This window comes from Streptomyces sp. NPDC088354, assembly GCF_044753585.1.
Classification (GTDB): Bacteria; Actinomycetota; Actinomycetes; order Streptomycetales; family Streptomycetaceae; genus Actinacidiphila.
This window is the reverse complement of sequence record NZ_JBIVNJ010000031.1, coordinates 1-55,457: the sequence shown is the minus strand read 5'-3', so window position 1 is coordinate 55,457 and position 55,457 is coordinate 1. Positions and strand designations below refer to the sequence as shown.

Here is a 55,457-nt window from a genome sequence, read left to right as displayed (position 1 = left end):
TTTCGTGCTGCTGATCACGGCTGTGACGACGGCGTCGGCGACCCTGGTCAACAGCGTGTCATCGACGGTCCTCACCTCGGTCGAGCCGCGGCAGATGCTGGCCTACTACCAATGCGCGACCCGCGCGACACAGGACGCGGCCCGCGCGCGCAGCGCGCATCCGGGCAGTGGCGCCTCGGCCTTCGTCTTCGACTGCCACGATCCGCGGGCGGGCACGGCGTGGGCGGTCACCGCCACAGCGACCGCTCTCCTGCTGCTGAGCGTCGGATGTGTCTACGTCTGCCTGCCGGCGTGGCGGAGCCGCCGGCGCGGCTACCGGGAGCTGACCGGTGTGCCGGAGCTGTCGGCGTATCTGGAGGAGCTCACGAGGACGACAGGCCTGTACCCCCGGGTCACGTTTCTGGCCGAACCCCTCGAACCCAGCATCGACGCCCTCGCGTTCGGACGCGCGAGGCGGCGGCAAGTGGTGCTGAGCGGCGGGCTGATGGCGCTGTTCGCGCGAGACCGGGACGCGTTCCGGTCGGTGGTGCTGCACGAACTCGCCCACATCCGCAACCGGGACCTCGACGTGGCCTTCCTCACCCTCATCGTGTGGCGGATGAGCGGACCGCCCCTGTTGTCCTTCGCCGTTCTCGCCGTGCCGGGCAGCCTAGCCGTCCTCGCCGTACCGGGCAGCCTGGTCGCCGGTCCAGAGCTAGCTGCTGCCAACCTCACCCACGCCGTCCGCATCGGCCTGCTGGCGGTACTGGCCGCCTTCCTCAAGAACTCGGTGCTGCGCAGCCGGGAGTTGCACGCGGACGCGCGGGTGCGGAGCTGGGAGGGATCGGCGGACTCACTGCTGCGGCTGTTCCGCAGCTACGGCCTGCCGTCCGCGCCGCGTTCCAGTTGGCGCTCCGCGCTGCTGCGGGTCCATCCGACGGCGGCGCAGCGCGAGGGGGCGCTGAGGGATGAACGTCTTTTGGACCGGGCTGGCTTCTGGGACTTCTGCGCGGTGGGGGCCACGGCGGCGTTCCTCTACGACTTCTTGGAGCTGGGGCCCATTGGGGGCGGCAGCCAGACCGGTACGGGCACCGAGGCGCTGGCCACCGCGCTGGCGTCCGCGCTCCTGGTCGGGGCGACGGGCACCGCGCTGTGGCGAGGGTCGGCCTGGGCCGCCGGAACGGTCGATCCGGCGCGGATCAGGAACGCGGGCCTCGGCCTCGCGCTGGGTGCGGGAGTCTTACACCTGCTGTCGCCGACCGGGGCCTCCAGCGCGGCCATGCTCGGCGGAAGGGGGGTGACGCTGATCATCCCGTACGCGACGCTGGTGGGTCTGTCCGGGCTGGCCACAGCGGGGTGGCTGGCGGCGGTGGCCCGTTCCTGGACCGCATTGCCGGATCGCTGGCGCCGTCCACGGCTGATGGCCGCCGCGGTTCTGGGTGCGTCGGCCGCGGGCCTGGCCCCCGCGTTCGACTATCTGATGCAGCTGCCGCCCCTGACGCTGTATGCGGCGTCATTCCTGTTCCCGGACACCCCCGGGGCGCTGGTCTTCGTCTCGGACTTCGTCACCTTGTCCGTCGGCGTCGCAGCGTCCGCCCTGACGCCCCTGACGGTGGCAGCGGTGCTGATCCCGATCGCCGGACAGTACGTCGCGGGGCGTGCGGCACGGGGGCGACCGGCCACCGGCTTCGGACCTCTGCAGCCGACGGCCGGCCCCCTGGTCCGGCTGGGCGTTCCCGTCGGCCTTGCCGCGGCCGGTATGGGCGTCCTCATGGCGCTGCTCGGGGTCTTCTCCTTCTGGGGCATGATCCTGGTGATCTGCGCCGCCCAGATCGGGGCGGCTCTGTGGGCGACCCGGGACTACGCCCCGTTGCCTGTCGTCCGGGGTCTGCTCGCGGCCTACGGGTCGGGGGCGCTGGCGCTGCTCGGCTGGTTCCTGCTGATGAAGATGTTCGGGAGCTGTGCGCTCGGGGCCGGCACTTGCGCGGCCCTGCCCAGCCCGGAGGACATCTTTCTTGGGCTCACGCTGCCGTCGCCGGGGGCGTTGGCAGCGTGCGCGGTCCACGCGGGGCTGCGCACGCTGGTGCCGCGTCCAGCTGGCCAGTCACCGCGGGGCGGGGGCCGGCGAGGGCCGGGCAGGGCCGCGATGACGCGGAAGGCCACGGCCTTCCCGGGCTGGTGACCCAGCGGGCCCAGTGCGACGCGTAGGAGTGGGTGTGCCGGGCGCGGCAAGGACGATCGAGCTCTGCTCTTCTCCCCTGAGCGGCGCCCTCCTGCTTCACGATCTTCCTGAACTCCACGGTGGCAGCTGTGGCCGCCTGCTGCGGCGGGCGCCGACCCGCGACCCCGAGCCCGGCGCCCCACCTCGCAGGTGACGACGCGGCGGTGTAGCCGCCCAGGCCGTCGGTGCTGGATGTGGGGATCTCGCCGGTACGCCCGTCGGCGATCGACCACGGGTCTTGGTCTTCCTGCCCCACCCCTCCACGATCCGGTGTGCGGGCGCCTCGCCCTTGGTGAGCAGCTCAAGACGGGTCGTCTCGTCGGCGAGCCGGAGCAGCGTGCGGACGAAGTTGCGGACCGTGTCAGCGAGTTGTGCCTGGTTGCTCATCGTCTCTTCCTTGGACTGTGCGCCCGTTTGCGAGGGCACCCCCCGGCGGGAGTCCTCCGGCAACAACAATTGATGACCGGTGCATCCGGGAGGGTGTTCAGTCCTGGTTGAGGCTGTTGCGGGCGGTTCGTGCGGAGCCATTACTCGATTCCACTATGGCCCGCGGCTCACAATCCACTTCCGAGGCAAAGGTTTATTCAATTCCGGAGTGACATGGTTTCCTCACATTCCGCCACGTGGCTGAAAAATGCCCAATTCCACTTAACACCAAAGCCTTTCGAGGCACACGGGGCGTGTGTACTGTGCCGTCCGGCAACAACGGCAGTCTCCATTCCTCGACCAGGAGGTCAGATGAAGAGCACGGTTGCGCGTATCTGGCGTTCGGCCCGCATTGCCGCGGCCTTGGCGGTGGTCGCCGGCGCGGTGCCCATCGTGATGAGTACAGCAGCTCACGCCGCCACCTACGACGGTCAGACAGCCAGCAGCACCAGTTGCTGGAACGACCGGCGAATCGTCGCATCCACCTATCTCTATGCGGGCTCATACAATTCCGGCGCCATCATCGACCTGTACTACAGCCCGTCATGCCGTACTACCTGGGCCCGTATCGAGCACGGCACAATCGCGGCCCCCGGCGACAATGTCGGCGGTATCGCCCAGATCATCCGGAACAGCGATGGCCGCACCTACACGTGCCACGTGACCAGCAGCAGCGGCACGTGCTACACGGCGATGGTCAATGACGCGAACGTGACCTCGTACGCATACGGCATCGAGGACGGTGGCGCCTTCTATGCTACCGGGCGGACGTCGAACTACTGAAAGACCGGGTGCGGTCGCGATCAGGAAGTGATATCGGTCCTGCTCGCAGGCAACTGCCGTACGCCGTACCCGTCCATCTGAGCGGCCCTTGAGGACCGCACTTAGCCGTCGACCCACCCTGCCGCCCATGTGCGCGGCGGGGGCGGCGGTACGTGCCCAGCAAGGGGCCCGACTGCGCCGCGGTCGGGCCCCTTGTATGCGTCGGCTCTCTTCGCCGCCCTGCCGTTCACCGTGTCGGCCGGACGCCGGATCATGCCAGGACGAGTCCGAGCAGGCGGTGCGACTTCCGTGGGCGCGGGCCGCCGCCCGGACTTTCGGCAGGGGCGCCGCCGGTACAAGCGCCCCCTGGAATCGCGGGCAAAGACCGAATCCGCACCCCGAGGCGGTCGTACCGCTCCAGCAGCATCGCCGGCTCGGTCTTCGGCGTCGCCCCCGCCGCCGAAGTACCGGAAGACGGACGTCATGGACCGCCGTTCTGGACGCCGTCGGGCTTGGACCGGCCAACGACGCCACCGCGGTGACCGCCGTCCAACTGCGCGACGTCGTCACGCGGCTCCGGCAGCCCGGCCGATGGAAGCCTGGCGACCCGGACATGCTCATCGTCGTGGACTCCGGCCACGACGTCACCCACCTCGCCCACGTCCTGTCGGACCTACCCGTCGAGCTGGTCGGCCGATTGCGCTCGGACCGTGTCATGCTCCGCGACGCCGGCCCGCGCCGCTCTGGCCCGCGCGGGGGCCAGCCAGCCCCCCGAACACGGTGGTGTCCTCACCTTCGCCAGGCCGAGACCTGGCACACACGCGACCAGCCCACGGACACCGTCAGCACCCGCCTATGGCACCGCAGAAACTCTGACCCGGGATCGGATGCACCCCCGCCTGCAGGCCCGCGGCCCTGTCCCGACCACTGCGGTGAACTCCCTTTGATTCACGGCACGTTGATCCGCGTCAAGGTGGGAGACGATACGGGTGATCGTCTTGGGAGTCGCGCCAGCACGTCGCCTTGAGCACCTTCGCCGGCCTGCGCCTGCGTGATGCCCCAGGCGCCTTCCGCCAGAGCAGGGGCGCCTGCCGGTGCTTCCGCGTAGAGACCCTCCATCTGCCCGCGCAGCACCGCAACCTCGTGCTCCAGCAGCCCGACCGCCTCCTGCAGACTGCTTGGACCTGCGGCCACAGGGGTAGTCCGAGGGCTGCCCCGCGTGTCGATGTTGCATATACAACGAGAGAGGCCTGTCATGGGTGTCTCATTTGCGAGCAGGGTTGTGCTGATCACGGGTGCTTCTCGGGGGATCGGCAGAGCCGTCGCGCTGGCGTTCGCGGCCCCATCCGGGATCGGTGCGGATGGGGATGGAGATGGGGCCGCCACTTCCAGGATGCATCCAGGGAAGGCATTGGCCATCGCGGCATACCAGGGCACACGCACGGCGCGTGCCCCTTCAGCAGACGCGGCGCCCCGGGGAACGAGCCCCGCGCTGTCACTCACTTCTGTTCTTTTGTGCGGCCCTGTTCCCAGGAACACGCCCCGGTGACCGGGACGGGCCTGCGTGCGCGTATCTCCTGGACAGCCCGTGCTGGCGGGTCGGCCTGCGTACGAGGCGCCTGCGGCTTCTCCGAGTGCTGGGGGTTCCACCTTCGTCGAAAGGCTTTGCACGTGGCCGCTTGACCGGAAGGAAGTGGTGGGCCGCCTTGGGCGGCTCACCGTGCCCGCTGGTGTGACTATGGTTTGATGCCGACTCCGACCCAGAGGCTGACTTCGGCGTCCGTGAACTGTCGGGGGGCAACGTTGTTGGCGGCGGGCCGCCAGCGGTGACCGACCGTGATTCCGGGATCGAGGAGGTCGAGCCCGTCGAAGAAGCGGGCGACGTCTTTCTGGGTGCGGAACTGCACGGGGGTGCCGGCGTTGGTGTAGATGGCGGTGACCTTCTCCCAGGTAGGCGGGTCGAAGTCGGGCGTGCAGTGGCTCAGAGCCAGAGCGCTGCCTGAGGGCAAGGCCTCCAGCAGGCGCGCCACGATTCCGTAGGGGTCCTGGGCGTCGGTGACGAAGTGCATGAGGGCATTCATGGACAGCGCCACCGGTCGGCCCAGATCCAGCACGGCCGCCAGTTCGGGGGCGTCCAGGAGGTCCTCGGGACGGTTGATGTCCGCCTCGATGTACGTGGTGCGACCCTGCGGCGTGCTGCGCATCAAACGCTCGGCGTACTTCAGGACGAGGGGGTCGTTGTCGGCGTACACCACCCTGGCCTCGGGGACGGCGGCCTGAGCGACCTGGTGCAGGTTCGGTTCGGTGGGGATGCCGGTCCCGATGTCGAGCCATTGGCGGATGCCGTGCTCCATCGCGAGGACCTGGGTCGCCCTGTGCATGAAAGCGCGGTTCTCCCGTGCGCAGGTGAAGATGCCCGGGTACACGGTGGCCACGGTCTCGGCCGCCTGCTTGTCGACTTCGAAGTGGTCCTTCCCGCCCAGGTAGTAGTCGTACATGCGGGCGGAGTGCGGCCTGCTGGTGTCCAGGTCCCGCGCAGCGTGGGAGTTGCTCATCCTGTCCCCTTGTCGTGGTGAGCGTGGTGGTTCAGCCGACCGTCAGGTGGTCGGCGAGGCCGTTCTTGACCCCCGCGATGAACGCGGTGATCTCTTCGGGTGTGTAGATCAATGCCGGACCGGTGGGGTCGGTCGACTGCCGCACCGCCACTCGGCCGTCATCGAGTCGCTTGGTCTCCACGCACTGGCCGCCGTTGGGGCCGCTCCACGGGCACTCCCAGCCCTTCTCGCCGAGGTCCGTTGCGGGCATGCCGTTGTAGACGCGATCGTCTGTGATGGTCATGAATACTCCTTGCGCATACGGTTCAACAGGGCCCTGCTGTTCTCGGAGGAGGTCAGCAGGGACATCCGGTTGTGCGCCTCGAGGTGGGCCGCGACGTCGGAGCGCTGATCGAGATACATGGAGGCGGAGAGGATCTCGCTGTAGACGATGTCCGGCAGCTCCGGCTCCTCGAAGCGGAAGTACGTGAAGGGCGCACATGCCCCGACGTGGGCGCCGGCGGCGAACGGAACGATGTCGAGGCTGACATGCGCCAGCGCCGAGGCCTCCAGCAGCCGGTCGATCTGATCTCGCATCACATCGGGGCCGCCGACGACCCGATGCAGGACGGCTTCCTCCATCACCACCCACAGCGTGGGAGCGTCGGATCGGTCCAGCAGGCTCTGACGCCGCAGACGCAGGTCGACACGGCGGGCCAGGTCTTCCTCGGTGCCGTTGGGAAACCCCGCCCGCAAGATGGCCCGCGCGTAGGCCTGTGTCTGCAACAGCCCGGTGACATAGTGCGGCTCGTAGGTGCGCAGTGTCCGCGCGCCTGTCTCCAGACTCACGTAAGCGGTGAACCACGACGGCAGCACATCGCGATAGGCGTGCCACCATCCCGGCTCGTTCGCACGCTCGGCCATCGCGATGAACTCAGCGATCTCGTCCTGCCCCGCCCCGTAGGTCTCGAGCAGCTTCTCGACGTAAAGAATCCTCAGGCCGACCTCGGCCTTCTCCAGTCGACGGATGGTCAGCGGCTTTACGCGCAGGGCCTGTGCGGCATCATCCAGGGAGACCCCCGCGCCGCGCCGCAAATCCTGAAGGCGCTTGCCTAGGATCATGCGGAGAACGGTGGGTGCACTGGTGGCTGCGCCCGAACGCGCATCGCTCACGGACTACCTCCTGAAGGTCAGTCATCGACCCCATTCTGACAGCGACTTGGGTAGCACGCCAGACCGATACGGCCGATCTGAAATTATCAGGTGTTCGGTTGCAGCGTGAACGGGCCTGCGGGCATAGTTGCTCCTGAGCGACACAGGCGAACGCGAACGTGGGGAGCAACACGCGTGCGTGCTAGCCGACTTGGCGTGCTTTGGCGACGGGGGCGCGGGCCTGCCGAGACACTCTCATCGTGCACGTTTCCCATGGAAGGCGATCGCCGTGGCCCCGCACACGACTCCCTCACCCCGGTCCTTAGCGGCGTCCTTCCCGCACCTGGCCCACTGGTTGGAGCTGCCGGCGGAGCGCGCGAGCGTGAAGGTCGCCCGTCACGCGATGGGCGAGCGGCTGACCTTGTGGGGCGTGCCGAGCGAGACGCGCGCGGATGCCGTGCTGATCCTCTCCGAGCTGGCCACCAACGCCGTCGTTCACACGCTCAGCACCCGGATCCTGTGCGGCATCACCCTTGCCGCGGGCCGGCGCCTGCGTATCGAGGCGCACGACCACGACCGTGGACACCTCAGCCCGCCCGCGTGCACCCCGGGCCCCGAGGACGAGAACGGCCGGGGGCTCATGCTCGTACGGCAGATCTCGGAGAAGTGGGGCGTCACCCGGTCCGTGCGCACCGGAGGCAACGCAGTGTGGGCGACACTTCTCACTTCTCCTTGAGGCGATCCACTCCGCTTCGCCCGGCTGCGGTCGGCGACACCTCCGGCACCCCGACCGCATCCGCGACCGGCCATCAGCTCCCCCGAACAAGGGCCGCCGGCTGCAGCGCCCGCCAGGACACCAGCGCGCGAGCGAAGGGGCCGCCATCACCGTAGGTGTCGGTGTCGGTAGCGGTCGTTTACGAGCCGGTCTTCGTCCCAATGCCGTGGGCGAGAAGACTCTGAGCGGTGTCCGCGATGTTGTCCTCGATGGGCCGCGCTCGCCACCCGAGAAGCTTCTCCGCCTTGGCGCTTGTGGCGTCGAGGTCCCGGCCGAGCTGATGCCTGAGCAGTCGCAGTTCCGGGTTCACCATGCCCAGTGCGCGCGCAACCCAGATGGGCAGTTCACGGGTCGGGGCTTTCGCGGCCCGCTCACCGAGGCGGTCATGCAGAATGCGTGCGATGTCGATGACGCGCAGGCTGTGTCCGGCGATCGCCAGGAAGCGTTCGCCGGCGGCTGCCGGATCGGTCATCGCGCGAAGGTGCAGATCCACGACGTCGCGCACGTCGACGAAGCCCATCCCGAAGGGAGGGCACGCAGGAACTTGTCCCTCGAGCATTCTGCGGACCAGCCGCAGGGACGGCGGGTCGTCCAGTCCGAGCAGGGGCCCAAGAACCCCGACGGGATGAACCGCTGCCAGTTCCAGGCCACCGCCTTCGTCCTGGATGAACTGCCATGCGGCGCGTTCGGCGAGTGTCTTCGACCGCTGGTAGGGGCTCGGCGGGGGATCTCGGTCCGGTCGTCCACCGCGATCACCTCCGGGCCGCCCGCCAGTTCCACGCGCGCGAGGGGGCTTGCGGGTGCATCGGAAGCATGGTGAGCAGCTCACCGTGCCACGGGAAGGACCATGACCGGGGTCCGGCTGGGTCAGTACGTGGACAACGCCCGCCGCCGGGCAGACAAGTTCACCGAGAACGACGCGCGGGACTCGACGCACTCGGCATGCGCTGGTAGCAGCCACACCACCCCTCTCCCGAGCCGTTCCTCACGGGTCGGCTGAAAGCGCGCGAGCGCCTGGCCTACGTGGAGACTTGGACAGGAGCCCGGCCCCGGCGACATGCGGCATCCTGGCCGAGGACGTCATGTCGAGGTCGTCCGGGTCCGCGCCGTATCAGCACCGGCAAGCCCTGACCGGCGGCTCCATCGCGAGCGATCAATCGCCCCCATCCCGTCCGGGGCGGGCGTTTGGCCTGCGCCCTCTCTGTGGGGGAAGATGCTGGTCCACTGACTGGAACCACCGGTGTTTCAGTGGTCATCGAGGACGCCTTCGCCGGTGGAGGCGACATGCGTCTGCCGCGTGTGGCTGGCCATTGCGGCGCCGACGGCGCGCATGCAGGTGGTGCAGTAGTCCTCGGGGGTAACGCCTGGTGTGTGCAGCGCCTTTTCGCTCAAGGCCTGTCCGCACAGAGTGTTGCCGTTGCAGTCGACGGCATGCCACAACTGCCGGGTCCCTATCTCGGTTGCTACGTGTTCGGGGCTCATGTGGTACATCGGCCACCTCCCACTCGAACGCGGATGCGGTTCAGGGCCATGAGACCAAAACGGTGGCGGGGCGGCGACTCCTATCGGCCGAACGGGTGTACGCCGGGAGCCGCTCGTGTCGGTGGCCACAGGACGGTGCACGTCACGGCAACGGCCACGCCGCGGCAACAGGATGCGCTCAGCGGAAGTCCACGGGCGTAGGCGTCGGTCCCGAAGGAGGGTTCAGGATCCGGTACTGCCGGTGAGAAGTTGCGGCCCTGGAAGGTCCGTACGCCCTATACCTGGAGCCGGAGTCCGGCAGCACGTGGACGCGGCTTCCTCCCAATGATCCGTAGCTCTACAGAGGTCGGCCATCAGCGGTCAGACAGGCTGCGGGAAACCCATGGGGGCCGGGCGGTCCCCACGATGTCGTCGCCGTTACCGGACGGTCCATCCGCGCAGCGTCACGGCGATCTCCTTCACGGTGACCAGGCCGGCTTCCGCGTCGCGGACGAGAGCCGCGGCGTCTTTGGGCGGGTAGTCCAGGCGGTGGCCCTGCAAGGCCAGAAGCCCGACGGTACTGACCCATGCGAACTGCAGGTTCGAGTGCTCCAGGCAGGGGATCCGCGCGAGTTCATGCATGAGCGCGGCCGCTTTGAGGTGGTCCGAGCCGTAGCAGTCGTGGTCCATGGCGCTGGAGTGGACACGGGCGACCGCGGCGTAGAGCACGCCCAGTTCGTGCACCTGTGGGTCGCCGTCGATCTGCTCGGCGGCGTGCAGCAGGAACGGCACGTCGATGCTGTGGATCACGCGGCGTTCCCGTGGCCCGCCTCGGCACGGTCCAGCTCGGCCAGGCGGCGCTCTGCGGCCAGCGCGGCCGCGTGCCGGTCGGTGTCGGGTTGGTCGTCGCCGAACTCGGCGAAGGCCTCGCGGGTGTACTCCGAGGCTTGCCGGGCAGCGTCCAGGAAGATCTTCTCGACTGCCGTGGCGCGCTCGTAGGCGGCCGAAAGCACATACTCCTGCATGCTCACCCCGGCGGCCTTCGCGGCCCCGGCGATGGCGTCGTACTGCTCCTGGGTAGGGAACCTGAGGCTCATGGCCTTCTTCTCGGCCTTCTCGGATGCGCTCATGGTGGCAACGGTAGCACTGGTGTCATTCCCATAGGGAGGGGATTCGGCGGGCCGGACAGCACGCGAGGCTGCGGCTCCCGGACACAGTGCAGGACCACCGGGGCGGGCTCGGGGTCGACCGGAGCGGGCGGCGCCGGGCTCGACAGCCGCGGTAACCGGCTCGGGCCCCTCGCCGGTGCCGTCCTCGCCGCGGATCTGCGGGACCGCCTCGATCTCCGGACATGGCGGCCCCTCCTCGCAGGCGTGGGCATGATCGCCGCGAAGGTGCCGCATCTGCTGGGTGCGCCGTGGCTCCTCGTCGAGATTGCCGACGCGGCCGATGTCGTGCTGGGGGCCACCGTGGTGTTCCTTGTCCTGAGGTCAGTGCGCCGGCAGAGGCGCCCACTTCGCCCACTTGGCACGATGGTCGGCACCAATGCCGCCGCCAAGAACAGGGCCAAGGCGGGCCAGGCAAGCGACGCGCCCACCTTCCCCACACCCGAGCAGATGTTCGCACCCGTCCACCGCCACCACATCGCTGGGACAAGCACGCCACGAAGCAGCCCCTGCAGCGGCGCCACCGATCGGCCCGTAGAGGATCGGTGCGCACCCCACGGCACCCCGGCGGTTGAGCGAGATGCCTGACGTCTCAACGCTGCGGGCGCAGGCCCGCTGGCTGGGCAACCTGCCGCATCGGACATGCCCTACCCCGGGGTTGAGTGGGCGACGATGCTGATCGTCGCTTGCGGCAAAGTGACCGTCGCCGCATGCTCCGGCCCTCCCGGTGGGCTGAGCTGCTCCACGCTCCGCGCAGTCCGCAGTCGCGTGATCGAGCGGTCTGAGTTCCTCGAGTGCCTGCCCTCGGGCTTCCGGGAAGGAGGCGACGTCAGGCGTTCGCCTCTCGGTATCGGGCCTGCGTCAGGGCGGCCGTGCTTCCAGGGTCTGCCGTGGGTTGTCAGTGGACGGTCGTAGGCTGTGTTCTCCGTTACCGGCAACGAACTGGGAGCTGTCATGAGCGCATGGGCCGAGGGCATCGCCGCCAGCACCATCTTTGTCGAAGACCTGTCCGCCTCGAAGAAGTTCTATCTGAATGTCTTCGAGGCCCCGATCCTCTTCGAGGACGAGCACTCCGTCGCTTTTAAGTTCGGCGGGACGATCATCAACTTGTTGCGGACGACGCACGTTTCGGAACTCATCGATCCGGCGACTGCGGCCCCGCGAGAGGCGGGTGTGCGCTTGCTCTTCACCGTCGAGGTGGACGACGTTGACGCGAAGTGCTCGGAGCTCGCCGCGGCAGGCGTTGAGCTCGTCAACGGGCCGATGGACAGGCGCTGGGGTCCGCGTACCGCCAGCTTCCGAGACCTGGACGGCTACATGTGGGAGATCGCCCAGGGCCAGTGAGCCGCTGACGAGGCACCGCTGGCTGCCCAGGCTTGCCGCCGTGCTACTTCTGCAGTCATGGCCGGCCTGCCCCAGGCGGCCGCCACCTCGAGGCACCGCTCGCCGTATCGATCCGAAGGCACGCGTTCGAGTCGCCGCTTCCACCAGCAGGAGCCAGCGTGCTGCGGCTGACGGACATTCCGAGGACTCTGGCGATGCTGACCCCGGCCGGGCCCATGAGGGCCAAACCGACTACAGCGAGGGCGGATCGCGGCCGTGGCGTCCGCTGGGACTGCCTGCCCGGCGTCTCGGCCGGGCAGTTACTCGACGAGGGTGCAACGTACGCAGTCCGAGTTCCCGCAGGCGAAGCGACGAATCCCCAGCTGAAGAACAACGCTTCGGCCACCATCCGGAGCGTGTCGACACGCGCCATCTCCAGCCATTGCCGGCATCCCTGGTAGCCGCCTGCCAGGAACTACGCCGACCGCAAACTCCCTGCAAGACCCGCCCTCTACACGGTCCCGGACATTGGGAAGTTCATCGTCAAAATGCGAAGTGAGTGAGAAAAGAGTAGTTTTTCGTTGGCGCCAACACAGTGGATACACAGTGCGATGCGACAGTTACTGCTCGCAAGATCCGTCCGGTGTGCCGGACAGGGCCTGCGAGCGGTGCGGGAGGGGCCTTGATGAGCAGGATGGAAATGCTCAGGTTCCGGCGAGATCCATTGGGGTTCATCGAAGACTTCTGTCACCGCAGTCCGTCGGGAGTGTTTCGTCTGCCGTGGGGCACCTGGTGTGTGGGCGATCCCGACCTGGCACTCCGGGTGCTCCGCGACCCGGTCTTCAACTCGGAACGGTCCACCTTCTTCGGGGACCTGCTGCCCTCAAGGTCAGCCCAGACCGAGTTCGGCCGCGCCGTACGAAAACTGATGCGGGCGCATTTGCCCGAGTACCGGGACAACGTGGCCAGGGCCGTGGCCGGACTCCCCGAGGCCAGTCAATGGCCGGGAGCCGGAACGATGCTGGCGTACCAGTGCACTGCCGACATGCTCCTACACCCCCAGGTCTCACCACCGTTGCACCGGTTGTTGGCTCAAGCCGTACGCATCGGCATATTGCTCCGCGCGCCGCGCTTGAGGCAGCGGGCACGGGTCGAGATGCTGCGCCCGAAGCTGAAGCGAGCCCTGGCCGAACAGGTGACACTTCGCCGGGAGGAGGGCATTCGTGCCGATGAGCCGCGCGACATGCTGGACACCGCGATCGGCGCGTGCCCCAACGAGGTCACCAGCCCCGCCGTAGCCGACCTGTACCTGCAGATGTACTCGGCAATCGTTGAGACCGTCGGCCACTCGGTGGCGTGGTCACTGCTGCTGGCCTGCCTCCACAACACACCGGGTTCCCCGTGGCCATGGCCCGCCGACTGGATCGCCCGCGAGGCGGCACGACATCGTCCGGTGGTCTGGATGGTCGGCCGTCCCGTCCCCCACCCCATCGAATTCGGCGGCATCTCCTTCCAGCCCGACGCGGTCCTGTCCGTCAGCCCCTACCTCTTGCACCATGACAAAACCCGCTGGGCCGAGCCCGACATGTTCCGGCCGCAACGCTGGGCCGAACCAGGTGAACACGGCCCCTACCTGCCCTACAGCACCGGCCCTTTCACCTGCGCCGGAGCGGCGGTCGCGCACACCATGATTGTGGACACCGTGAGCGCCCTCACGAGCGACGCACACCTGACCGTCACAGGCGGCAACATGTCCCCGTTCGTGACCAACGCCGCGGTCTGCCGCCCCTTCGCCTTCCACCGGACCCCCAAGCCTTCGACTCACACGCTCGGAAGGAGGTGAACAACCATGATCGCTGCTATCCGGCGCATCATCAGGAACACCCCCGTCTCCAATTGGGACCCGTCCTGGGGGTGACCTAGCGGTCTGATTCCGCCCACCTGAGTGGCCTGCACGTCGAACGCAACCGCGTGCAGGCCACTTGCCCTGACGTGCGATCCCGGCTCTGAGCACCGCAGGTCAAGCCAGGTGCCGCTTACGAGTGCGGGCCCGTCGGGAGGGATGACGGGCCGTCCCGGTTTTCGATCACCAGGCGACCTGCTGTCCGGAGCAATCGTCAGCGCCGCCGGCAGTGGCGTCACGTGTCGCCGTGCGGCGCTGGCTGCTGGTCCTGCTGCTCGGTCGCAGGCGGCCGGTGCGGGTGTTCCCGTTCCTGGTGTCCGTCTCCGCGCTGGGCGCCCTACCGCTCCATGGGTACGTGAACGTGAGCGATCTCGGTCCAGCGCAACGTGTACGAGCCGTTTTGAGGGCTGAAGAGGACCGGCCGCGCTATCGCCCACGCCGTCGGCGCTGTGGCCTCGCTCGTGGGCCTTCTGATCACCGGGCCGCCACGCTCTGCGTCCACTCGGGCCGGTGCTCCGCCGGGCGGCAGGGCCGACCGGCGCGGGCGGCTGATCACCTGCCGCGCCTGTCGCGAGCGGGGGCCCAGCGCCAGCGCCGCCACGTTGGCCATGAGCGGCTTGATGCTCGAACTCCCAAGCGCGCCCAGAACCGAAACCGGAGCGAGCAGCGCAGGAAAGATGGCCAGCACACCGCAGTGTCAAGGGACAGTAGGTGATCGTGCTTGTGCAGCACCACCGCAGCATCGAGAGGCTGCAGGTCCGCACCGTGCGGCGCAGGGCTCGTCAGGCGACGCGGGAAAGTCCCTCAGCAAACGCGCCGTCGAGCCCACAGCGTTCACCCTGTGGTAAAGCCGGAAAATGCTTCGTTCGTGAGCTCCTGGAGCTCGGCGAGCGGCACGTCGCGGAGATGCTGCGTGAGCCCCCACCGATGACCGAAGGGATCGAGGAGCTGACCCTCTCTCTCGCCCCAGAAAGCGTCGCTCAACCGGCGAATCACCGTGGCCCCGGCACCGACGACCCGCTGCCAGGTGTCATCGACATCGTCGACATGCAAGTAGACGGCACCATAGGTGCCGCCGAAGTGCTGCGGCCCGAAGGACTCCATCTCAGGGAATTCGTCGGCAAGCATCAGGGTGAGCGTCCCGATGCGGACCTGGACGTGGATCAGCCGGCCACCGGGTACCACCGGCCTGGTGAGCTCTGCGGCTCCGAAGGCCTGTTGGTACCAGGCGGATGCCTCGTCCGTGCCACGAACGGTCACGTGCAGGGTGTGGGAGTTGAACGACATCCGTGCTTCCTCTCTGAGATCTCGGTCCGTCCGGTTCGAGCACGGCATCACACCGCGCCGACGGCCCGACCGATCGACGTCCCTGCTGCGGGAATTGTCAGGCACGAGCCCGACGCACCTCTCGACTGCTCCACGACCGCAGCTTGTCCGGGTTGCGAATCGCCCAGATATGCCGAATGCGGGACTCGTCGATGTCGAACGCGGACACGGTCAGCACCTGATTGCCGTTCATCGCGACGAGGCCCGGTTGGCCATTTACCGTCCGCTCGCGGAGGTCGAGTCGGCCGGCGAGACCCGCCAGGTGTACCAGAAACCCGGCAACCCGGAGGTGGCCTTGGACCAGAGCATTTCAGGCGGCGTGAGGGGCGACGCGGGCTGCCGCAAGGCCCGCAAATTTGTGCTGGCGCACCCGGGGTGCTGCGACGGCCGGCCTCCGGGCAGGGGGCGGGCCGTCGCCGTCGGGGGGCCGGCTGCCCGTTCTCGGCGGCGTTCGCTGCGCCACGCGAGTCCTCGGTGGCGCGCTCGCGAAAGAAGCCTCGGCCGGAGTGGGGTTCAGGTGAAGCGTGACAACCAGGAGATCGCCGTCATTCGCCTCGTCGTCCGCATGCTGCCCAAGCGCTGCGTGGCGATGCACCGCTCTGGGCCGTACTCGCCACCAGGGCGGTGCGCGCGTACGCCGTACGGCAACCGCGGGACCCGACCTGCCGCAGCAGCCGCGCACCGCGGCGTAAGCGGTCGCGTGTGGCAAGAATGTCCCCATGCACATTGTGATCGCGGGTGGACACGGAAAGATCGCGCGCCGGCTGACCCGGCTGCTCTCGGCGCGCGGCGACAATGTCACAGGGCTGATCCGAAACCCGGACCACGCCGACGACCTCCGGGCGGACGGCGCGGAACCGGTGGTGTGCGATCTGGAGCGTGCCTCGGTGGACGAGGTGACCAGCCACCTCCGCGGCGCCGACGCGGCACTGTTCGCCGCGGGCGCCGGACCGGGCAGCGGCGCGACTCGCAAGCAGACTGTGGACCGAAACGCGGCCATCCTCCTCGCCGACGCGACTGAGCGCGCCGGGATGCGCCGCTTCCTGGTGATCTCCGCGATGGGCGTGGACAACCCGCCGCCGCCCGGCACCGACCCGGTGTTTGCCGCCTACCTGAAGGCCAAGGGCGAGGCGGACGCCGACATCGCCTCGCGTACGGGACTGGACTGGACGATTCTGCGCCCGGGGATGCTGACCGACGACCCCGGTAGCGGCCGCGTCACGCTCGCCGAGCACACGGACCGCGGCCAGGTGCCTCGCGATGATGTGGCTGCGGTGCTCGCCGCCCTGCTCCACGAGCCCAGGACCGCGGGGCGCATCCTCGAGCTGATCAGCGGGGCCACCCCGATCGAGGAGGCGGTGCGTGCCGTGGCCGGCGGCTGACACCGCACTCCGCCCTCGCCCGGGCGCGGGTAACGACCTACATCCAGGCGCCCAGCGCGTAGCCGAGGTCGGCATGCTCACCGCTCCTCCCACCGGAAGGGCTGCATTCAGATCGGCACGCCCGCATCCGTGAACAATTACTCGAGAGCCAGTGCGCACTGGGGGCGGCTGCTCGCGTGCTCGAACAGGATCGTATTGCGAGGACGAGGTTGGGAGCCGCGAATCGGACCACCTGGTACGTCGGCAAGTTCCACGGCGCCACGCCGATAAGGACGCCGAGCGGTTCGTTCCCCAGCACAGCCGTGTGCTCATGCACCAGCAGGGGTCTTTCTCCCGCAGCTCGAGGCCGCGCTCGCCGTAGTAGGGGAAGACGTCGGACGCGAGGTCGACCCCTGCACGGCTCGAGTTGAGCAGCTTGCGACCTCAAGCGTCAGGAGACGGGCCGATTCCTCCTTGCGCTCCCTCATGAGCCGGACTGCGCGTTGCACGAGGGCCCCCGGTCGGCCGTCGACCGGGCACGCCAGTTCGGAAAGCTACGGTGGGCCGCGTCGATCGCACGCCCCATTTCCTCCGCGCTCAGCGCCGTCTCACGAACCCTTTGACCCCAAATAGCGGCTCTGAGCAGGTCCCGGCTTGAAAACCCGAGGTGCCCGACTCGACTCCAGGCAGGCGTCATGGACGCCCATGCCACTGTCCAGAAAAGCCCCATCGCCTCGGCCAATTCGTACACAGCGCACCGGACTGAGCCGCCAGGAGGCGGCGGACCTGACCTGGGCCACACTCGAGACGCTGGCCCACGGGCTGAGCCCCGGGGAGGCCAGGGACCTGAACACCGAGCTCCCCGAGGGCCTCGCGGAGGCGGTACGCACGGGAACCACGGACCGCATGGTGCGTTCGGCCACTCGCCGCATGCCGTCGTGATGGCCGAAGCGCTCGATGCGGTCCGTGGTTCCCGTGCCTTCGAATCCGCCGGATGACCCCAGGGCGTTCGGCACGGCAGCCGTGTAACGGCACCAGCGACCCGGACGTGCACGTGCGCCGAGGTCCGAGGGTGAGACCCGTCTTTCGCGGCCGCCGTGCCGTTAGAACCGCGGAGCCGACCGCCCCTGTCACAGCGGCTTTGCCCTCAGCAGCCGCGCATCGGCACCGGCAGGAGATCCTCCGAGGAAACGATGGCCAAGTGGCGGCGGAGCGCTGTCAGGTCCTGGACGATCGCGGCGTCAATTTCGCTGCTCCGACACACCCACTGCGGCGCCAGCGAGTCAGGCCACTCGTGATCTTGGGCCGGTTCGCTGCTGGGGCTCCGTCGTCCGTCCGCCAATCAGAGCACCGTAGGGCGGGTTGATGCCTTCGCCGGCGGCGTCCATGTAGGCCGTGGCGAGGGCGGCGCCGTACAGGGCGTTGCGGGCCGGGAGCGGGCGTAGACGGATGATGGCGTGCATCAGGGCTGCGGCGCGCCGAGCGTTGTCGACGGGCGCACCGATCTGCGGGGTGGTGACGCGATGGCGGGCCACGGCAGCGACAAGGTTGGGAACCCCACCGCCACGTTCCGCCGGACCAGATCTGGTCGAAGTGGCTGTGCGGCGACCATCTCCTCTCCGAACACCGCGAGGTACTGCGGCAGTGCGCTCATGGGATCGACGCCGACGACACGAAGGTGTCACTCAACCGCGCGCCCGGGGCCATGTGTCCCGCAGCCACGCCAGGTCGGTCTCGGCGCGGGCGCGGGTCGCCTGTTCAAGGGTAAAGACGGCGTCCGTCTTGGTCAGGACCAGAACGTAGGGGCGTCCCTGGCGCCGCGTGATGTGGGAGACGGGCAGGCCGACCTGCTCGATGCGGTTGTGGAGGTGGCGGCGTCCGTCCTTCGCGAGTGGCCACTCCATGATGTGGCGGGTACGGGAGGTGAGGAAGGCGTCCAAGTCGGCGCAGAGTCCGCAGCCAGTCCGGCATGACCCGGCCGGCGTGAGGGACCAGTCGTCGGCCGCACGTACGGGGCGGGTGAGGGCCGCGGCGAGCCGCTCCTCGCAGTGGTCGGCGAGGGTCTGGAAAGCACGGGCGGCGGGGACGACGTCGCGTGTGGTCGTCGGCTGGCAGGCCGCGGTGCGCAGGGCGGGAAGCAGGCATTCCAGGGCGGTGTCCGGCAGGCCGCGCAGCGTGGCGGCGATGGTGTCGGCGGTCTCGGGGTCTGCCGCCTGCAGGACGCGGGCCAGGGATGCGCCGAGCCTCTCCATGCCGGTGCGGCGCTCCGTCTCGCGGCCGATGCCGAGCCAGCTAGTGAGTTGCTGCTGGACCGCTTGCCAGGCACCCTCGGCCAGCGGCGAGGCCATCGCCTCCCCATCGCCCTCGACGGCCCGCAGGGCGGTGCACAGGCCGGGCAGCGATTCGAGCCACGCCGCGCGGCCGGCCCCGGTGTACGCGCCACCCGTGCCGAACCAGCTGCCGACGGCCCCGCGGGCCCACGTCCGTCCGTACCGCGCGGCCGCTGCCGCGAGACCCGGGGCGTGCCGCTCGCCCAGAACCTCGACCCCGAAAGGCGCGAGGAGCGTCGTGGCAGTGTCAGCTTCCCGCAGTCCCACCGCGACGGGCAGGGCGGCGGCAAAGAGCGTCGCGGCCGCCTCGCCCGAACCGTGGTGCTTCCAGAACGGGGCGAGCGACTGGGCGAGCGTGCGCGCCCGGTCGAGGTCCCCGGCATCCAGGTGGCCCTGAAGTTCCCGCAGTGCGCCTTCTGAGCCGGCCTCGGCGCGGGCCGTGAACGAGCGCTGCCGAGGCCACAGGACCACGGCAGCCCGCCGGTACCAGCGGTCGAGGGTGTTGCCGTAGTTGCCCATGTAGCCCTCGTACTCGGACTGGTAGGGCGTCAGGTCCTTGTTCGCGGTGGTGGCGCACACCTCGGCGTACCCGACGGGCAGGTCGATCTGCTCGCCGCCGGTACCGTCCGGGCGGGTCCACCAGCTCAGCGTGAGCTCGTCGTCGATCAGCTCGGTCAGTACGTAGCTGGAGAGGTCGCCGCTGCGGCGGCGCTCGGCACCGGGTTCCCCGTCGGGGTCCAGGAGGCATTCACCCTCGCACTCCTCGTCCTCGCAGTCGTCGTAGTGCTCGACCTCGCCGTAGTAGTCGTCGTAGTCGTACGGCGCATGCGCGTCCCAGGTCTCCTTCACCTCGGCCAACGCGAGGACCGCTTCGCAGTCCGTCTCTGCGGCGGCTTGCCGGAGCAGGGTGGTGCGGACGGCGTCGGCTCCCTTGAGGCGGTCCCAGTCCAGGCCGCGCTGGGTGTACTCGTGGTCGAGGAGGTACACGAGGCGGTTCGGGGGCGCGGCCTTCCGGCGGCCGTAGGCGTAGCGCTCCTCGGCCGGCTCGGAGAAGTGTTCGGTCAAGCAGTGGGCCAGGTCGGCGACCGGGTCCTCGTCGTCCTCGCCAGCCGGGCGGATGCGTTCGGCGAGGAGGTTCATGGTGAGGGTGACGCGGTAGCCGGACTTGACGGCTTTGACCTCGTGCAGGCAGTCCGCGTAGAAGGCGGCGAAGGTCAGCTTCTCACGGGACGCCTGGTGGACGACGCTGCGGCCGGCGTGCGAGACGACGAGTTCGCCGCCGGTGTGGTGCGAGGGCAGCGAGACGACCAGGGTGCCCACCATGGAGTCGTCCTTCTCGGAGTCCTGGTGCGGCAGGAAGAACTGGCCCTTGCCGTAGACGAGCAGTGCGTGCGGCTCGGCACGTAGGACGACGGTGGGCGGCAGACCGAGCGCGGTGCGGACACCGTCGAGGACGCCGTCCAGGGTCCGGTCCCAGTCGGTGCCGCCGAGCGTGATGCGGTCCGGGGTGATCTCCCAGGTGTCGCGGACTCTGGTGTCGGACAGGGTCTGTTCGCCGCGGCCGAAGGATGCCTGCCGGGCCTGCGCGATCAGTTTCCTGGTGACCGGGGCACGCAGCGGCAGCGGCAGTTCCCCCACCCCGTCGACCTCGACGCGCAGCACGTGGGCCGGTATCTCGATACGGGTGCTGAAGTCCCCGCGCCGCTGCGCGGCATCGAGCAACTCCGCCAACTGCTTCCGCGCTCCGTGTCCCATACTGTTTCGCCCCCAGGGATGCAGCGTGCCTTTTGGCCTGTCCCGGAAACCCTAGACGCCGCGGGCAGTCCTTGTTCCCTGGCTGTTGGTCATGCGGCGAGGGTGAGTGTGTCGCGGTAGCGGATGGTGCGCGCCGTAGGTGATCGCGTTCCCGGTGGCAGCGCTATCAGGCGTCGAAGTCGCTGTTCACGGCCAGTGGGACGTCCGGGTGAGCGGACCGGCCGTCGACCGTCGGCCGTCTCCGACTCGCTTTCGGACACGTGGGCGTTCGTCGGAGGGGCCGTCTCCTATCGGGGTCGGCGTCCGAAGAGGGCGAGCAGTCGGTCGGTGGGGTGGCCGGGTCGAGGCGGCGGGAGGGGAGGGGCGAACAGGCCGGTGCGGTCGACGCCTTCGACGACCATAGGGGCGAAGGCGAGCAGCGCCTCGGCCAGCGTCGGCGGCAGGGGTCCGGGGCACCCGGTGGACTGGTTCACGTCCCAGGCGTGCAGGGCCAGTTCGTAGCTCCCCAGAAGAGCTCCCCAGCGCACGCGGGCCGTCTCACGGGGCATGGCCGCCACAGCGGTCCGGAGGCGGCGCAGCTCGTCCCGGGCCGGGCCGCAGCCGGGCTCCGGCGGCCGCCCGGGAGGCATGCCTGTCAGGATCTCCCTGGTCGAGGCGGTGGAGTCGGTGATGTGACGCACCAGCGTGGCAAGGTTCCAGCGGGTGCAGGGGGTGGGCGCGTCGGGGTCGGCGAGGGCGGCACGGTGCAGGCTGTCCAGCGCCGCCTCGGACGCCTGGGCGAGCAGGTCCAGCGGGTGCGGCGGGCGGGGCAGGCGCGGCGGGATCATCCGGTCGTACCCGACAGCGTGCGCGGGACGCCGAAGCGGGGGAACAGATCGGGATGCAGGAAGACCACGACTCGGGAGATCAGGCCGCCCTGGATCTCCAGCACCTCGATGGCGTGCGCCCGGAAGTCGCCGTCGGAGCCCTGCACGTAGGTGGCCACAGCCGGACAGCCGTTGGCCCACAGGGGCAGGGCGCGCCGGGGCTGTCGGAAGACCCGGCGCGTCCAGTGCTCGCGGACGGCGTCACGGCCCCGGAACCAGGTGGCGATGGGCGGCATCTCGTACGTCACGCCATCCCGGAGCAGCTCGGCCAGACGCCGGATGTCGGCGGCCTCGAAAGCGTCCAGGTAGCGGCGCAGCACCTTCTCGTCCAGTTCGGGGTCCGCGGAGACGTCGTCCTCGGCAGGCGGGTCGTCGGCCAGCGCGGCCCGGGCACGTTGCAGCAGGCTGCGGCCGGCGTTGACAGTGATGCCGAGGAACTCGGCGGCTTCGGCGGTCCGGAGTCCGACCACGTCCACGAGGAGCAGCACGGCCCGCTGCCGGGCCGGCAGCCGCTGGAAGGCGGCCACCAGAGCCAGCCGGGTGCTGGCCCGCAGCATCGTGACCTCCGAGGGGTCCTGCGCCTGCCCTGCCCGCTCGGAGGTCGGCAGCGGGGTGAGCCAGGAGACCTCGTCGGCGCGTACGAGGTCCACTCCCCCGTTGTCGGTGGCGGTGCCGAGGCCGGAGGGCAGGACCCTGCGGTGCGTGCTGGCGAGCGCGGACAGGCAGGCGTTGGTGGCGATGCGGTACAGCCACGTGCGCAGGGAGGAGCGGCCGTCGAAGCGGTCGTATCCGCGCCAGCCGCGTAGCAGCGTCTCCTGGACCAGGTCCTCGGCGTCGTGTACCGAGCCGAGCATCCGGTAGCAGTGGGCGAGCAGTTCCTGCCGGTAGGAGGCGGCGAGCGCGTTGAAGTCGTCAGCGGGCACCGAGTTCCTCCCCCACGGATCCGCCGACCGCGCCGCCCGGTGAGGTGACCGGGGTCTCCGCCCGGTGCCGTGCCGGGACGGCCAGCCCGCATGCCGAGCCGGTGAAGGCCAGGGCGGCGGCGACGATGACGGCCGCGGAGAAGCCGTCGGCGAAGGCGTCCGGAGACTGTTCGCCGCCGGCCGCGCCGAAGACGGCTGCCATGACCGCGATGCCGAGGGCCCCGCCGAGTTGGCGCACGGTGTTGAAGGTGCCCGCTGCCTTGCCCATCATGGCGGGGGGTACGGCGGCCATGACGGCCGTCTGCTGGGCCGGCATGGCCATCGACGTGCCGACGCCGGACAGGACGAGTGCGGCCACCGAGCCGGTGTAGCCCTGGTGCTGATGGGCGTTGACGCCGATCCACAGCAGTCCGACGCCCTGGAGGAGCAGCCCGGCGGAGATCAGGACGCGCGGGCCGATCCGGTCCTGCAACCGGCCGGCGACCGGGGCGACGAAGAACAGCGTCGCCGTCCAGGGCAGGAACCTCAGCCCCGCCTCCAGTGGCGAGTACCCGAGGGCGACCTGCAGATACTGGGCCAGGAAGAAAACGGTACCGAACAGCGAGGCGGTCAGCATGAGGGTCGACAGATTCCCCGCGGTGAAGGCCGGACGACGCAGCAGGCGGGTCGGCAGCATGGGGTGGACGGCCCTCGCCTGCCGGACGGCGAAGGCTGCCAGTACCACGGCCCCGGCGGCCAGGGCGGCCAGCACCTCCGCGCTCCCCCAGCCCGCGGACCCGGACCGCACCAGCGCCCACACCAGGGCGAACATCGAGGCCGCCGCGAGCACGATGCCCGGGAGGTCGGGAGCGGCGGGCCGTCCGGTGTGCTCCGTGAGCACGGAGCGGGCGATGGGCACGACGACCGCGATGACCGGGACGTTGATCCAGAAGATCCACTGCCAGGCGATCCCCTGGGCCACCGCCCCTCCGACCAGCGGACCGCCGACGACGGCGAGCCCCATGACGGCCGCGTAGACGCCCATGACGGCGCCGCGCTGCCGGGCCGGGGTGGCTTCGGTGAGCAGCGCCAGCGCGGCGGGCGACAGAAGGGCCGCCGCGGCGCCCTGCACGGCCCGGGCGGTGACGAGGACACCGGTGGTGGGGGCGAGGGCGCAGGCCGCCGAGGCGACGGCGAACAGCACCAGGCCCGTCAGATAGGCGCGCTTGCGCCCGATCCGGTCGCCCAACTCGGCCGCGGGGATGAGCAGCGCGGCGAAACCGAGACCGAACGCGTTGACGGTCCATTCCAGATCGTCCATTGAGGCGCCCAGGTCACGCCTGATGGTGTTCAGAGCGGTGGCGACGACCAACTGGTCGAGGGCGACGATGAGTCCGGCCACCGCGGTCAGCCCCAGTACCCAGCGCAGTGCGGGCGGCCTGCCGGTGGCAGCGGGTGCGGTCATGAGGTGTCCTTCCGGTCGTGTTGTCACTGGTACTGACTCGACGACCGTGCCGAATGCATCGCTGGGCCAAATGCGTCCTGCAACCGCGTACGGGCGTCCCGGGACCGCGTGGGGCGGTTGGGGGCTTTCGACACCGAGGCACCGATGCATTCCGGCTCCGACGGAAGTCCAACAGATATGAACCCGATCGATGACAGCCCCCGGCGGCGGCTCCTGCAGACAGCCCTCGTGTCCCTCAACGGAGTCATCGCAGAGCCGCTGAGCTGGGCCGGACCGTACTTCGGGCCCGGCAGCGCCGCGCGCTCCCTGGAGGTCCTGCGGCAATGCGAGGCGATGCTGATGGGACGGCGTACCTACGAGGTCTTCTCCCGTCAGTGGCCGGCCGCGTCCGGCCCCTATGCCCAGCACATCAACACGATGAAGAAGTACGTCTTCTCCTCCACCCTCGATGAGGCGGAATGGACCAACACGACCGTGGTCGCCGCGGATCCCGCGAAAGCCGTGGCCGAACTCAAGCGCACCCCCGGGCGGGATCTGATCGTCTACGGGCATGGACGGTTCGGGCAGACCCTCTGCGACGCCGGCCTCGTCGACGAGCTGAGCCTGACCGTCGTACCCGTCTTCGCGGAGGGCACCACGTTCTACCGGCCCGGATCCCCCGCCCAGGCCTGGGAGCTGGTGAGCGCCGGCCCGGGGCGGGATCCACAGCTCGTATCCCTGACCTACCGCCCGGTGCGCCCGGAGTGAGACGGGCCGCGCCCGCGGGTCAGGCGACGGTGTTTTCGGTCCCGGTGCCCGCAAGGCGGAGCTGGTGGTCACGGGCGAGGAGGAGGTAGCTGCTCGCGGTCCACGTGTAGGCCCGGTCGCGCAGTCCCGTGCCCGTCAGGGCGTCGAAGTTCTCAGCGAACCCGTGGGTCTCACACAGGGCGCGGAAGCGGGCGCTGATGTCGTCCGCCAGCCGGAGGTGACCGGCGCGGCGCAGGCCGTCCTCGATGAGAACGGTGGCGGGGGCCCAGATCGGGCCGCGCCAGTAGCCGTCGGCCGAATAGTGCGGGGAGGTGGTCAGCTCGGTGGCGAGGCCGTACGGGGTCAGGTGGGCCTTGATGTGGTCGGCCAGCGCGCTGGTGACCTCGGCGGGCAGGTGTTCGCCCAGCGCGATGGGCATCAGGTCGAGGAGACTGGCGCTGCTCCAGGTCTGCCCGGTACCGGCCGAGCGCGCGATGAACCTCTCTCCGGTCCAGAGCTGGTCGAGCAGCGCCGCCTGGATTTCCTCGGCTACCCCGACCCATCGGCTCGCCTCGTCCGGTCTGTTCAACTCTCTTGCCATTGATCCGAGTTCGCGGAGTTGAAGGACGAGAAAGGCGGCGAGGTCCGCGGTGACGACCACACGCCCGGGGTCGAAGGTAGTGGCGTTGTCCCACCCGCTGTCGTTGCCGTGCTGGTAGTAGGGCAGTTCGGCGCCGGGCGCACGCCGCACGGTGAGCCAGAAGCCGGTCCAGCGCTCCAGGCGCTCGTACGCCTCGGTCAGTTCGGCCCGGCCCAGGGGGGTTGGCAGACTGCGCCGCAGGTGGCCGAAGGCCCAGCCGTGGATGGGCGGCTTGACGAAGTTGTAGAGGACTTCGGAGTGGGTGACCGAGTCCGGGAGGGCGCCGCTCTCATCCTGGTGGTCGAAGGGCAGGTGGAACTGGTCCCAGGCCAGCTCTGGCGCACCCGGCGCGAGGGCGAGGGCGTTGAAGCAGTGGTCCCAGCTCCAGACCTTGTCCATCCAGTGCTTGGACATCAGCACGCCCGGCCTGGTGACCAGGCCCTTCGCCGCCACGGTCGCCGACCAGACGACGTAGGCTGCGAGTTCGGCGGCAGGGGTGGCTTCCGAACGCCAGGGCGCCACCGCGTCCGCGAAGGCCGCGAACGCCCCCCTCGCGGCCGACGCGATGTCGTCGAACGATGCCGCGGATGCGTAGGGTGGGCGAGCGGTGTCGAGTTCCTCGACCGCGACCTCCCAGCCGCCGTCCGCCTCCGCTGTCACGGTGACACCGCGATCGCTACTGCCCAGGGCCTGGTCTCCGGGCGCGTCCGCGAGGGTGCCGGACAGCACGGTGACCCGGTAGCGGCGGCCGGTCTCGTACGAGGTGAACACGTGCGCGTTCGCGGCCGGGTCGTGGAAGAAGTACGTTCCGCTGAACGGTGTGAGGGTCCGTACGGCGGCGAGGACACCGAAGTCCAGGCCGCTTCCCCGAAGGCGTACGGCGTCCGGGGCCTCATAGGCGAGCTCGACGCGCCCGCTCTCGCCCACCCAGCTGAGCAGGCCCGGTATCGCCTCGACGCGGGTCTCGGCCCGCCCGCCTCCCACCGGGTCCAGGGGGACCAGGCGCAGGACACCGTGCATGCCGTTCTGGTGCGAGACGAGGTGGAGGTCCTCGGCGTACGTCTTCTCCGCGATCACGGGCGAGATGTCGAACCAGGACCCGTACGCGCTGAACGGGATGTCGTGGACGGAGAATGCCGGGCCGGACAGTGCGGCGGTCATGTGGTGTGACTCGTTTCTCGGTCAGGGGGTTCCGGCCGGCCGGCGCGGGAGGGCGCCGGTCGGCGTGGCAGGTCGGGGGACTCAGTCCTTGACGGCGCCGGTGGTCACACCGGCCGCCACATAGCGCTGGGCGAGGACGAGAATGACCGCGGCGGGCAATGACGCCACGACGGCGGTGGCCATGATGGCGTTCCACTCCTGGTTGTTGTTGCCGATGTAGTGGTAGATGCCGAGGGTGATCGGCTCTTGGGCGCCGCCGTTGACCAGGGTGTTGGCGAAGACGAAGTCGGACCAGGACCACAGGAAGGCGAACAGCGAGACCGTGACGACGGCGTTGCGGCTCATCGGCAGGATGATCGACCAGAAGGTCCGCAGGGCCCTCGCTCCGTCCATCTGCGCGGCCTGGAGCAGCTCGCCTGGTATGCCCGACATGAAGGCGGTGAAGATCAGCACCGCGAAGGGGACGGCCAGAGTGGAGTCGGCGACGATCAGCCCGGGCACGGACTGGAGCAGGCCGAGCTGGAGGTAGACGGCGTAGAAGCCCATCGCCATGATGATCCCGGGGATCATCTGGGCGGCCAGCAGGACGAAGCTCAGCAGGCCGCCGCCGCGTGGGCGCAGCTTGGCCAGGGCGTAGCCGGCGGGCGCGGCCAGGGCCACGGTCAGCACGACGGTACCGAGGGCGACCACGAGGCTGGTGCCGAGGTAGGGCAACTGCTCGTTGAGGACGGTGCGGTAGCCGGCCAGGGTGCCGTGGGTGGGGAACAGGTCCGGCGGGCTCTTGCGCATGTCCTGGTCGCGGGTGAGGGACACGTTGATCATCCAGTAGACCGGGAAGAGCATGATCCCGGTCAGCAGCAGGCCGACGGCCGTCTTCCAGCCTGTCTTCGTGACAGCGTCCGCTTTCATGACAGCGCCTGCTTTCGCTGGACGCGGACGTAGATCAGGCCGAACACCAGAGCGGCGACCACGAGCAGGTTGCCGACGGCCGCACCCGGGCCGAAGGCCGGCAGGAGATTGCCGAAACCGAGCTGGTAGGACCAGGTGGCGAAGGTGGTCGACGAGTCCGCTGGGCCGCCCTTGGTCATGATCCAGATGATGTCGAAGACCTTGAGGGTGTAGACGAGGCCCAGCAGCAGCGTGATGGCGGAGACCGGCCGCAGCAGCGGGAAGGTGATGCGCCAGAAGCGCTGCCAGGCGTTCGCGCCGTCGAGGGCGGCGGCCTCGTGCAGTGATCCGGGGATGGATTGCAGACCGCTGTAGAGCACCACGAGATTGAAGGGGACGCCGATCCAGATGTTCGCGATGATCACCGAGGTGAGTGACCAGGACGGCGAGGTCAGCCAGTTCACCGGCCCGATGCCGACGGCGTGCAGAACGGCGTTGACCACGCCCGAGTCGCTGTTGAGCATCCACGACCAGGTGGAGGAGGAGACGATCAGCGGCAGCAGCCAGGGGACCAGGAACAGGGCCCGGAGCGTGGCCGAGAGCCGGAAGTTCTGGTTGAAGAAGACCGCGAGGGCGAGCCCGATGGCGTACTGGAAGACCAGGCATACGGCGGTGAAGACCGCGGTGTGCAGCAGGGCCGGCGCGAAGACCGGGTCGTCGAAGACCTTACGGTAGTTCGCCAGGCCCGTGAACGGCGCGTCGCCCTGGACGAAGGAGCGGACGGTGTAGTCGCGCAGACTCAGGTCGAGGTTGCGGTAGAGCGGATAGGCGTAGAAGAGGGCGAGATAGAGGGTGACCGGGGCGAGGAAGCCCCAGGCTGCCCATTGCGGGGAGGCCGAACGGCGCCGTTCTCGCGCGGTCCGGGTCGAGGCGGCGACCGCCTCGACCCGGTCGAGCGCGGACCGGCGGTCCGAGAGCTGCTTCGTGTCGTTCATCTGCGGACCGCGAATCCCTGGTTACTTGACGGCCGACTGCGCCTCGGACAGCGCAGCCTTGGGCGACTTGGAGCCGCTGAGAGCGGCCTGGACGGCCTTCCACATCTGCTCGGAGATCTTCGGGTACTTGGTGCCCAGGTTGTCGCTGGTACGGCCCCTGGCCGCCCGGACCGCGTCGGCCCACGGCTTCAGGTCGGCGTTTGCGGCCACCTGCTTGTCCTGGACTTCGCTGGTGGGGGCCACGTAGGACAGCGTGGTGTCGGTTTTGTAGAGGGAATCTCCACTGGTCAGGCAAGTGACCAGCTTCTGGGATGTGCCGTAGCGGGCAGAGTCGTTCTGGACCGGGATGGTCACGAACTCGCCACCGGTGGGGGCCGCGGCGTTGCCGCCCTCGGCAGCGGGGATGGGAATCACTCCGTAGTCGAAGCCGGCCTTCTTGGCGTTGGCGAGCTGCCAGGTACCGTTCTCGCCGAAGGCGTAGTCACCGCTGGCGAACTCCTGCCAGCTGGTGGTCTGGGTGTTGTTGAGCACCGAGTTCGGAGCGTAGCCGTTGTCGAGCCAGCCCTTCCACAGGGACAGTGCGGTGACGCCCTGCGCGGAGTCGAGTGCGGTGAGCTTCGCGCCCGAGCCCCAGAACCACGGCAGGAACTGGAAGCTGCCCTCCTCGGTGCCGATCGCCGAGAAGGTGATGCCCTTCTTGCCCGCCTTCTTGACCTTCGCCAGCGCCGCCGTCAGCGACTCCCAGTCCTTGACCGAGGAGGCGTCCACGCCGGCCTTCCTCAGCACCTCTTTGTTGTAGTAGAGGGCCAGGGTGTTGGCGCCGATCGGTGTGCCGTAGGTCTTGCCGCCGGACTGGCCGGCCGCGAGCAGGTTGGCATCGGTCTTGGAGGTGTCCAGCTTGTTGTCGTCGGTCGTGGTGAGCACACCCGCCTCGGCGAGGGTCGACACCACCGGATTGTCGACGATGAGGATGTCCGGGGAGTTGTCCTGCTGGGCCGCCAGCAGGGTCTTGTTGGCCAGGTCGCTGGTGTCGAAGGCCGTCCGCTTGATCTTGACGCCTGCCTTGGTACCGCACTGGTCCAGCAGCTTCGCCCAGTCCGAGTCTTTGGCGAACTGCGGGTACGGGTCCCAGACCGTGTAGGTGCCGCCGGCGGCGTCCTTCGATCCGGAGCTGCCCGAGCCGGAGGAGCAGGCGGTGGCACTGACGGCCAGGGTCAGCGTGGTCAGGGCCACGGCGGTCAGACGGCGTTGTCTGGAGGTGCTGTGCATGGCAGGTCCTTCGCTTGTGAGCACGGGTGTGCCGTGACAGGGGTGACGGGGGAAGGCCGGAGCACGCTGAAGGCGTCTGTGAAGGATGCGGGTGCTCGGTGCGCTGGAACGAGCTGCCCGTGAGTCGTGGTGGGCGGTGTGCCCGTGGGTCGTCGTCGGGAGTGTGGTGGAGTCGGGAGGCCGGGGCTTTCGGACTCAGGAGGTGCCAAGGACGGGACCGGTGCTGGCCCGCAGGGAGATCGGCGGTGCGAGCAGGTGGCTCCGGGCCGGGGCGCCGGGGTCGTCCAGCCGCTCGACGAGGAGGTCGACGGCGAGACGGCCCATCTCCTCCGCCGGTACGTTGGCGGCGGTGAGCTGCGGAGTCACCGTCTCCGCCCACCGGCCGGCGACGACCCCGGTGACGGAGAAATCGCGCGGAACATGACGGCCCGCCTGGGCGAGCCCCCGGTAGAGGCCGCCGAGCGCGGCCTCGTTCAGCGTGACCAGCCCCGTGGTGGCCGGGTCGTCCCGCAGGATCCGCTCCAGGCACGCTTGCCCCGAGGCGGCGTCGTCCCCGCAGTTGTACGTCCGCACGGTCAGCCCGCGTTCGGCGGCGGCCTTGGTGAAGCCGTCCAGGCCACGGTGCGCGGACTCGTATCCGGCCCTCATGAGTTGCTCGGGACGGTTGACGAAGGCGACCCTGCGGTGGCCGAGGTCCGCCAAGTGGTGGACGCACGCCTCCACCAGCACGGTGTGGTCCAGGCCCACCCACCAGCCGCCCTCCGGGTTGGCGGTGCGGCCGATGGAGACGGAGGGGAAGCCCAGCTCGGCCAGGTGGTCGACCCGGTCGTCCGCGAGCCTGATCTCCATGAGGATGGTGCCGTCGACGCGCCGCTCCCCCAGCAGCCGCTGGAAGGAACGGTCGCTGTCCACGCCGCTGGGAGACAGCAGCACGTCGTAGTCGTGGGCCGCGGCAGCCTCGACCACGCTGCCGATGAAGTCCAGCTGCATGCCGGTGTAGTGGTTGCCGGCCGGCGGGAAGACCAGGCCGATCGTGCTGGTCCGGCCGTTCGCCAGAGCGCGGGCACTGGCGTTCGGGCGGTAGCCCAACGCGTCGATGACCTGCTGGATCTTCCGGCGGGTGTCGTCCGAGACCGGGCGCTTGCCACTCAGCGCGTAGGACACGGTGCTCCGCGAGACACCGGCCCGCCGGGCGATCTCACCGATGTTCACGAAGAACTCCTTCTTCGAACCGGTCCGAGAGACCAGCCCGGTCGTCGAACCGGTTCGCGTGAAGTGAAGTTAGGAACAAGCCGGACGGCTGTCAACACCCGGAACGACACCTCGAGAAAAAGTACGACAACCCCAACGCTCCACGGGCTTCGCTGACATCGCTGGCGTCAGAGGCATTGCTGCGAGATTCCCTGGGTGCTAGCTTCCTGCGAACCGGTTCGATGAAGTGATCTTTCCGGCGGCGGGAGCGGGGCCCAGGAGGCGAGACGCCGACCACGTATGCAGCTGGGGGGTGTGAAGATGCGGGTGGCCCGCCGACGTCGCCGGCGGGCCGAGCTCGGCGTGCAGCATCTCGCGTCCGCGCGGTTCCGCCAGGACCCGGCCGGCCGTCTCGCGAGCGGTCACGAACCGCTGCCACTGGCCTCAGCGTCCCGCAGGTCTGCCCAGTCGGCGGCCGGCTGTCCGGTGCCCCCGGCGACGGCCCTTGCAAGGGGCGGCGTGGACGGTGTCGCTCGTCGTCTCGCCGGCGGGTCTCACCGCGTCCGCTGCCGTCCGCGACAGCTGGCATGACCGTGTGTCAGCGGCCCCCGGCCGCAGCACGCCGAGTGCCTCGGGAGTCCCGGATGGTCCGGTTCGGCGCGGCATATGACCTGGGCGCGCTGTTCGGGCGGTCAGGCGGGGAGACGCAGTGTCAAGGGCTGATGGCTGCCGCGTCCCACACGATGAGTGTGCCGCCGCGGTCGAAGGTCATGAGGTGTTTGCGGTCGAGTGACATGCGGCAGTCGAGAACGATGTCCGTGTGGGCCTCAAGGGTGTTCAGGAGCTCACCAGTGCGGGTCGACCGGATCTCCACGTGGTCGGACACAGGCACGGCCAGCCAGTCCTCGGTGGTGGTGAAAAACGTACCCGTCTGCTTCAGCGTGAAGCGCTCACGATTACCGGGCAGTTCCAGAACTCGGAGGCTGTACACGTCACCGAGAGCGATCCATGAGCCGTCCCCGGCCAGACCGAGCCGGTGGATCTCGTGCGGCTGGTCGGGCAACTCCGCGAGCATCCGGCCGGAACGCGGGTCCCAGAACAGGATCTGACGGCTGCGGCCACGGGAGGCCAGAGTCGATCCGTCGGCGGTGAGCGCCAGCCGCGACAAATCCTTTGACAGGGGCTTCGTTCCCCGGCGCTCGTTGGTGAGCGGGTAGACGAAGCTGCCGGTGAAGGTGTTGTAGGCAACCCACTCGCCGTCCGAACCGTACACGGACTCACCCACGGTACCGACCTTGAAGGGAAGCCTCTCCTCGCCGCTGACCGCGTCCCAGGCCCGTGCCTTCTCACCCACCGTGCTGGTCATGATGAAACTGCCGTCCGGGGAGACGGCGCAGTAGTGGACCCCTGTCGGACTGGGTACGGATCACCCGTCGCAGGGCCTGGGCTTCCAGGTCGTACACATGGATGTTCCCCTGGGGCCCGACCGCCACCAGCCACGTGCCGTCCGGTGCCAGAGCGAAGTCGGCTGTGGACGGCGGAAGTTGCAGCACACCACGGACCGACGACAGCGGCTGGGTGCCGTGCTGCCCGGCGCCGGCTGGCTCCTCCTGTTCGGCGTGGTGGTCCGCACCCGCGCGCGGGAGCGGCGCAGGGCTCAGGGCTTGTCGCAGCTCGGCCAGCTTCCCCGGATCCAGTCGGGAGCCGTCCTCCTCCCCGCTCATGACCTCATTGATCACTGAAGCGGTGGCCCGGGACTCCGGGGAGTCGACCAGGGCCAGATCGGCCAGAAGGCTCCGCACGCCGTACCGCCGGATCTTCGCGATCTGCCAATCCGGGGACCTCACGAGTCCGGTGGCCTGAGCCGGGTCGCAGTACCGCATGTGCCACACCAGATGCCGCCACCAGTACCCGGCGCCGGCGGGCAGAGCCCACCACGGGTCACCGGGTTTCAGCAGCACGAAGGCGTTGTGTACGAGCTGTCCGTGCCAGTCGGCCTCTTCGCTCTCCGACCAGCGCGACCTCAAGCGCCCGTGGAGCCCCTCCGGGACGGTCAGCCATCGCATGCCGTCGCCGGCCTCGGTGATGTCCACGAGACCCACGCGATGGAAGTCGTCAAGCAGGCCCAGGGTGTGGTGGATGTATAGACCGGGACCGCCCCGCGGGTTGCCAGCCCGCCATCGCCGGTCCGCCTCCGCCATGACGTCGCCCTCTGCCCCGGGTTGACGACTCGAGCATCCCGCCTCCGAAGCTCCCCTACGGTGGCGGACACCTGTCGTCCATGCCGACGGGGGCTGCTGCCCCGTAGGGAGTGGCAGCGTGGCCGACGAGACACCTCTGGTACGCAGCCTGCGGGCTGCCGTTACCGCAGCACCGGACGACCTGCCGCTGCGCCTCCACCTTGCCCGACTGCTGCTCGACGCAGGGCAGAGCAACGAAGCCGTCACCGAGGCGCCGCCGTGCTGCAAAGGGATCCCGCCCACCCGGAGGCCCGTGCGTTGATGAGCCGGGCTGTCACCGGCGGGGCCGCGGCCACCCCGTCCGGGCAGCCGCCCGGCCGAACCGGTTCAGGCTTCGACTGGCGTGCCGCCGAGCAGGAACTGTCCGGTCTTGTCCCCCCGCGATTCGTCGGCGAGGAGGCGGGGCACGGGGCGGTCACCTCTGCCTGGGAAGTGGAGGCAACCGGCTTGCGTCTGACCGACGTCGGCGGGATGGCCGAGGTCAAACAGCGTCCGGAGGCGGCGTTCCTCGCGCCGATGCGTAACCCTGAGCTGCGCCGGCTGTACGGGAAGAGCCTGCGTGGCGGTCTGCTGCTCTACGGTCCTCCCGGCTGCGGGAAAACCTTCCTGGCCCGCGCGGTGGCCGGAGAACTCGGCGCCCGCTTCATGCCGGTCACCCTCGATGACGTGCTGGACATGCGGATGGGCCAGTGTCTTTCCATCGGCAACATTGCGGCGCTTCGCCGGTCCCGCACAGTCCATGACCTCGAAGGACCCGGACGGATCGGTCTGATCTCGGTCGTGTCTGTGCCGAAAACGGGTGGACGCGCTATGCCCGCATGCGGCCGAGGCCCTTGCCCCCGGCCGCATACGCTTCGTCCCCGCGGGGCGAGTGAACGCCCCGATGTCGGATCAGAGCGAGGTGAGCACCCTGATGCGGTCGGCGATGGCGCGGCGAGCGACATCGGAGGTGAAGGCAATGGAGTCGAACTCGTGGGGAGCGCCGGGGTGGAGGTGGAATTCGACCGGTACTCCGGCGCGGCTGAGCTTCGTCGCGTAGGCCATGTCCTCGTCGCGGAAGACGTCGATCTGACCGACTTCGATGTAGGCAGGTGGCAGGCCGGTCGCGTCTTCCAGCCGGGCCGGAGCCGCCGTGGGCGGGACGTCGACGCCGCCGGCGGCGTCGCCGAGCAGTGCCGGCCACGCGGTGAGGCTGTCCTCGTACGACCACAGCGCGTACGGCGCGATGTGCGGATCGGGCGTGACGGTACGGTCGTCGAGCATCGGCATGATGAGGATCTGGCGGGCGATCCCCGGGCCGCCGCGTTCACGTGCCAGGATCGTCAGTGCCGCGGCCATGCCGCCTCCGGCGCTGTCGCCCATGACCGCCACCCGGTCCGGGTCGACCCCCAGTTCGGCGGCGTGATCGTGCAGCCAGCGCAGCGAGGCGTAGGCGTCTTCGAGCGGTGTCGGGAAGGGGTGCTCGGGCGCACGGCGGTACTCGACCGACAGCATCGGCACGCCACTGGCGGACACGTAGCGCGAGACGGGCCCATCGAAGAGGTCGATGTGGCCGAATATGTAGCCGCCGCCGTGGAAGAACAGCACGGCAGGTCCGGGTTCGGCGCCGTCCTTGACGTACCAGCGCAGCCTGATCTGCGCACCGTCGTCCGCCGTCGCGTGGTAGTCGGTCGTCCTGACGTCGTCCGGGATCGGCTGCGCCGTTCCTGCCGCACCGATGATCGGCTCCCACATGGCACGGCGGCCCACGACGTCGCCGACCCCCGGCGGCGTGACCCCCTCCTCGGCCATAGGGGCCAGCGCTTCGGCGATCTCGGGATCGAGGTCGAGTGACATGGTTGTTTCCTCCGATGGTGCGAATGGATCTGGTGAGGGAGAGGTGTCAGGCGGCGGGCGGAACGACGATGGACTTGCCTGACAGCGCCCCGGTAGCGGCTCGGGCGTGGAGTGCCGGCAGCTCGCGCAGCTGCACATGCTGGGCCACGTCGACGCGCAGTTCGCCGCTGTCGATCAAAGCGACCAGATGCGCCAGCTGTTCGGCGTCGCTGCGTACGTAGACGTCGATGCCGTTGACCCCGCGTTTCTCGTCGCTGGGTGCGGGCATCCACACCGTGGTGTTCACGACGACACCACCCGGACGGACCAGTTCGGCCAACGCGGCGAGCTTCGCCGGTTCGACGGGCGCGAGGTTGAGCACGACGTCGACGGGTTCGGTCACCGCCGCGCTCAGTCTGGTGGTGGTGTGGTCGACGATCTCGTCGGCACCTGCAGCCTTGACGCGGTCGCTGCTGCGCGGTCCGGCCGTGGCGATCACCTGTGCGCCGGCGCTCTTGGCGAGTTGCACGGCGTAGCCGCCCACGGCCCCGCCGGCACCGTTGATCAGCACTCGCTGACCGGACGTCAGCTTGGCGTGGTCGAACAGGGCCTGCCACGCGGTGAGGCCCACCAGCGGAAGCGCGGCAGCATCAGGAAGCGGGATGCTGCGAGGGGCCGGTGCCAGGATCTCCGCCGGAGCCACCACGTACTGCGCGGCCGCGCCGTCCTCCGTCATCGGCAGGAAGCCGACCACCTGGTCACCGGCCCTCACGCCGTTCACACCCGCGCCCAGCGATTCGACCGTGCCGGCCACGTCGATTCCGGGAGTGTGGGGCAGCGTCACCGGGATGGGACCCTGCATGAGGCCGGCCCGGATGTTCCCGTCGACGGGGTTGAACGACGTCGCGGCGACCCGGATGAGGACTCGCCCCGCCCCGGGTACGGGCTGTTCGACATCCTCGTAGCGGAGGACATCGGGGTCACCGTGTTCGTGGAAACGCACTGCCTTCATGAGACATCCCTGCTTTTCGGTTGATTCCAGGTGTTGGGTCGAAGCACCCGTGACTCGTCTGCTGAGGCTTCGGAGCAACGGCTTTGCTGGAGCGTGCCGGTCGGAGTAACGGCCGGAGCGCCCACGGCGGAAAGGAGTTGGAGCTTCTCGTAGGTCGGTGAGCCCGGAGGGGCGGAGAGGATCAGCAGTTCCTGGGTCTGTTCCGGATCGACCAGACGCCGGCAGTACAGTCGCAACTCGCCCAGCTCCGGATGCCGGTAGCGTCTGATCCCGTCGCGGTGGGCGACGTTCACCTCGCGCCACCGGAGCCAGACGTCGGCGAATTCGGGGCAGTCCTCCAGCAGGGCCGCCACGATCTCGCCCGCCCTGCCGGCGGGGTCCGCCGTGTGGGCAGCGCGGAGCTGCCCGGTCAGGATCCTGCTGAGCAGTTCATGGTCCTCGGCGGGGTGGACGGCACGCTGCGCCGGATCGGTGAACCACCGGTAGACCAGGTAGCGCGGCAGTCCACTGAAGCGGGAGCAGTCACCCAACAGGGCGATTGCCGGCCGGGTCTGCAGCAGCGTCTCGCCGAAGCGCGACATCACCAAGGCGGGTGTGTCCGATAGCCGTTCGACGATGCGCATCATGGCGGGACTGACGTGGTTCTCCCGCAGGGCCCAGCGCGGTGCGGAGTGCCCTCCCAGGTCGAAGAGCTGGTCCCGCTCGCTCTGAGTGAGCCGCAACCCGCGGGCGAGCGCGGCCAGCACCTCTTCGGACGGTGCCGGGCCCTGCTGTTGCTCGATCCTGCTGTAGTGGTCGACCGAGATACCGGCCAGTGCGGCCACCTCCTCGCGCAGCAGTCCACCGGTGCGGCGTCGGGGACCACAAGGCAGCCCGACGTCCTCCGGCCGCAGCTTCTCCCTTCGTGCCCGGAGAAGCTCTGCCAGTAGCGCCACGTCCACGTCGGCCTCCCTTTGTTCGACCTGTCAAGCGTGGCGAGGACCGGCGACCGGATGAAGGTCGCACTTATCCACGGACAAGTCGTCCGTGGATGAGGCGCGTCGGCAGGAGCATCAGGACCGGCAGGGAGCAGGCCGGACCCGCTTGCCGGTCCCGCACATGCCCGGGCCGTCGCACGGCACTGCCGAACCATCCCGGAGACTCTGACGACAGCCGTGTCCGCGCCGCTGCGACGAGCACGCCGGATCCCGCCCGCCGCCTGCCCAGGCTGGTGCATCACGGGCCGCAGTAGACCCGCTCGGACCTGCTCCACCGACGGTGCCTTCCCCAACGGGGCGGTTATCCTTGACAGGAAGTCACCGGCCCGCGACTACCGCCGACTGAGCCTGTCGACGCCGTCCGAATGATGCTGACGAACCACTCCGCCTTCGGGCTCGGTTCGGGGCACGGAGAGGGAATGGGGGGAAGGGTGGACCGCGTACTGCTGGCCGATTTCCTGCGGGCACGTCGTGAGGCGCTGCAGCCGGAGGACGTCGGGCTTCCCCGTGGGGCCCGGCGCCGGACCGGTGGACTGCGGCGCGAGGAGGTCGCGGCGCTGGCCGGCATGTCAGCCGACTACTACAGCCGAATCGAGCAGCGTCGCGGACCGATGCCGTCTGAGCAGATGCTCGCTGCCCTCGTTACAGCGTTGAACCTCGACCCCAGCGAGAAGGAACATCTGTTCGCTCTGGGCGGATACGCGGCCACGCGTCATGTCGTGCTCCCCGACGCCGTGAGCCCAACCATGAGACTCGTCGTCGAGCGGCTCGCCGACACCCCGGCAATGGTGTTCTCCCAATTCGGCGAGACGCTGCTGCAGTCTCCTCCGGCGCTCGTTCTGTTCGGCGATCACAGCCACTTCAGCGGTATGTCGCGCTACCTGGTATACCGCTGGTTCACGGATCCCGCGCAGCGCGCCCTCTATCCGCGCGAGGATCACGAACTGCGGGGCAGGGTCTTCACCGCGGAGATACGGGCGGCCTACACGACGAATCCGCGGGGCAGGGCCGGCGAGATCGTTGCGGCGTTGCGCGACGCCAGCCCAGAGTTTGGTGAGGTCTGGCGGCGGCACGAGGTGGGCGTCATCCACCATCACGACCTGAAGCGTTACCTGCATGCCGAACTCGGGGAGTTGGAGATGTACGCGCAACGGCTCCTGGACCCCGACACGGCCCAGGAGTTGCTCATCTTCTCCTCCATCCCCGGATCGACGAGCCACGGAAAGCTCCAGCGCCTGACCACCCCCGCAGCCGTGACAGCCGCCCGCCACCTCCAGTGAGCACCGGCGCTCACCCCCGTGCCGCCACTGCTGTGCTCCACGTCCCGTCGCCGTCGCACCCGTCCACCCACGGACAAGTTGTCCGTGGTTAAGGGGACCCTTCATCCGGTTCCTGGCCGACGACATGCTGGTGCTGTCAACAACGGACGAGCCGCGAACGGCCGGGACCGTCACAGGACGTTCCGGGGCGCGCCGTTGGGCGAATCCTCCGAAAGCGTACGCCCGCGGTCACCACGCGGTGCCACCGTCCGGCTCCGAGTACCGCACGCCGACATCGCCCGGCGCCGGCCCTGACCGAACCGCCCGTTCCCGACGCGCTCGCATCGGGAACGGCACTCCGTACGGCCTCGACGTCCCGTGCCGTCCCGTCCGTCGCCAGCCCGACCAACCACTGAGGAGACATCACGATGATCCCCGACGACGACCCTTCACGTCCGCTGACCGTGGCAAACCCCGACGCCCCAGGCACGCGGTACATCTCGCTGGTGGGCAACACGTACGCCATGCTGATCACCGGCGAACAGACCGACGGCCGGTACTGCCTGATCGACATGCGCGTACCCGACGGCGGCGGGCCGCCGCCGCACCGGCACGACTTCGAGGAGATGTTCACGATCCTCGAAGGCGAGATCGAGTTCACCTTCCGCGGTGAGAAGCACACCGTGGGAGCCGGGTCCACGATCAACATCCCGGCCAACGCCCCACACAACTTCCGCAACACCTCGGGCGCGCCCGCCCGCATGCTGTGCATGTGCACCCCCGCCGGCCAGGACGAGTACTTCATGCGCATCGGCGACATCGTCGCGGGCCAGGACGCGCCGCCACCAGTGCTGACGCAAGACGAGCTCACGGAACGCCGCCGCCGAGCGGCCGAGCTGGCCCCGGCCTACCGCAGCGAGTTCCTGTAGCCGGCGCCGGCATGCGGCACCGCTCCGTCATCGTCCGGCGCGAGCAACGCCTCCGTGGCCGATCCGCTCGGCAGGGTCCCCGCCTACGGGGACCGCCGACTGCCGGTACCGGGCGGCGGCCATCGCCGCCACGGCGTTGGCCGCCACCACCGATGACAGCACCCCGCGACCTACAGGCGGCGGCATCGCGCTGGCCGCTCTCCTGCTGTGGCTCGCCAGCTACCTGCGCGTCAACGTGCCCATCGACAAGAGACTCCGCGCGGCGGCGGCCAGCCGCACCGTTCCGGCAGACACCAGGCAGCTCCAACAACGCCGGGACAGCGTCATCTGGTCCCGCGCCCTGCTCCAGACCACAGCGTTGAACGGTCTCCTCGCACTCCTCAGCTCCTGAAGAACCCGCTGACCGCGTCTCCGCGCCTGCCCGGCGTTCGGTGACCGCTACTGGGCCCTCATCACCGGGCAGGCGGCTGCTCGCTACGGCCCGAAGGACATCACCCCTCGCGCCTGATCGGCGTGCGCAGCGCTTCGGCCATGCGTCCGAGGTGGCCGGAGAGCGGGCCGAGGGTGAAGAGGCCGCCGCCGACGACGAGTTCGCCGGCGGCGGGGAGGAGGCGGTCGTGGGCGCGCTGGAGGCCGGCGCGGTCGCCGAGGCGGAGGGCGACGTGGGACTCCAGAACGCAGCACACCTCGTACAGCAGGTCGGGCGGCGGTTCGGGGAGGGCGTGGAGGGCCTCGCGGGCGGCCGCGGGGCGGCCGTCCGCGAGCAGGGCGAAGGGCTCGGTCCAGGGGCGGAACGGGCCCCAGTCGAGGCCGGGGTCGATGGCGACCGGGGCGGTGGACAGCGGCTCCTCGGGGGTCAGCCGCAGGGACAGGAGCGCGAGCGGGAGCAGGCCGCGTTCGAGGCCTGGCATGCCCGCGCCGTGCAGGCGCGCGGCGGCGGCACGGTACGCGGTCGCGGCCTGGCCGGGGCGACCGTGGGCGGCGAGTCGCATCGCCCGGTACCACTGGGTGAAGACGCCGGCCAACGGCAGTTCGTGGCGTTCGGCGAGCGCGTCCGTGGCTGCGGCGTGCCGGTCGGCCGCCGCGAAGTCGGCGAGGGCCGAGCGGGCCTGGAGGCGGATGAGGTGGCCGAGTACTTCGTACGTCACCAGGCCGTGCCGGGCGGCGAGTTCGACGAGTTCGGCGCCGATCGCGTCACGCCGCGGTGCCAGGCCGGCGCGGGTGCAGGACTGCATGAAACCGGCGTTGAGCGCGAACGCCAGGAGCGCGGGATCGTCCAGGCGCCGGGCGATTCCCTCCGCCTCCCGGGCGGCTTCCGGGCCGCGCGGGGAGCGGACACCCCGCGTCTCCAGGGCAATCGTGGCCAGCAGGCGGCAGCGCGCCGCGTCCTGGGAGCCACCGGGCCGTGGCAACGCCGCGAGTGCCCGCTCAGCCGCGACAACGATGCGCCGGGCGAGTTCGGGGTCGTCGCTGCGGGTCCAGATCGCGGGGACGTCATACGCGCCGATGACGCGGGCGGTCAGTTCCGGGTCGCCGAACTCCTCGGCCGCCGTGACGGCCTCCAGACGGTGTCGCTGCGCCTCCTCCAGGCCGCCGCCCCCGGTGACCGCGAGGTTCCTGATCAGGCCCACGGTCGCCTCCAGCCGGGCTCTGGCGCCGGTGGCGACGGTGCGGTCGTAGGCGGCCGCCGCCCGCGTCCACAGCCGGGCCGCCGTGGCGGCCGGCTCGGCGGGCAGGTCGAGGCCGGGCGCGTGGGCGAGGATGTCGGCCTCCAGGCGCCGCAGCGCCGGACCGGGGTCGACGCCCAGACGGTCGGTGAGAACGGACCTGGCTTCGCGCAGGGCCGCCAGTGCGTCGCCCTGCCGGCCCTGCCGGTACAGGGCGAGTGCCAGCAGCCGGCGTGCCTCCTCGCGCAGCGGGTGGCCGGACAGCAGCACCTCCAGCCCGGGCACGGCCTCCGCGGCCCGGCCGAGGGCCAGCAGCGCGCCGGCCCGCCGCTCCTCCGCCTGCAGCCGCAGTTCGCCGAGACGGGCGCGCTCCGCCCGGGCCCAGTGCTCGTCGGCGAACTCGGCGTAGGCGGGTCCCCGCCACAGCCCGAGGGCGTCCTCCAGCCGGGGCAGCGCGCGCTCCGCGGGCAGACCGGCCGCCACGGCGACGGCCGCCTCGAAACGCCAGGCGTCCACGGCGTCGGACTCCGGGCGCAGCGCGTACCCCGGACCTTCCGTGACCAGCAGGCGGGAGGGAGCACGCCGCGGGCGGTCCGGCTCCAGGGCATGTCGCAGCGCACCGACGAAGGTCTGGACGGCTCCCACGGCACCGGGTGGCGGGTCCGCCCACAGGTCCTCGACGAGACGGGCGACCGGGACGACACGCCGGCGGGCGACGATCAGGCGTGCCAGCACGGCCCGGTGCCGCGGCCCCTTCAGGGCGAGGGGGCCGTCGCCGCTCTCCGCGACCACAGGTCCCAGCACGCCGAACGCGACCCGTTCCATCGCCACCTCTCCGCACGTCCTCCCGCCACGGTACGCGCCGGACGGGAGGCGCCCAGGGCCCGACCTCTGCTGACCGGAGCCGGCCCGCGCTGACCAGGTGCTGATCCGCGCCCGGCAGGCTCGTGGTCGTCACCACGCCCACCAGCCCGAAGGAACCTCCCATGGCACCGGTCATCCCCGGCTTCGACTACCGGACCGTCCCCGCCGCCGACGATGTCGCGCTCAACGTCGCCGTCGGCGGGTCGGGCACGCCGGTCGTGCTGCTGCACGGCTTCCCGCAGACCCACCTGATGTGGCGGCATGTGGCCGTCGACCTCGCCGCCGATCACACGGTCATCTGCCCGGACCTGCGCGGCTACGGCGCCAGCGGCAAGCCCGCGGAGAACGCGGCGGGCACGGCGTACTCCAAGCGCACGATGGCCGCCGACGTCGTCGCCGTCGCCCGCGCGCTGGGGCACGAGCGCTTCGCCCTGGCAGGACACGACCGCGGGGCGCTCGTCGCCTTCCGCACGGGCCTGGACCACCCGGCGGCCGTCACCCACCTCGCCTCGCTCGACGTGCTGCCCACCCTCGACATGTGGGACGTGATGCGCGGCACCAGTGCGGCCGTCGGTTTCCATCTCTACCTCATGGCCCAGCCGCCCGGACTGCCCGAGCAGATGATCGGCGCCGCTCCGGACGCGTTCTTCGGGCACTTCCTCGACCAGTGGGCCCGTGACCCGCAAGCGATCCCCGAGGACGTCCGCGCCGCCTACCTCACCGCTTCGCGCGCCGCCGTCCCCTCCATCGTCGCGGACTACCGCGCCTCGGCCGGGATCGACGTCACGCACGACCGGGCCGACCGCGAGGCGGGCCGCCGGCTGGAGATGCCGGTGACCGTGCTCCAGCAGGATTGGGGCGCGGTCCTGGGCTTCGACGCCGCCGCCCTGTGGGGTGCCTGGGCAGCGGATCTTTGTCATCTGGCCGTCGACTGCGGCCACTTCATGGCCGAGGAGGCCCCGGGGGAGGTGGTGAACGCGCTCCGCGAGCTGCTGGCCCGCGACCACGCGTGACAGCACCACGCGTGACAGCATCACGCGCCCCCGGCCAGCTCGATCCGGGTCCTCGGGCAGGGCCAGGGCGTCCTCAACGGTCCACGGCCCTCGCATGATCAGCGGCGTCAACGCTCACGCTTCCCGCAGTTCGCGCAGGCCGGGCAGCGGCGGCGGCCAGGGGACAAAGCCCCGTTCCCCGTGGCAACCCGTTCGGCACCGCCTGACGGGCGGCCAATGATCGAGGCCCGGGTCATCCGGACCATGCCGGACGACCCGGGCCTTGCCATGCGTCGGGGGCTGGTGCGTCGCGGACGGTTTCGAACCGCGGGCGTCTGCTCCGTACGTTCGGGCCAAGCCTCGTCAAGCCTGGCGGGAGTCGCCTTCGCAGGGGAGTCTGACGGAGAAAACCGCCTCCGACCGCTCGCACATCGCCGACGGCGAGGTGAGCGGGTCCGCAGCCAGGTCAGATGTCGAGGATCCGCTCGCTGATCACCTCGAGGAAATCAAACCGCTCGGCGGTACTCGAACCCGGCTGCGGCCTGAAGACCACCATGCGGTGGCCCGTGGCGGCACTCACCACGATGTCGCACTGCACGTCCAGCGGCCCGGCGTGCGGATGCACCAGCCGCTTCCGCGTGGAACTCAGCGGCTTGACGGCCATCTCGTTCCAGTAGCGCGTGAACTCCTCGCTGGCGTGCAGCAGATCATCGATCAGCCGGTCCGCGACCGCGTCACTGCCGCGCCGTGCGGCGGCAACCCGCAGATCCGCGGCGTAGCCCCGACCGATGGCCTCGTGCTCCTCGGCGACGTTGAGCGCGCGCGACGCCGGATCGGTGAACCAGCGCCACGTCACGTTGCCGGCCCGGGTGTCCCCCAGCGCCCAAGTGCCGAACAGGGCCTGGCTGAGCCGGTTCTGGGCGACCAGCGTGGACAGGTCGTCCATGACCTGCGCGGGCACCGTCGTCAAGGCGTCGAGGAGGAACATCATCGCCGGGTCGACGTACCTGCCTGCTCCCCCGGCAAGCGGCGGGGCGTAGCCGGCGAGCCGGTAGAGGTGGTCGCGCTCGTCCACGGACAGACGCAACGCTCCCGCCAGACTCGCCAGTATCTCCTGCGAGGGGTGGGCGTTGCGGGACTGCTCCAGCCGCTCGTAGTAGTCGACGGAGATGGTCGCCAGCAGGGCCACCTCGGACCGCCGCAGCCCGGGGGTGCGGCGGCGTCCGCCGGCGATCAACCCGACGTCGGACGGTCGCAGTGCCTCGCGGCGGGCCCGCAGGAAACCACCGAGGTCGTTGTGGTGCATGGCATCGCTCATTCCTGGATGGCCTTCATTCCCTCCGCGTAGTACCGCTCACCCGTCACCTCGTCGGCGGCGATCACCTCGTCGAGGTTGCTCAGCGTGCCGGCGTCGAGGGTGAGCGCCGCGGCGACGACGTTCTCCTCCAGGTAGGCGCGACGCTTGGTGCCGGGAATGGCAGTGACGCCCTGGGACAGTACCCACGCCAAGGCCAGTTGCCCCGGTGTGATGTCCAGCTTCTCGGCGATGACGCGCACCCTGTCGGCGAGGGCGAGATTGTGGGCGAAGTTCTCGTCGCTGAAGCGAGGGGCGGTGCGCCGCCAGTCGCTCTGCGGCAGGTCGTCAAGCGTGCGTAGCCGCCCGGTGAGGAAGCCGCGGCCCAGCGGGGCGTAGGCCACGAAGCCGATGCCCAGTTCGCGTGCGGTGTCGAGCACGCCGTTGCTCTGCACCGTCCGGGTGAACAATGAGTACTCGGTCTGCACGGCCGACAGTGGCGCCACCGCGTGGGCGGCGCGGATCGTGTCGGCGGACGCCTCGCTGATGCCGAGGTAACGCACCTTGCCTTCGGTGACGAGCTCTCCCAGCGCCCCGAAGGTCTCGGCCACGGGCACGTCCGGATCCACGCGGTGCTGGTAGTACAGGTCGATACGGTCCGTGCGCAGCCGGCGCAGGGAGCCCTCCACCGCTCGCCGCAGGTACTCCGGTCGGCCGTTCGGGCCACCGACGACTTTCCCGGAATCGTCCAGTGTCAGCCCGCCGAACTTCGTCGCCAGCAGCACTCGGTCCCGGTGGGGCGCCACCGTGCGCCCGAGCAGTTCCTCACCGGTGAAGGGGCCGTACATGTCGGCGGTGTCGAAGAGGGTCACCCCGAGCTCGATCGCCCGGTGGATCGTCTCCACCGACCCGGCGTCGTCCCGGGTGCCGTACATGGCGGTCATCCCCATGGTGCCCAGGCCTTCGACCGACGTCGCCAGTCCCTGGCTGCCGACCGGGTGCGTCCTGATGCTCATACGTGTCTCCCTCCGGGTGGCCGCCGCTGCTCGGCGAGCACCCGGCCAGCCTCCACCCGCACGGACTGGCTTCCAGCGTCCGGTTCAGACCCGTCTTCCGAGGACGACACTACGTCCGGTCCCGTGAATGACCTGCCGCGCGCTGGCTGACCTGCTCTCTTCGCGGTATGCCTCTGCCATGTGCGGCCTTCTGACGTGCCCGGTGGTCATCGCCATGACACGACGGCGCGGTCCAGGGGGTGCCTACCATCCGCCGAACGGGTGACCTTGGCATGGAGGTTCCCCGTGATCTCGGACACGTGATCGTTGTGCCGCAAGGGTGACACGCCCTTCGCCTCGGCAGCTGACTCGCATGGGACCGATGAGACGACGCCGGCCGTGCGTCACCCACCCGCCGGCCGGCGCTTCAGACGAGATGCGTCTCCTGACAAGGGGGCCGTCCTGGAGCGTCCACGGCCGCGTCGAGCAACCGACGGGCGCCCTCACGGACGGTGTCCCCCATCAGGGAGCCGTTTGGGATGGTGCCGCCCTCGTTGACCACGCTCAGCACGGGGGTGCCGTCCTCGTGCTCCAGGCTTCTTCTCTTGATGCTGCTCTCTTCTTCCTTTCCGGGACCTGGTGGTAGGCGCACCACTACCACTTCTTGCGCTTGCGCCACATCAAGTTCAGAGGCTTCCGTTGCGGGGAACGGCCACTGCGTCCTCCCCCGAACGTTTTCTCACAGCTCCCATTTCAGGGCGATGCCTCTTGACCTGCCACAACGGGGTTCAGGATCAGATGCTTTCTCTCTGGCGACCGCAGACCTCGGTGGCGCCGCATCCGGTTCGCCGGTGTCCGCGTCACTTCGTGCTGCGGAGCTTCACCCCCGGCGGGTCTGTCGCCTGTGCACGATCCCCCTTATGCGGTCAGGCGGTCAGCTGTCGGAGCATCTCGGCCGAGTCGTGCAGGTTCGTCATCTGTACGAACCTGCCGTCACGGACCTTGTAGATGGCGTACTCGACGATCTTGAACGAGGCGCCGGAGGCCGGCACGCCGAGCCATTCCTTCACCGGCGTGCCGGTGTTGATGGCACGGACGGCGATACCGTCCCGATCGAGCAGCAATTCGTCGATCTCCCAGCGGATGTCCGGGACAGCGTCGGCAATCCCCTTCAGGACCGTGACGACGTCGTCGCGGGTGCCGGGCCGGCCGCCGAGCATGACCTCGTCGTCGATGAACTCGTCCATGCGGTCGAACTCGTGGGCGTTGAGCGCGTCGGCGTAGCGCATGTACCAGTCCCGCAGATTGTGCTCGGCCATGACGTTCCTCTTTTCAGTCGTGCTGCAGCGATCTGAACTGCGAAAACTTCCGCACCGTTCGGTGCATAAATCGAGAGTAGCACTTCAGCACCGATCGGTGCACAAGCGGTAGGATGAGGGCATGCACACATCGCAGATCGGCCGCCCGCGGACGTTCGACGCCGAGGCGGCGCTTGACAGGGCGATGATGGTCTTCTGGGCGCAGGGCTACGAAGGCGCCAGCCTCGCCGACCTGACCGAGGCCATGGGCATCTCCCGCAAGAGCCTGTACGCGGCCTACGGCAACAAGGAGGACCTGTTCCGCAAGGCGCTGCAGCGCTACGAGGAAGGCCCCGGTGGCTACGTCACCGAAGCGCTGGAGGCACCCACCGCCCGCGAGGCCGCCGCGGCTTTCCTCGCCGGCGCAGCCCGCGCCACCACCATGCCCGCTCTGCCCGCTGGCTGCCTCGGCGTCCAGGGCGCACTGGCCACCGGCGAGACCGGACGAGTTGCCCACGACACCCTGGCCGAATGGCGCGCGCACGGCCAGGCATTGCTCCGGGAACGGTTCCAGCTCGCCGTCCAGGAGGGGGACCTGCCTGCCGAAGCTGACCCGGAACGGATTGCGCGCTACGTCATGACGATCGCGAACGGCCTGGCCGTGCAGGCTGCGGGCGGGGCGTCGTGCGAGAACCTGCAAGAGGTGGCCGACGCGGCTATGCGTAATTGGCCACCGGCCTGACTGACGACGCGGTCTGCGACCGTCGGAACCGTTTTCGAGCCCAGCCCGTATGGATCTCCGCTTCGGGTGGCTGGGGCCTCCCCCTGAGTGGTGGACACCCCGATACCGGATCTGCTCGATCCGGAGGAAGCGAGAACACCGCCGATGGCGATGAAGGACCTCGGACGAGCTCAAGGCCGATGCCATGGCCCTGCACGAGTCCACGCCCAAGGCGACCTACAAACGCAACGGTGACGCGGGTGCCGCAGGCGACCAGCGTCAGCAGGCGAACCTGCGGATAGCCGGTCCCGCCATGGTTGCCCACCTGCTTGGTGAACGTGCTCAAAACGGCCCAGGGTGTCAGGAACCGTCAGGATGGTGCCGTCCACTGCGACCACCAGCAGCCCGCGCCAGCTGGCCCCGGCGCCGTGCGCGGTTGGGAGCCGGTCCGCGCAGCGGGTCGGACAGCGACAGCCACCGCAGTGGCTTGGCTCCGACCCGGCGGCGCGCCTGGGCAAGCGCGCTCGCCGAGGGCATGGCCACGGGTAGACCGGCCAGTGCCCCGGTGTGCTTGCGCCACACACCGGGGTATCCCACCTCCGGGAACAGGCACGCGGCCAAGATCAGGTAGATCACGACCCGGGACGGCAGATCCCGCAGCCGCGTCTGCACCGCCCTGCTCGCCCCCAGCGCCTCGTCGACCGTCTCGAAGGGTACGAGCTGCATGAGCTCACCGAGATGCCCTGGTGCGAAGAGGCCTTCGGCCACCTGGACGGCACGGGTGATGGCAGACTGTCCGGACAGTGGAGCCTCCGGTCTTTGTGAACGGCTTGTCTTGGCCGACTGCCAGTTCTACCGGGGCTCCGCTCCTCACATCCGGCCAAACCACCATCACGCGCCCTGGACAACACCACGAGACCCGTCAACTTCACGGCCTTGGGGATGGCTGATGGCCGCCCGATATTGCCGAGCGCTGTGCACTGAGCCCCTGACCTGGGTTTTCGCCCAGGTCAGGGGCTCACGCGCGTCATCCGGAACCGTTCAGGTGAATCCGTTCACGGCGGTGTCCAGGTCAGGTCGAGGGGCCCTGCATGGCATCGATGAGCCGGTGGCGGGCCAGGGCGTAGGAGAAGTCCGGGACGGTGTGGGTGCCGTCACGCAGGTCGCGGGCCAAGTGCGAGTAGAGCGCGGCCACGTTCCGGGAGGGACCCGCGAGCTCCTCGGGGATGTCGGCGCGGTATTCGGCGGGTACCTCGATCGGGGAGACGGCGGCGTCGTCACCGAAGCCCCCCTGCAAGGTGAGGTCGGCGATCTGCATGTTCCCCCAGCCCGCGGTCAGGACGAGGTCGCCGTCGGTGCCGTTGATCTCCCAGCGGAAGTTGTCACCGCGCGAGGTGCCGCCGCGGTAGAAGACCGACGCGGCCGCCCCGCCCTCCAGCGTGCCGATCAGGGAGATTTGGTCGGCCGCGGTCACCGGCAGGACGCTGCCGTCGTCGGTCACGGTGACCTCCTGGCGCCCCACGACGAGGTTGGACGAGTGGTGGGTGAATTCCCCGAGGGTCGCGCTGAGCGCGTCAATGGCGTGCAGGGCGGCGGCGGTCAGCGGAGTGGCGCCCTGGGTCCTGTCGTACCAGTACGCGTGCGCCCGGGTGGTCTGCGGTCCCCAGACCATGCCCGAGCCGACCATGGTGGTGCCGATGACCCTGCCGATCCTGCCCTCGGCGATCAGCTGGCGGGCGTAGCGAAGCTCGGGGTGGTAGCGGCCCTGGAGGCCGATGACGGTGCGCACGTCGGCGGTCTCGGCGCGGCGGACCAGGTCGGCGGCCTCGGTCCCGTCCAGTGCGAGCGGCCACTCGCTGTAGACGGTCTTGCCCGCGTCGATCGCGGCCGAGACCAGCTCCCGGTGGTGGGGCACCTTGACCGCCACGACCACGACGTCCACACCCGGGTGGGCGATCAGCTCCGCGTGGTTGTCGAAGGCCGCTCCCACGCCGAAAGCGGCCGCGGCGGCGTCGGCGGATTCCTGGCGCGAGGTGCTGATCGCGCGCAGTTCGAAGTCCGGCAGCGCCTTGAGCGCCGGGACGTGGCTGATCGAGGCCCAGCCGTGCCGGCTCGCGCCGATGATGCCGATACCGATGGTGCTCATGTGTCTGCTCCTGCGAGTGTCCCGGTGACGTGGGGTGCGTGTGTCCGGCGTGTGCGTGTCCGGGCGGGCGAATGCCCTGGGTAAGGGGGCGGCCGGAGACCGGATTGCTGCTGTCTCCCTGGCCGCGTTCCCCAGTGAACGCTATCTGGAATGAGAAGTCAAAATAGGTCTACGTTAGTGCCGGGTGGGCGACACACCTACTGTTCGGGGGCACGTGCGGCTCCCGGCGTTAACTGACTGATCATTCCCGATTCGGATAGCTGGTCGGCATGGCCAGGATCCGGAGAGTTCGACACCGAAGTGGCGGTGGAGGCGGCATTGGACGCCTTCCACGCCAAGGGCTACGAGGGCACGTCCGTGCAGGACCTGGTGGTGGCCACCGGGGTCGGGCGTGGATCGCTGTACGCCGCCTTCGACAGCAAGGAGGGGCTGTATCTCGCCGCCATGGACCGCTACCGGGAGAAGCACGCCCTGCCCCTGATCGACATCCTGCGTGCCGGGGCCCCCGCCCGGGAGCTGATCCGTGAGGAGCCGCTCGACACCGTCGACACGATCGCGCAGGACGGCAGCCGCAGGGCTTGCCTGATCGTGGGCGCGGCGATGGAGCGCATCTCCCATGACCCCAAGGTCGCCGCCCATGTGCGTGCCACGACTACCTCGTTGGAGGACGCGCTGTACGAGGTCATCGTGGGGGCCCGGTCGAAGGGCGAACTGCCCGCCGGCCGCAGCCCTCGCGACCTCGCGCGGTATCTCATCGTGACGATCCACGGGCTGCGGGTGCGGGGGGCCATCAACCCCGACCGGGCCTCGCTCGCCGCGGTCGCGGAGGTCGCCCTCGACGCTCTCGGCTGAAATTGCCCGTACCGGACATGTGAAGCACCCCGCGGCTCGGCCGCGGGGTGCTTCACATGTCCGGTGTCTAGGAGTGGGCAGGGCGCAGGTCCAGCGCGGCGAGGTCGTCGTCGTCGGCCGCCCCTGCTTTCTGAGCGGGGGGCTTGCCCACGTTGACCGCGAAGAAGGCGATGAGCGCGGCTGCGGCGAGGAAGCCCGCCGCCCACCAGTAGGCCACCGCGTAACCGTGCACCAGCGCCGCCTTGTCCACGGGTCCGGCGCTGTGGCGGGAGGCCAGGTAGTCGGCCGTCGCTCGGGCGGCGATGGTGTTGAGCAGCGCGGTGCCGATGGAGCCGCCGATCTGCTGGGCGGCTCCGGTCATGGCGGAGGCGACGCCGGCGTCGCGGGCCTCGACGCCATGGGCGCCCAGGCCGAAGGCAGGCATGAACGCGGTGCCGATGCCGACGCCGACCACCATCTCACCGGCCGCGATGAAGGCGAAGGACGAATCGGCGTCGAGCAGCGAGAGCATCAGCACACCGATGCCGGAAACCGCGAATCCGGCGCTCATCAGCACGCCGGGGCGCACGCGGTGGAAGAGGCGGGCGCCGATCTGGGTGGAGCCGATCGCCTGCAGGACCGCCATGGGGATGAAGGCCAGCCCGCTCATCACGGGCGAGTATCCCTTGACCAACTGGAAGTAGTAGCTCAGGAAGAGGAACATGCCGAACATGGCGATCACGGACAGGCCCAGGGACAGGTAGGCCCCGGCCCGGTTCCGCTCGGTCAGGACGCGCAGCGGCAGCAGCGGCGACTTCGCCTTCGACTCGAGCAGGACGAAGGACGCCAGCAGCACCACGGACAGGACGAACATGCCGATGGTCATGGTCGAGCCCCAGCCGTCGTCCTCCGCCTTGGCGAAGCCGAACACCAGGGCGACGGTGCCGCCGGTGGCCAGAACGGCTCCGGGCAGGTCCAGACGCCCACGGCGGGTCTGCCGGCTGTCGGCCCCCACCAGTTTCAGGACGCCGACGATACCGATCGCGGCGATCGGCAGGTTGATGTAGAAGCCCCAGCGCCAGTTGACGTACTGCGTCAGGACGCCGCCGAACAGCAGGCCGGCGCCGCCGCCGGCCGTGGCGATGGCTCCGTAGACGCCGAACGCCTTCGCCCGCTCCTTCGCGTCGGTGAATCCCAGTGAGATCAGCGCGAGTGCGGCGGGGGCGAGCAGCGCGCCGAACACGCCCTGGAGCGCGCGTGCCGCCAGCAGCGTGGGGAGGTTGGGCGACAGGCCGCCCACGGCCGAGGCCACCGCGAATCCGACAAGGCCGGTGACGAAGATCTTCTTGTGGCCCCGCAGGTCCGCCAGCCGTCCGCCGAGGACGAGCAGGCCGCCGAAGGCGAGGCCGTAGGCGGTGATGACCCACTGCCGGCCGCCGTCAGAGAAGCCCAGGTCGTGCTGTGCGGACGGCAGGGCGATGTTCATGATCGCCCCGTCCAGGAAGACCATCAGCTGGGCGATGCCGATGAAGATCAGCGCCTTCCAGCGCCGGGGGTCCGGTTGAAGGGTGGTCGTGGACATGTGCGTGCTCCTGAGGAAGGGCGAGAGGAAAGGGGGAGGCCGACCCCGACGGGTCAGGACCTCTCGGCCTGCGGCCGGTCGCTCGTTGCCCGACGAGGCGGGAACGTCCGAGATTATGGAATGAGCGTATCAGAACATCGAGGCGCAGTCTGGCGTCCCGAACCTGCACCAAGGTCCGCTTCCGTGCCTAAGGATCGGCCGCCCCCATGGCATGCGGACGCCGTCCAGCCGTGGCATGCGTGGCGGTCGATTGATGATCACCTCCTTTAACTTGACTTAACGTTCCACTATTCGTAGCGTCGGTTCTGCCCGGCACAGTGTGGTGACGAACCTGCCGACGTGGCCCCTCTGTCTCGTAGGGACGGGGTCCGCCGGGACCACTGCATCGCATTGGCCTCGGGGGCCGCCGAACGGGCGCTACCCGAACGCCGGCACCCGAACGCGGCACTTGAATGCCGCACCAGAAAGGGACACCAATGACCTCCGACCGCAGCAAGACTGCCTCCGACCGCCGGTTCTCCAAGCGGGCGGCCATGGTGACGGCCGCCGCCCTCCTCCTGGCCGGAGGAGTGGCCACCGGTACCGCGACGGCCAACGCGCACCACTCGCACGACGACAAGGCCGGCAGCGCTTCCACCGCCGCGACCGTCCGCAACCTCGCGGACATCCAGGACATCGAGAAGCTGAAGGCCCGTTACTTCCAGGACATCGACACCAAGCAGTGGGCCGATCTCCAGGCGCTGTTCACGCCCGACGCGCACATCAACACCGGCCAGGAATTCAACAGCCCGGCGGAACTGGTCAAGGCCACCAAGACCCTGATCGCCGACGCCCCCACCGCACACCAGGGCCTCCTTCCGAACATCACGGTCAAGGGGGACACGGCAACCGGCACCTGGGTCATGGAGGACTACGTCAGCCTGAAGGCAGGCGGCGGTTTCCACGGCTACGGCCAGTACCACGACACCTACAAGCGCATCGACGGACGTTGGTACATCACCGGATCGGTGCTGAAGCGGTACCGCATGGACACCCTCCCCGACACGGGCCCCTACCGGGCCCCGCAGAAGACCAACTGACCCGGTGCGAACCTCTGGGGCGCCGCCGCACGGAGAACCATGAAAGCCGTCGGAGTGTCCCGCTTCGGAGGACCGGAAGCCCTGGAGGTCTTCGAGATTCCCGAGCCGCACGCCGGTCCCGGCCAGGTCCGCATCCGGGTCCACGCCGCGACCGTCAACCCGGGGGACCGCTACCTGCGCAACGGAGCGATCGCCCACCTGGCGCCGGGGCCGCCTTGCATACCCGGCATGGAGACGGCCGGCGTACTGGACGAGATCGGCCCCGAGTCGTGACCGGCCCGCGCGTCGGTGACCGGGTGACGGCCATGACCATGCCGCTCATGGAACACGCCGGCGGCTACGCCGAATACGTGGTCCTCCCCGCCAGTTGGGTCGTCCGTGCACCGGCCGGCGTTACATACACCCAGGCCGCGACCCTCCCCATGAACGGCCTCACCGCCAGGCAGGCCCTCGACCTGCTCGCCCTGGCCCCGGGACAGACCCTCGCCGTCATCGGCGCGGCCGGCGTCATCGGTGGATACGCCGTCCAGCTCGCCAAGGCCGACGGCCTCACCGTCATCGCCGACGCCTCACCCGCCGACCGGGAGTCGTGCACGCGCTCGGCGCCGACTCCGTGCTACCCCGCGGCGCTGCCGTCACCGACCACATCCTGCGGGCGGCCCCCGGCGGCGTGCACGGCCTCCTGGACGCAGCCGTCCTCGGCTCGGCCACCCTCACGCCCGCGGTCCGGCCCGGCGGAGGGATCGCCGTACTGCTCGGCGAAGGCGCCGAAGCCACGCCGCCCGGCGAACTCGGCCGCCGCTGCGTCCGCCTGCGCCAGGTCAACGTCCCCGACTCTCTCGGCGACCACGTCCGACTCGACCGCCTGCGCGCCCAGGCGGAGGACGGCGTCCTCACCTTGCGGGTCGCCGGGGCCCTTCCTCCGGAACAGGCTTTTGACGCCCACCGCCTCCTCGAAGCGGGGGGCGTTCGCGGCCACCTCGTCCTGCAGTTCCGGGAGGAGGACGCGGACGGGTAATCGTGCCGGAAGGCCGGCCAGTCAGCCGCTCCCCCACCGGTGCGCAGCCGTGCCCCGCCATCCCACCCAGCGCGGATCGTCGACCACCAGGTTCGGATCCGGGCAGTCCGACCGCAGGATCAACAGCAGGCCGCGGCCGGAGAACGCCGCGCCCACGTAGTCGTCCTCGCTGCTGCAGGCACGGTGCGTCGTCACCAGTCGGCCGCCTCGAGGCGACAGGCCGTGCACCACGAATTGTGCATCCTCCGTCGCCTCAGCCCGCACCAATAGCAGCCGCGCCGCGCACCCGCCCCCGGCGGACGCACCCAGCCGTACCGGGCCGTGAGGGGCGCCCGTTGGAGTGGCCGTCCGACTGCCCGGCGCGCGTCACCGAACCCACTGCCAGGTGGTGGGCTGCAGTTGGTCATGCGCTCCACCGCTCAACGGCACCAGCCGGTGCGCATCGCCGGGTCCTCAGGGCGTCACGCCCGCAGCGGACTTCGGCGTCTGGTGCTCACCGTTCCCCCGAGACGCAGGCGGTGAGCACCGGGCCCGGGGCGTCCTTCGGCAAGTTGTCGCAGCCCGGCCGGCTCGTGGCGCGCGAGCTCGCGGACCCGGCGTCGCAGCCCCTCGTAGCCCCGCCGCGGCAGAGCGAGCTTCCCCTCGCCGCCGACGGCCCGCTTGTCGACCGAGAGTTTCGGGCGGTCGGCCTCAGGCTTCGGCTGGAACCCGGGCCCGCAGCGGCCGGGTCAGGCCAGGGTGAGTTCGTGCCTGATGAGCTGAGCCAGCACGGAGGGCCGGGAAAGGAAGGGTGAATGCGAACTCTCCAGCCGCAGGGTCTTATTGGCGCGCTCGGAGAAGAGTTCCTGGGCGAAGGGCGGGACGGCCTTGTCTGCTTCGCAGATGATGTAAGTGCTGGGAATCGTCTGCCAGGCAACCGCGGTGAGCTTTTGGGTGATGGCGGCGTAGGACTGGAAACCCAAAGCTACTGCCGCCTTCTCGGCAACGCCCCCGTCCACGTCACCGTAGAGCACGTCGACCGGGCCGGAGACGGTCAGAAAGTCGCCGACCCCCTCCTGCCGGTGGAACTCCCACCAGGGCGCGGGGCTGCCGCCCACGCTCGACAGCAGGGAATCTCCGGCGTCGAGCTGGAACGCGGCGAGGTAGACAATGCTCTTGACGTTGGGCGTCTCGACAAGGGCCTGGGTGGTAGGGATGCCGCCGTAGGAGTGCGCGACGACGACCACAGGCCCATCGATCGCCTCGACCGCACTCTTGACGGCAGCTGCGTCGGAGTACATATCGCCCAGTGTCTTGGGATCATCACCGGACGAAGTGAGAGCCACCGTGTGGACATCGATGCCGGACAGGTCATCGATGAGGAGTTGCAGATGCTCGGGCTTGTGCCACGCTCCGGGCACCAGCAGTAGCGACGGCAGGGTCATTCGAACCTCGCTGAGCAGGCGATGCGTTGGCCATGATGTGCGGGCCCGCCATGTAGGCCCTCAGGCCGCGGGATACTTCCAGGGCTCCGCTCTTGCTCGCCCTTCCTCGCCCTTCGGCTGCCGTGACGCAAGGGTGCTCGAGCGGGTGGGTGCCCGCCTCGGCCGGCCAGGGCGGCGACCCGAATTTTAGATTATTTGTGCCATCTTACACGCGGGGCGACGCCCGTGTTCTCTGGAACGTGGACGGTCTCTTATGCTCACTCGCCGGTGTGGCGGAATGGCTGTAGGGGTGCCGGCCGGCCGGTCGTCGCCCCTATCCACGCCGGCCACAAGCCCTCATGACCCTCGCCGCGGACCCAGGCCCGGCCCTGCCCGAGCCGACCAGCACCGAGCGGGAGTTGCCGGACGGCCGCCCTTGGACAACGGGGGCGAATCTGCTGCGCGAAGCCGCAACGCTGCCAGCGACGCCCATCGTGTCCGGCTACCCGCCCGGGCCACCCGCGGCTCCGGCCAAGTGCCGGGCCCGCATGGTGGCCGGCCTGATCACGCAACGCGCCACCGCAGCCGCCTTCCAGCAGCCCTGCCCCCGTTATGTTTTTCGCGGTCCTGCAAGAGGGCCGCTGGCCTCCGGGCCCGGCATGGCTGTTGCCCTACCTTCTTCATGGGTTCGCACCGGTCACTCGTAGGATCGGCGGAACCCAGGGGTTCCAGGTATGGCTGTGACTGTTCCGCCGCCG

52 protein-coding genes and 3 pseudogenes (1 of these 55 running past the window's edge) are annotated in these 55,457 nt (G+C 69.7%); 20 read left to right on the top strand and 35 right to left on the bottom strand.

Translation table 11 applies throughout. The features are described 5' to 3' along the window. The 3 genes from ACIP98_RS31995 to ACIP98_RS31985 all read left to right on the top strand — a co-directional run. On the top strand, nt 1–2,161 hold the 3' portion of the coding sequence (locus tag ACIP98_RS31995; protein WP_401979221.1) for a M48 family metalloprotease. 77 nt of this gene lie to the left of the window's left edge; only the last 2,161 of its 2,238 coding nucleotides appear in the window; the start codon falls outside the window, past its left edge; the stop codon is at nt 2,159–2,161. Between the two features lie 777 nt (nt 2,162–2,938). Then, complete coding sequence (locus ACIP98_RS31990; RefSeq protein WP_401979219.1) at nt 2,939–3,409, top strand: DUF2690 domain-containing protein; 471 nt, start codon at nt 2,939–2,941, stop codon at nt 3,407–3,409. Between the two features lie 127 nt (nt 3,410–3,536). Beyond that, on the top strand, nt 3,537–4,415 hold the full coding sequence (locus tag ACIP98_RS31985) for a transposase (RefSeq protein WP_401979218.1): 879 nt from the start codon (nt 3,537–3,539) through the stop codon (nt 4,413–4,415). Here ACIP98_RS31985 and ACIP98_RS31980 read toward each other — a convergent pair. From ACIP98_RS31980 to ACIP98_RS31965, 4 genes are all read right to left on the bottom strand, one after another. Next, entirely contained in the window at nt 4,337–4,681 is a 345-nt protein-coding gene (locus ACIP98_RS31980; protein ID WP_401979253.1) for a hypothetical protein, read from the bottom strand. The genes ACIP98_RS31985 and ACIP98_RS31980 overlap by 79 nt on opposite strands. A 443-nt stretch (nt 4,682–5,124) precedes the next feature. Next, nucleotides 5,125–5,943 carry an SAM-dependent methyltransferase gene (locus tag ACIP98_RS31975; protein WP_401979217.1) on the bottom strand — a complete coding sequence of 273 codons (819 nt, stop codon included), beginning with the start codon at nt 5,941–5,943 and terminating at the stop codon, nt 5,125–5,127. 31 nt (nt 5,944–5,974) lie between these two features. Further along, nucleotides 5,975–6,226 (bottom strand): DUF397 domain-containing protein, encoded by a 252-nt coding sequence (locus tag ACIP98_RS31970; RefSeq protein ID WP_319663724.1) that lies wholly within the window; start codon nt 6,224–6,226, stop codon nt 5,975–5,977. Beyond that, nucleotides 6,223–7,095 carry a helix-turn-helix transcriptional regulator gene (locus ACIP98_RS31965; protein WP_319663722.1) on the bottom strand — a complete coding sequence of 291 codons (873 nt, stop codon included), beginning with the start codon at nt 7,093–7,095 and terminating at the stop codon, nt 6,223–6,225. Before ACIP98_RS31965 ends, ACIP98_RS31970 begins: the two co-directional genes overlap by 4 nt. 268 nt (nt 7,096–7,363) lie before the next feature. Between ACIP98_RS31965 and ACIP98_RS31960 the strand changes: the two genes are divergently transcribed. After that, a complete protein-coding gene (locus tag ACIP98_RS31960) occupies nt 7,364–7,810 on the top strand; it encodes an ATP-binding protein (protein ID WP_319663721.1) in 447 nt (148 codons plus the stop codon). Nucleotides 7,811–7,988: 178 nt separating this feature from the next. Here ACIP98_RS31960 and ACIP98_RS31955 read toward each other — a convergent pair. The 4 genes and pseudogenes from ACIP98_RS31955 to ACIP98_RS31940 form a co-directional block, all read right to left on the bottom strand. Then, nucleotides 7,989–8,570 (bottom strand): annotated as a pseudogene (locus tag ACIP98_RS31955) (NAD-dependent epimerase/dehydratase family protein); the annotation flags it as partial. A gap of 524 nt (nt 8,571–9,094) precedes the next feature. Then, nucleotides 9,095–9,340 (bottom strand): hypothetical protein, encoded by a 246-nt coding sequence (locus ACIP98_RS31950; protein ID WP_401979214.1) that lies wholly within the window; start codon nt 9,338–9,340, stop codon nt 9,095–9,097. Between the two features lie 408 nt (nt 9,341–9,748). Beyond that, nucleotides 9,749–10,120: a fic family toxin-antitoxin system, toxin component gene (locus tag ACIP98_RS31945; protein WP_401979213.1), complete on the bottom strand. Its 372-nt coding sequence runs from the start codon at nt 10,118–10,120 to the stop codon at nt 9,749–9,751. Further along, nucleotides 10,117–10,440 (bottom strand): DUF1778 domain-containing protein, encoded by a 324-nt coding sequence (locus tag ACIP98_RS31940; RefSeq protein ID WP_401979212.1) that lies wholly within the window; start codon nt 10,438–10,440, stop codon nt 10,117–10,119. Before ACIP98_RS31940 ends, ACIP98_RS31945 begins: the two co-directional genes overlap by 4 nt. A gap of 249 nt (nt 10,441–10,689) precedes the next feature. Between ACIP98_RS31940 and ACIP98_RS31935 the strand changes: the two genes are divergently transcribed. From ACIP98_RS31935 to ACIP98_RS31925, 3 genes are all read left to right on the top strand, one after another. Continuing rightward, a complete protein-coding gene (locus ACIP98_RS31935; protein ID WP_401979211.1) occupies nt 10,690–11,064 on the top strand; it encodes a hypothetical protein in 375 nt (124 codons plus the stop codon). Nucleotides 11,065–11,430: 366 nt separating this feature from the next. Then, nucleotides 11,431–11,820, top strand: coding sequence for a VOC family protein (locus ACIP98_RS31930; RefSeq protein ID WP_401979209.1), 390 nt, complete (start codon nt 11,431–11,433; stop codon nt 11,818–11,820). 664 nt (nt 11,821–12,484) lie between these two features. After that, nucleotides 12,485–13,642 carry a cytochrome P450 gene (locus tag ACIP98_RS31925; RefSeq protein WP_401979207.1) on the top strand — a complete coding sequence of 386 codons (1,158 nt, stop codon included), beginning with the start codon at nt 12,485–12,487 and terminating at the stop codon, nt 13,640–13,642. Between the two features lie 894 nt (nt 13,643–14,536). Here the strand turns inward: ACIP98_RS31925 and ACIP98_RS31920 are convergent. Both ACIP98_RS31920 and ACIP98_RS31915 read right to left on the bottom strand, forming a co-directional pair. Continuing rightward, a complete protein-coding gene (locus tag ACIP98_RS31920) occupies nt 14,537–14,989 on the bottom strand; it encodes a VOC family protein (RefSeq protein ID WP_401979205.1) in 453 nt (150 codons plus the stop codon). 97 nt (nt 14,990–15,086) lie between these two features. Continuing rightward, nucleotides 15,087–15,221, bottom strand: coding sequence for a hypothetical protein (locus ACIP98_RS31915; RefSeq protein ID WP_401979204.1), 135 nt, complete (start codon nt 15,219–15,221; stop codon nt 15,087–15,089). Between the two features lie 526 nt (nt 15,222–15,747). On the opposite strand from ACIP98_RS31915, the gene ACIP98_RS31910 reads away from it, so the two are divergent. Both ACIP98_RS31910 and ACIP98_RS31905 read left to right on the top strand, forming a co-directional pair. Continuing rightward, complete coding sequence (locus ACIP98_RS31910; protein WP_401979202.1) at nt 15,748–16,410, top strand: SDR family oxidoreductase; 663 nt, start codon at nt 15,748–15,750, stop codon at nt 16,408–16,410. A gap of 684 nt (nt 16,411–17,094) precedes the next feature. After that, entirely contained in the window at nt 17,095–17,331 is a 237-nt protein-coding gene (locus tag ACIP98_RS31905; RefSeq protein WP_401979201.1) for a DUF2267 domain-containing protein, read from the top strand. 401 nt (nt 17,332–17,732) lie between these two features. Here the strand turns inward: ACIP98_RS31905 and ACIP98_RS31900 are convergent. The 5 genes and pseudogenes from ACIP98_RS31900 to ACIP98_RS31880 all read right to left on the bottom strand — a co-directional run. Continuing rightward, nucleotides 17,733–17,936 (bottom strand): annotated as a pseudogene (locus ACIP98_RS31900) (toxin Doc); the annotation flags it as partial. 138 nt (nt 17,937–18,074) lie between these two features. Next, entirely contained in the window at nt 18,075–20,474 is a 2,400-nt protein-coding gene (locus tag ACIP98_RS31895) for a 2OG-Fe(II) oxygenase (protein ID WP_401979199.1), read from the bottom strand. Nucleotides 20,475–20,761: 287 nt separating this feature from the next. Further along, nucleotides 20,762–21,301 carry a maleylpyruvate isomerase N-terminal domain-containing protein gene (locus ACIP98_RS31890; protein WP_401979198.1) on the bottom strand — a complete coding sequence of 180 codons (540 nt, stop codon included), beginning with the start codon at nt 21,299–21,301 and terminating at the stop codon, nt 20,762–20,764. Further along, nucleotides 21,298–22,263 (bottom strand): RNA polymerase subunit sigma-70, encoded by a 966-nt coding sequence (locus ACIP98_RS31885; protein ID WP_319663706.1) that lies wholly within the window; start codon nt 22,261–22,263, stop codon nt 21,298–21,300. Before ACIP98_RS31885 ends, ACIP98_RS31890 begins: the two co-directional genes overlap by 4 nt. After that, nucleotides 22,253–23,707, bottom strand: a complete 1,455-nt coding sequence (locus ACIP98_RS31880) for an MFS transporter (RefSeq protein WP_401979196.1) — start codon at nt 23,705–23,707, stop codon at nt 22,253–22,255. Before ACIP98_RS31880 ends, ACIP98_RS31885 begins: the two co-directional genes overlap by 11 nt. A 177-nt stretch (nt 23,708–23,884) precedes the next feature. On the opposite strand from ACIP98_RS31880, the gene ACIP98_RS31875 reads away from it, so the two are divergent. Further along, the gene (locus ACIP98_RS31875) at nt 23,885–24,454 is read left to right on the top strand and encodes a dihydrofolate reductase family protein (protein WP_401979194.1); all 570 of its coding nucleotides are present in this window, start codon (nt 23,885–23,887) and stop codon (nt 24,452–24,454) included. Nucleotides 24,455–24,473: 19 nt separating this feature from the next. Here the strand turns inward: ACIP98_RS31875 and ACIP98_RS31870 are convergent, their stop codons facing one another. From ACIP98_RS31870 to ACIP98_RS31840, 7 genes are all read right to left on the bottom strand, one after another. Beyond that, nucleotides 24,474–26,234: an MGH1-like glycoside hydrolase domain-containing protein gene (locus tag ACIP98_RS31870; RefSeq protein WP_401979193.1), complete on the bottom strand. Its 1,761-nt coding sequence runs from the start codon at nt 26,232–26,234 to the stop codon at nt 24,474–24,476. Nucleotides 26,235–26,315: 81 nt separating this feature from the next. Further along, nucleotides 26,316–27,143: a carbohydrate ABC transporter permease gene (locus ACIP98_RS31865; RefSeq protein ID WP_319663701.1), complete on the bottom strand. Its 828-nt coding sequence runs from the start codon at nt 27,141–27,143 to the stop codon at nt 26,316–26,318. Next, nucleotides 27,140–28,117: a carbohydrate ABC transporter permease gene (locus ACIP98_RS31860; RefSeq protein ID WP_401979191.1), complete on the bottom strand. Its 978-nt coding sequence runs from the start codon at nt 28,115–28,117 to the stop codon at nt 27,140–27,142. The genes ACIP98_RS31865 and ACIP98_RS31860 overlap by 4 nt, the downstream gene beginning before the upstream one ends. A gap of 21 nt (nt 28,118–28,138) precedes the next feature. Then, entirely contained in the window at nt 28,139–29,386 is a 1,248-nt protein-coding gene (locus ACIP98_RS31855) for an extracellular solute-binding protein (protein WP_401979189.1), read from the bottom strand. 195 nt (nt 29,387–29,581) lie between these two features. Further along, nucleotides 29,582–30,598, bottom strand: a complete 1,017-nt coding sequence (locus tag ACIP98_RS31850; RefSeq protein ID WP_401979187.1) for a LacI family DNA-binding transcriptional regulator — start codon at nt 30,596–30,598, stop codon at nt 29,582–29,584. Between the two features lie 691 nt (nt 30,599–31,289). Next, entirely contained in the window at nt 31,290–31,943 is a 654-nt protein-coding gene (locus ACIP98_RS31845) for a hypothetical protein (RefSeq protein ID WP_319663696.1), read from the bottom strand. After that, nucleotides 31,924–32,778: a hypothetical protein gene (locus ACIP98_RS31840; protein ID WP_319663695.1), complete on the bottom strand. Its 855-nt coding sequence runs from the start codon at nt 32,776–32,778 to the stop codon at nt 31,924–31,926. Before ACIP98_RS31840 ends, ACIP98_RS31845 begins: the two co-directional genes overlap by 20 nt. A gap of 118 nt (nt 32,779–32,896) precedes the next feature. Between ACIP98_RS31840 and ACIP98_RS31835 the strand changes: the two are divergent. Further along, nucleotides 32,897–33,504 (top strand): annotated as a pseudogene (locus ACIP98_RS31835) (tetratricopeptide repeat protein); the annotation flags it as partial. Nucleotides 33,505–33,708: 204 nt separating this feature from the next. Here ACIP98_RS31835 and ACIP98_RS31830 read toward each other — a convergent pair. From ACIP98_RS31830 to ACIP98_RS31820, 3 genes are read right to left on the bottom strand one after another with little or no spacing between them, the layout of a single operon-like run. Next, nucleotides 33,709–34,653 carry an alpha/beta hydrolase gene (locus ACIP98_RS31830; RefSeq protein ID WP_319663694.1) on the bottom strand — a complete coding sequence of 315 codons (945 nt, stop codon included), beginning with the start codon at nt 34,651–34,653 and terminating at the stop codon, nt 33,709–33,711. A gap of 46 nt (nt 34,654–34,699) precedes the next feature. After that, entirely contained in the window at nt 34,700–35,644 is a 945-nt protein-coding gene (locus ACIP98_RS31825; protein ID WP_401979184.1) for an NADP-dependent oxidoreductase, read from the bottom strand. Then, nucleotides 35,641–36,585, bottom strand: a complete 945-nt coding sequence (locus ACIP98_RS31820; protein ID WP_319663692.1) for a helix-turn-helix transcriptional regulator — start codon at nt 36,583–36,585, stop codon at nt 35,641–35,643. The genes ACIP98_RS31825 and ACIP98_RS31820 overlap by 4 nt, the downstream gene beginning before the upstream one ends. 467 nt (nt 36,586–37,052) lie before the next feature. Here ACIP98_RS31820 and ACIP98_RS31815 point away from each other — a divergent pair, with 467 nt between their 5' ends. From ACIP98_RS31815 to ACIP98_RS31805, 3 genes are all read left to right on the top strand, one after another. Next, on the top strand, nt 37,053–37,901 hold the full coding sequence (locus ACIP98_RS31815; RefSeq protein WP_319663691.1) for a helix-turn-helix transcriptional regulator: 849 nt from the start codon (nt 37,053–37,055) through the stop codon (nt 37,899–37,901). Nucleotides 37,902–38,308: 407 nt separating this feature from the next. After that, the gene (locus tag ACIP98_RS31810) at nt 38,309–38,809 is read left to right on the top strand and encodes a cupin domain-containing protein (protein ID WP_319663690.1); all 501 of its coding nucleotides are present in this window, start codon (nt 38,309–38,311) and stop codon (nt 38,807–38,809) included. A 136-nt stretch (nt 38,810–38,945) separates the two neighbouring features. After that, a complete protein-coding gene (locus ACIP98_RS31805) occupies nt 38,946–39,200 on the top strand; it encodes a hypothetical protein (protein ID WP_319663689.1) in 255 nt (84 codons plus the stop codon). Nucleotides 39,201–39,300: 100 nt separating this feature from the next. On the opposite strand, the gene ACIP98_RS31800 is transcribed toward ACIP98_RS31805, so the two are convergent. Continuing rightward, nucleotides 39,301–41,301 carry a BTAD domain-containing putative transcriptional regulator gene (locus ACIP98_RS31800; protein WP_401979182.1) on the bottom strand — a complete coding sequence of 667 codons (2,001 nt, stop codon included), beginning with the start codon at nt 41,299–41,301 and terminating at the stop codon, nt 39,301–39,303. 161 nt (nt 41,302–41,462) lie between these two features. On the opposite strand from ACIP98_RS31800, the gene ACIP98_RS31795 reads away from it, so the two are divergent. Beyond that, nucleotides 41,463–42,353: an alpha/beta fold hydrolase gene (locus ACIP98_RS31795; RefSeq protein ID WP_401979181.1), complete on the top strand. Its 891-nt coding sequence runs from the start codon at nt 41,463–41,465 to the stop codon at nt 42,351–42,353. Between the two features lie 445 nt (nt 42,354–42,798). On the opposite strand, the gene ACIP98_RS31790 is transcribed toward ACIP98_RS31795, so the two are convergent. The 4 genes from ACIP98_RS31790 to ACIP98_RS31775 all read right to left on the bottom strand — a co-directional run bounded on the left by ACIP98_RS31790 (nt 42,799) and on the right by ACIP98_RS31775 (nt 45,940). Then, nucleotides 42,799–43,638 (bottom strand): helix-turn-helix transcriptional regulator, encoded by an 840-nt coding sequence (locus tag ACIP98_RS31790; RefSeq protein ID WP_401979179.1) that lies wholly within the window; start codon nt 43,636–43,638, stop codon nt 42,799–42,801. An 8-nt stretch (nt 43,639–43,646) separates the two neighbouring features. Beyond that, nucleotides 43,647–44,642, bottom strand: coding sequence for an aldo/keto reductase (locus ACIP98_RS31785; RefSeq protein ID WP_401979177.1), 996 nt, complete (start codon nt 44,640–44,642; stop codon nt 43,647–43,649). A gap of 406 nt (nt 44,643–45,048) precedes the next feature. Further along, complete coding sequence (locus ACIP98_RS31780; RefSeq protein WP_319663684.1) at nt 45,049–45,273, bottom strand: hypothetical protein; 225 nt, start codon at nt 45,271–45,273, stop codon at nt 45,049–45,051. 274 nt (nt 45,274–45,547) lie between these two features. Then, complete coding sequence (locus ACIP98_RS31775; RefSeq protein ID WP_319663683.1) at nt 45,548–45,940, bottom strand: ester cyclase; 393 nt, start codon at nt 45,938–45,940, stop codon at nt 45,548–45,550. Nucleotides 45,941–46,061: 121 nt separating this feature from the next. Here ACIP98_RS31775 and ACIP98_RS31770 point away from each other — a divergent pair, with 121 nt between their 5' ends. Continuing rightward, on the top strand, nt 46,062–46,661 hold the full coding sequence (locus ACIP98_RS31770; protein WP_319663682.1) for a TetR/AcrR family transcriptional regulator: 600 nt from the start codon (nt 46,062–46,064) through the stop codon (nt 46,659–46,661). A 339-nt stretch (nt 46,662–47,000) separates the two neighbouring features. On the opposite strand, the gene ACIP98_RS31765 is transcribed toward ACIP98_RS31770, so the two are convergent. Together ACIP98_RS31765 and ACIP98_RS31760 are read right to left on the bottom strand one after the other, a co-directional pair. Next, nucleotides 47,001–47,366, bottom strand: a complete 366-nt coding sequence (locus tag ACIP98_RS31765; protein WP_401979174.1) for a transposase domain-containing protein — start codon at nt 47,364–47,366, stop codon at nt 47,001–47,003. A gap of 346 nt (nt 47,367–47,712) precedes the next feature. Then, complete coding sequence (locus tag ACIP98_RS31760) at nt 47,713–48,786, bottom strand: Gfo/Idh/MocA family oxidoreductase (RefSeq protein WP_319663680.1); 1,074 nt, start codon at nt 48,784–48,786, stop codon at nt 47,713–47,715. A 306-nt stretch (nt 48,787–49,092) separates the two neighbouring features. Here ACIP98_RS31760 and ACIP98_RS31755 point away from each other — a divergent pair, with 306 nt between their 5' ends. Beyond that, the gene (locus ACIP98_RS31755) at nt 49,093–49,638 is read left to right on the top strand and encodes a TetR/AcrR family transcriptional regulator (protein ID WP_401979173.1); all 546 of its coding nucleotides are present in this window, start codon (nt 49,093–49,095) and stop codon (nt 49,636–49,638) included. Nucleotides 49,639–49,705: 67 nt separating this feature from the next. On the opposite strand, the gene ACIP98_RS31750 is transcribed toward ACIP98_RS31755, so the two are convergent. After that, entirely contained in the window at nt 49,706–51,199 is a 1,494-nt protein-coding gene (locus ACIP98_RS31750; protein ID WP_319663678.1) for an MFS transporter, read from the bottom strand. A gap of 476 nt (nt 51,200–51,675) precedes the next feature. Here ACIP98_RS31750 and ACIP98_RS31745 point away from each other — a divergent pair, with 476 nt between their 5' ends. From ACIP98_RS31745 to ACIP98_RS31735, 3 genes are all read left to right on the top strand, one after another. Further along, nucleotides 51,676–52,278 carry a nuclear transport factor 2 family protein gene (locus ACIP98_RS31745; RefSeq protein WP_401979172.1) on the top strand — a complete coding sequence of 201 codons (603 nt, stop codon included), beginning with the start codon at nt 51,676–51,678 and terminating at the stop codon, nt 52,276–52,278. Nucleotides 52,279–52,317: 39 nt separating this feature from the next. Then, on the top strand, nt 52,318–52,551 hold the full coding sequence (locus tag ACIP98_RS31740) for an alcohol dehydrogenase catalytic domain-containing protein (RefSeq protein ID WP_401979170.1): 234 nt from the start codon (nt 52,318–52,320) through the stop codon (nt 52,549–52,551). Nucleotides 52,552–52,867: 316 nt separating this feature from the next. Beyond that, nucleotides 52,868–53,296 (top strand): zinc-binding dehydrogenase, encoded by a 429-nt coding sequence (locus ACIP98_RS31735; RefSeq protein ID WP_401979169.1) that lies wholly within the window; start codon nt 52,868–52,870, stop codon nt 53,294–53,296. Nucleotides 53,297–53,317: 21 nt separating this feature from the next. Here the strand turns inward: ACIP98_RS31735 and ACIP98_RS31730 are convergent, their stop codons facing one another. Continuing rightward, nucleotides 53,318–53,491 (bottom strand): hypothetical protein, encoded by a 174-nt coding sequence (locus ACIP98_RS31730; RefSeq protein ID WP_319663675.1) that lies wholly within the window; start codon nt 53,489–53,491, stop codon nt 53,318–53,320. A gap of 533 nt (nt 53,492–54,024) precedes the next feature. After that, entirely contained in the window at nt 54,025–54,720 is a 696-nt protein-coding gene (locus ACIP98_RS31725) for an alpha/beta hydrolase (RefSeq protein WP_319663674.1), read from the bottom strand. Nucleotides 54,721–55,457 lie beyond the last annotated feature (737 nt).

What these genes read in the sequence shown, in the direction of transcription:
- ACIP98_RS31855 (WP_401979189.1), bottom strand. Translation starts at nt 29,386, where the DNA reads ATGCACAGCACCTCCAGACAACGCCGTCTGACCGCCGTGGCCCTGACC.
- ACIP98_RS31905 (WP_401979201.1), top strand. Translation starts at nt 17,095, where the DNA reads ATGCCACTGTCCAGAAAAGCCCCATCGCCTCGGCCAATTCGTACACAG.
- ACIP98_RS31750 (WP_319663678.1), bottom strand. Translation starts at nt 51,199, where the DNA reads ATGTCCACGACCACCCTTCAACCGGACCCCCGGCGCTGGAAGGCGCTG.
- ACIP98_RS31790 (WP_401979179.1), bottom strand. Translation starts at nt 43,638, where the DNA reads ATGCACCACAACGACCTCGGTGGTTTCCTGCGGGCCCGCCGCGAGGCA.
- ACIP98_RS31770 (WP_319663682.1), top strand. Translation starts at nt 46,062, where the DNA reads ATGCACACATCGCAGATCGGCCGCCCGCGGACGTTCGACGCCGAGGCG.
- ACIP98_RS31935 (WP_401979211.1), top strand. Translation starts at nt 10,690, where the DNA reads ATGATCGCCGCGAAGGTGCCGCATCTGCTGGGTGCGCCGTGGCTCCTC.
- ACIP98_RS31970 (WP_319663724.1), bottom strand. Translation starts at nt 6,226, where the DNA reads ATGACCATCACAGACGATCGCGTCTACAACGGCATGCCCGCAACGGAC.
- ACIP98_RS31915 (WP_401979204.1), bottom strand. Translation starts at nt 15,221, where the DNA reads ATGAACGGCAATCAGGTGCTGACCGTGTCCGCGTTCGACATCGACGAG.
- ACIP98_RS31985 (WP_401979218.1), top strand. Translation starts at nt 3,537, where the DNA reads ATGTGCGCGGCGGGGGCGGCGGTACGTGCCCAGCAAGGGGCCCGACTG.
- ACIP98_RS31990 (WP_401979219.1), top strand. Translation starts at nt 2,939, where the DNA reads ATGAAGAGCACGGTTGCGCGTATCTGGCGTTCGGCCCGCATTGCCGCG.
- ACIP98_RS31745 (WP_401979172.1), top strand. Translation starts at nt 51,676, where the DNA reads ATGACCTCCGACCGCAGCAAGACTGCCTCCGACCGCCGGTTCTCCAAG.
- ACIP98_RS31880 (WP_401979196.1), bottom strand. Translation starts at nt 23,707, where the DNA reads ATGACCGCACCCGCTGCCACCGGCAGGCCGCCCGCACTGCGCTGGGTA.
- ACIP98_RS31910 (WP_401979202.1), top strand. Translation starts at nt 15,748, where the DNA reads ATGCACATTGTGATCGCGGGTGGACACGGAAAGATCGCGCGCCGGCTG.
- ACIP98_RS31830 (WP_319663694.1), bottom strand. Translation starts at nt 34,653, where the DNA reads ATGTCACTCGACCTCGATCCCGAGATCGCCGAAGCGCTGGCCCCTATG.
- ACIP98_RS31860 (WP_401979191.1), bottom strand. Translation starts at nt 28,117, where the DNA reads ATGAACGACACGAAGCAGCTCTCGGACCGCCGGTCCGCGCTCGACCGG.
- ACIP98_RS31895 (WP_401979199.1), bottom strand. Translation starts at nt 20,474, where the DNA reads ATGGGACACGGAGCGCGGAAGCAGTTGGCGGAGTTGCTCGATGCCGCG.
- ACIP98_RS31775 (WP_319663683.1), bottom strand. Translation starts at nt 45,940, where the DNA reads ATGGCCGAGCACAATCTGCGGGACTGGTACATGCGCTACGCCGACGCG.
- ACIP98_RS31840 (WP_319663695.1), bottom strand. Translation starts at nt 32,778, where the DNA reads ATGGCGGAGGCGGACCGGCGATGGCGGGCTGGCAACCCGCGGGGCGGT.
- ACIP98_RS31810 (WP_319663690.1), top strand. Translation starts at nt 38,309, where the DNA reads ATGATCCCCGACGACGACCCTTCACGTCCGCTGACCGTGGCAAACCCC.
- ACIP98_RS31785 (WP_401979177.1), bottom strand. Translation starts at nt 44,642, where the DNA reads ATGAGCATCAGGACGCACCCGGTCGGCAGCCAGGGACTGGCGACGTCG.
- ACIP98_RS31800 (WP_401979182.1), bottom strand. Translation starts at nt 41,301, where the DNA reads ATGGAACGGGTCGCGTTCGGCGTGCTGGGACCTGTGGTCGCGGAGAGC.
- ACIP98_RS31890 (WP_401979198.1), bottom strand. Translation starts at nt 21,301, where the DNA reads ATGATCCCGCCGCGCCTGCCCCGCCCGCCGCACCCGCTGGACCTGCTC.
- ACIP98_RS31845 (WP_319663696.1), bottom strand. Translation starts at nt 31,943, where the DNA reads ATGACCAGCACGGTGGGTGAGAAGGCACGGGCCTGGGACGCGGTCAGC.
- ACIP98_RS31925 (WP_401979207.1), top strand. Translation starts at nt 12,485, where the DNA reads ATGAGCAGGATGGAAATGCTCAGGTTCCGGCGAGATCCATTGGGGTTC.
- ACIP98_RS31875 (WP_401979194.1), top strand. Translation starts at nt 23,885, where the DNA reads ATGAACCCGATCGATGACAGCCCCCGGCGGCGGCTCCTGCAGACAGCC.
- ACIP98_RS31865 (WP_319663701.1), bottom strand. Translation starts at nt 27,143, where the DNA reads ATGAAAGCGGACGCTGTCACGAAGACAGGCTGGAAGACGGCCGTCGGC.
- ACIP98_RS31725 (WP_319663674.1), bottom strand. Translation starts at nt 54,720, where the DNA reads ATGACCCTGCCGTCGCTACTGCTGGTGCCCGGAGCGTGGCACAAGCCC.
- ACIP98_RS31870 (WP_401979193.1), bottom strand. Translation starts at nt 26,234, where the DNA reads ATGACCGCCGCACTGTCCGGCCCGGCATTCTCCGTCCACGACATCCCG.
- ACIP98_RS31740 (WP_401979170.1), top strand. Translation starts at nt 52,318, where the DNA reads ATGAAAGCCGTCGGAGTGTCCCGCTTCGGAGGACCGGAAGCCCTGGAG.
- ACIP98_RS31975 (WP_401979217.1), bottom strand. Translation starts at nt 5,943, where the DNA reads ATGAGCAACTCCCACGCTGCGCGGGACCTGGACACCAGCAGGCCGCAC.
- ACIP98_RS31760 (WP_319663680.1), bottom strand. Translation starts at nt 48,786, where the DNA reads ATGAGCACCATCGGTATCGGCATCATCGGCGCGAGCCGGCACGGCTGG.
- ACIP98_RS31920 (WP_401979205.1), bottom strand. Translation starts at nt 14,989, where the DNA reads ATGTCGTTCAACTCCCACACCCTGCACGTGACCGTTCGTGGCACGGAC.
- ACIP98_RS31795 (WP_401979181.1), top strand. Translation starts at nt 41,463, where the DNA reads ATGGCACCGGTCATCCCCGGCTTCGACTACCGGACCGTCCCCGCCGCC.
- ACIP98_RS31950 (WP_401979214.1), bottom strand. Translation starts at nt 9,340, where the DNA reads ATGTACCACATGAGCCCCGAACACGTAGCAACCGAGATAGGGACCCGG.
- ACIP98_RS31930 (WP_401979209.1), top strand. Translation starts at nt 11,431, where the DNA reads ATGAGCGCATGGGCCGAGGGCATCGCCGCCAGCACCATCTTTGTCGAA.
- ACIP98_RS31765 (WP_401979174.1), bottom strand. Translation starts at nt 47,366, where the DNA reads ATGCAGCTCGTACCCTTCGAGACGGTCGACGAGGCGCTGGGGGCGAGC.
- ACIP98_RS31940 (WP_401979212.1), bottom strand. Translation starts at nt 10,440, where the DNA reads ATGAGCGCATCCGAGAAGGCCGAGAAGAAGGCCATGAGCCTCAGGTTC.
- ACIP98_RS31825 (WP_401979184.1), bottom strand. Translation starts at nt 35,644, where the DNA reads ATGAAGGCAGTGCGTTTCCACGAACACGGTGACCCCGATGTCCTCCGC.